The sequence below is a fragment of the Bacillus sp. ILBB4 genome, from assembly GCF_035064545.1.
In the GTDB taxonomy this organism is placed as follows: Bacteria; Bacillota; Bacilli; order Bacillales; family Bacillaceae_H; genus Priestia.
Genome location: NZ_JAIQVD010000017.1, coordinates 1 through 50,206, shown reverse-complemented (window position 1 = coordinate 50,206; position 50,206 = coordinate 1). Strand labels below are relative to the sequence as shown.

Annotated in this window: 49 protein-coding genes, 1 tRNA gene, 1 rRNA gene and 2 pseudogenes; 25 read left to right on the top strand and 28 right to left on the bottom strand. The window is 33.9% G+C overall.

The window, feature by feature from the left end:
• Together LAV82_RS29630 and LAV82_RS29625 are read right to left on the bottom strand one after the other, a co-directional pair.
• A 16S ribosomal RNA gene (locus LAV82_RS29630) occupies positions 1-60 on the bottom strand; the annotation flags it as partial.
• A gap of 1,092 nt (positions 61-1,152) precedes the next feature.
• On the bottom strand, positions 1,153-1,296 hold the full coding sequence (locus LAV82_RS29625) for a hypothetical protein (RefSeq protein WP_499717508.1): 144 nt from the start codon (positions 1,294-1,296) through the stop codon (positions 1,153-1,155).
• 1,797 nt (positions 1,297-3,093) lie between these two features.
• Here LAV82_RS29625 and LAV82_RS29620 point away from each other — a divergent pair.
• The 3 genes from LAV82_RS29620 to LAV82_RS29610 all read left to right on the top strand — a co-directional run bounded on the left by LAV82_RS29620 (position 3,094) and on the right by LAV82_RS29610 (position 6,133).
• On the top strand, positions 3,094-4,377 hold the full coding sequence (locus tag LAV82_RS29620) for a replication protein (RefSeq protein ID WP_499717507.1): 1,284 nt from the start codon (positions 3,094-3,096) through the stop codon (positions 4,375-4,377).
• Between the two features lie 107 nt (positions 4,378-4,484).
• Positions 4,485-5,240: a ParB N-terminal domain-containing protein gene (locus LAV82_RS29615; RefSeq protein WP_499717506.1), complete on the top strand. Its 756-nt coding sequence runs from the start codon at positions 4,485-4,487 to the stop codon at positions 5,238-5,240.
• A 116-nt stretch (positions 5,241-5,356) separates the two neighbouring features.
• Positions 5,357-6,133, top strand: coding sequence for a hypothetical protein (locus LAV82_RS29610; RefSeq protein WP_499717505.1), 777 nt, complete (start codon positions 5,357-5,359; stop codon positions 6,131-6,133).
• 141 nt (positions 6,134-6,274) lie between these two features.
• Here LAV82_RS29610 and LAV82_RS29605 read toward each other — a convergent pair whose 3' ends face one another.
• Positions 6,275-6,976, bottom strand: a complete 702-nt coding sequence (locus tag LAV82_RS29605) for a MerR family transcriptional regulator (RefSeq protein ID WP_211080138.1) — start codon at positions 6,974-6,976, stop codon at positions 6,275-6,277.
• 1,015 nt (positions 6,977-7,991) lie between these two features.
• On the opposite strand from LAV82_RS29605, the gene LAV82_RS29600 reads away from it, so the two are divergent.
• Complete coding sequence (locus LAV82_RS29600) at positions 7,992-8,219, top strand: helix-turn-helix domain-containing protein (protein ID WP_053488265.1); 228 nt, start codon at positions 7,992-7,994, stop codon at positions 8,217-8,219.
• Positions 8,220-8,578: 359 nt separating this feature from the next.
• Here LAV82_RS29600 and LAV82_RS29595 read toward each other — a convergent pair whose 3' ends face one another.
• The 6 genes from LAV82_RS29595 to LAV82_RS29570 all read right to left on the bottom strand — a co-directional run bounded on the left by LAV82_RS29595 (position 8,579) and on the right by LAV82_RS29570 (position 14,709).
• A complete protein-coding gene (locus LAV82_RS29595; protein WP_499717504.1) occupies positions 8,579-9,580 on the bottom strand; it encodes a sensor histidine kinase in 1,002 nt (333 codons plus the stop codon).
• A gap of 94 nt (positions 9,581-9,674) precedes the next feature.
• Complete coding sequence (locus tag LAV82_RS29590; protein ID WP_211080140.1) at positions 9,675-10,358, bottom strand: response regulator transcription factor; 684 nt, start codon at positions 10,356-10,358, stop codon at positions 9,675-9,677.
• A gap of 25 nt (positions 10,359-10,383) precedes the next feature.
• Complete coding sequence (locus LAV82_RS29585; RefSeq protein WP_499717503.1) at positions 10,384-10,947, bottom strand: VanZ family protein; 564 nt, start codon at positions 10,945-10,947, stop codon at positions 10,384-10,386.
• A gap of 546 nt (positions 10,948-11,493) precedes the next feature.
• Positions 11,494-11,796: a hypothetical protein gene (locus tag LAV82_RS29580; RefSeq protein WP_499717502.1), complete on the bottom strand. Its 303-nt coding sequence runs from the start codon at positions 11,794-11,796 to the stop codon at positions 11,494-11,496.
• A gap of 151 nt (positions 11,797-11,947) precedes the next feature.
• Positions 11,948-13,279, bottom strand: coding sequence for an NAD(P)/FAD-dependent oxidoreductase (locus LAV82_RS29575; protein WP_499717510.1), 1,332 nt, complete (start codon positions 13,277-13,279; stop codon positions 11,948-11,950).
• Positions 13,280-13,698: 419 nt separating this feature from the next.
• Positions 13,699-14,709 carry a zinc-binding alcohol dehydrogenase family protein gene (locus tag LAV82_RS29570; protein ID WP_499717501.1) on the bottom strand — a complete coding sequence of 337 codons (1,011 nt, stop codon included), beginning with the start codon at positions 14,707-14,709 and terminating at the stop codon, positions 13,699-13,701.
• 138 nt (positions 14,710-14,847) lie between these two features.
• Between LAV82_RS29570 and LAV82_RS29565 the strand changes: the two genes are divergently transcribed.
• A complete protein-coding gene (locus LAV82_RS29565) occupies positions 14,848-15,204 on the top strand; it encodes a winged helix-turn-helix transcriptional regulator (protein WP_211080144.1) in 357 nt (118 codons plus the stop codon).
• Positions 15,205-15,568: 364 nt separating this feature from the next.
• Here LAV82_RS29565 and LAV82_RS29560 read toward each other — a convergent pair whose 3' ends face one another.
• From LAV82_RS29560 to LAV82_RS29550, 3 genes are read right to left on the bottom strand one after another with little or no spacing between them, the layout of a single operon-like run.
• A complete protein-coding gene (locus LAV82_RS29560) occupies positions 15,569-16,264 on the bottom strand; it encodes a hypothetical protein (protein ID WP_499717500.1) in 696 nt (231 codons plus the stop codon).
• Positions 16,261-17,394: an FtsK/SpoIIIE domain-containing protein gene (locus LAV82_RS29555; protein WP_499717499.1), complete on the bottom strand. Its 1,134-nt coding sequence runs from the start codon at positions 17,392-17,394 to the stop codon at positions 16,261-16,263. Before LAV82_RS29555 ends, LAV82_RS29560 begins: the two co-directional genes overlap by 4 nt.
• Before the next feature lie 12 nt (positions 17,395-17,406).
• Positions 17,407-17,706 (bottom strand): hypothetical protein, encoded by a 300-nt coding sequence (locus LAV82_RS29550; protein WP_499717498.1) that lies wholly within the window; start codon positions 17,704-17,706, stop codon positions 17,407-17,409.
• A 520-nt stretch (positions 17,707-18,226) separates the two neighbouring features.
• Here LAV82_RS29550 and LAV82_RS29545 point away from each other — a divergent pair.
• Both LAV82_RS29545 and LAV82_RS29540 read left to right on the top strand, forming a co-directional pair.
• Positions 18,227-18,502, top strand: a complete 276-nt coding sequence (locus LAV82_RS29545; protein ID WP_211080186.1) for a GlsB/YeaQ/YmgE family stress response membrane protein — start codon at positions 18,227-18,229, stop codon at positions 18,500-18,502.
• 30 nt (positions 18,503-18,532) lie between these two features.
• The gene (locus LAV82_RS29540; protein WP_274609635.1) at positions 18,533-18,658 is read left to right on the top strand and encodes a hypothetical protein; all 126 of its coding nucleotides are present in this window, start codon (positions 18,533-18,535) and stop codon (positions 18,656-18,658) included.
• A gap of 450 nt (positions 18,659-19,108) precedes the next feature.
• Here LAV82_RS29540 and LAV82_RS29535 read toward each other — a convergent pair whose 3' ends face one another.
• The 3 genes and pseudogenes from LAV82_RS29535 to LAV82_RS29525 all read right to left on the bottom strand — a co-directional run.
• Entirely contained in the window at positions 19,109-19,399 is a 291-nt protein-coding gene (locus tag LAV82_RS29535; RefSeq protein ID WP_211080185.1) for a spore coat protein, read from the bottom strand.
• 16 nt (positions 19,400-19,415) lie between these two features.
• Positions 19,416-19,613 (bottom strand): spore coat protein, encoded by a 198-nt coding sequence (locus LAV82_RS29530; protein ID WP_128820833.1) that lies wholly within the window; start codon positions 19,611-19,613, stop codon positions 19,416-19,418.
• 95 nt (positions 19,614-19,708) lie between these two features.
• Positions 19,709-19,846: pseudogene (locus LAV82_RS29525) on the bottom strand (KGG domain-containing protein); the annotation flags it as partial.
• Between the two features lie 177 nt (positions 19,847-20,023).
• On the opposite strand from LAV82_RS29525, the gene LAV82_RS29520 reads away from it, so the two are divergent.
• The 4 genes and pseudogenes from LAV82_RS29520 to LAV82_RS29505 all read left to right on the top strand — a co-directional run bounded on the left by LAV82_RS29520 (position 20,024) and on the right by LAV82_RS29505 (position 23,356).
• Positions 20,024-20,926 carry a YsnF/AvaK domain-containing protein gene (locus LAV82_RS29520; protein WP_499717497.1) on the top strand — a complete coding sequence of 301 codons (903 nt, stop codon included), beginning with the start codon at positions 20,024-20,026 and terminating at the stop codon, positions 20,924-20,926.
• A 286-nt stretch (positions 20,927-21,212) separates the two neighbouring features.
• Positions 21,213-22,049 carry an STAS domain-containing protein gene (locus LAV82_RS29515; protein ID WP_211080182.1) on the top strand — a complete coding sequence of 279 codons (837 nt, stop codon included), beginning with the start codon at positions 21,213-21,215 and terminating at the stop codon, positions 22,047-22,049.
• Positions 22,050-22,302: 253 nt separating this feature from the next.
• Positions 22,303-22,885: pseudogene (locus LAV82_RS29510) on the top strand (SOS response-associated peptidase).
• Between the two features lie 228 nt (positions 22,886-23,113).
• Positions 23,114-23,356, top strand: coding sequence for a hypothetical protein (locus LAV82_RS29505; RefSeq protein WP_211080178.1), 243 nt, complete (start codon positions 23,114-23,116; stop codon positions 23,354-23,356).
• Positions 23,357-23,610: 254 nt separating this feature from the next.
• Here LAV82_RS29505 and LAV82_RS29500 read toward each other — a convergent pair whose 3' ends face one another.
• Positions 23,611-23,922 carry a hypothetical protein gene (locus LAV82_RS29500; protein ID WP_211080177.1) on the bottom strand — a complete coding sequence of 104 codons (312 nt, stop codon included), beginning with the start codon at positions 23,920-23,922 and terminating at the stop codon, positions 23,611-23,613.
• Positions 23,923-24,242: 320 nt separating this feature from the next.
• Here LAV82_RS29500 and LAV82_RS29495 point away from each other — a divergent pair, with 320 nt between their 5' ends.
• The 6 genes from LAV82_RS29495 to LAV82_RS29470 all read left to right on the top strand — a co-directional run bounded on the left by LAV82_RS29495 (position 24,243) and on the right by LAV82_RS29470 (position 31,218).
• Positions 24,243-25,334: a YsnF/AvaK domain-containing protein gene (locus tag LAV82_RS29495; protein WP_499717496.1), complete on the top strand. Its 1,092-nt coding sequence runs from the start codon at positions 24,243-24,245 to the stop codon at positions 25,332-25,334.
• Positions 25,335-25,666: 332 nt separating this feature from the next.
• Complete coding sequence (locus tag LAV82_RS29490) at positions 25,667-25,837, top strand: hypothetical protein (RefSeq protein WP_211080175.1); 171 nt, start codon at positions 25,667-25,669, stop codon at positions 25,835-25,837.
• 1,066 nt (positions 25,838-26,903) lie between these two features.
• A complete protein-coding gene (gene pruA, locus LAV82_RS29485) occupies positions 26,904-28,469 on the top strand; it encodes an L-glutamate gamma-semialdehyde dehydrogenase (protein WP_499717495.1) in 1,566 nt (521 codons plus the stop codon).
• A 71-nt stretch (positions 28,470-28,540) separates the two neighbouring features.
• Entirely contained in the window at positions 28,541-29,461 is a 921-nt protein-coding gene (locus tag LAV82_RS29480; RefSeq protein ID WP_499717494.1) for a proline dehydrogenase family protein, read from the top strand.
• 172 nt (positions 29,462-29,633) lie between these two features.
• Complete coding sequence (locus LAV82_RS29475; protein ID WP_499717493.1) at positions 29,634-31,022, top strand: amino acid permease; 1,389 nt, start codon at positions 29,634-29,636, stop codon at positions 31,020-31,022.
• 34 nt (positions 31,023-31,056) lie between these two features.
• Entirely contained in the window at positions 31,057-31,218 is a 162-nt protein-coding gene (locus tag LAV82_RS29470) for a DNA/RNA non-specific endonuclease (protein ID WP_179865152.1), read from the top strand.
• 133 nt (positions 31,219-31,351) lie between these two features.
• Here the strand turns inward: LAV82_RS29470 and LAV82_RS29465 are convergent, their stop codons facing one another.
• The 3 genes from LAV82_RS29465 to LAV82_RS29455 all read right to left on the bottom strand — a co-directional run bounded on the left by LAV82_RS29465 (position 31,352) and on the right by LAV82_RS29455 (position 33,017).
• Positions 31,352-31,951 (bottom strand): recombinase family protein, encoded by a 600-nt coding sequence (locus LAV82_RS29465; protein ID WP_499717509.1) that lies wholly within the window; start codon positions 31,949-31,951, stop codon positions 31,352-31,354.
• An 84-nt stretch (positions 31,952-32,035) separates the two neighbouring features.
• Positions 32,036-32,245 carry a cold-shock protein gene (locus LAV82_RS29460; RefSeq protein WP_098239835.1) on the bottom strand — a complete coding sequence of 70 codons (210 nt, stop codon included), beginning with the start codon at positions 32,243-32,245 and terminating at the stop codon, positions 32,036-32,038.
• A 313-nt stretch (positions 32,246-32,558) separates the two neighbouring features.
• Entirely contained in the window at positions 32,559-33,017 is a 459-nt protein-coding gene (locus tag LAV82_RS29455; RefSeq protein ID WP_251388990.1) for a YozF family protein, read from the bottom strand.
• 157 nt (positions 33,018-33,174) lie between these two features.
• Here LAV82_RS29455 and LAV82_RS29450 point away from each other — a divergent pair, with 157 nt between their 5' ends.
• Positions 33,175-33,966 (top strand): aminoglycoside phosphotransferase family protein, encoded by a 792-nt coding sequence (locus tag LAV82_RS29450; protein ID WP_499717492.1) that lies wholly within the window; start codon positions 33,175-33,177, stop codon positions 33,964-33,966.
• 1,127 nt (positions 33,967-35,093) lie between these two features.
• On the opposite strand, the gene LAV82_RS29445 is transcribed toward LAV82_RS29450, so the two are convergent.
• Positions 35,094-35,807, bottom strand: a complete 714-nt coding sequence (locus LAV82_RS29445; RefSeq protein ID WP_499717491.1) for a vanadium-dependent haloperoxidase — start codon at positions 35,805-35,807, stop codon at positions 35,094-35,096.
• 503 nt (positions 35,808-36,310) lie between these two features.
• Here LAV82_RS29445 and LAV82_RS29440 point away from each other — a divergent pair.
• On the top strand, positions 36,311-36,751 hold the full coding sequence (locus LAV82_RS29440; protein ID WP_499717490.1) for a Spo0E family sporulation regulatory protein-aspartic acid phosphatase: 441 nt from the start codon (positions 36,311-36,313) through the stop codon (positions 36,749-36,751).
• 57 nt (positions 36,752-36,808) lie between these two features.
• Here the strand turns inward: LAV82_RS29440 and LAV82_RS29435 are convergent, their stop codons facing one another.
• Positions 36,809-36,973 carry a hypothetical protein gene (locus LAV82_RS29435; RefSeq protein ID WP_211080074.1) on the bottom strand — a complete coding sequence of 55 codons (165 nt, stop codon included), beginning with the start codon at positions 36,971-36,973 and terminating at the stop codon, positions 36,809-36,811.
• A gap of 243 nt (positions 36,974-37,216) precedes the next feature.
• Positions 37,217-37,456, bottom strand: coding sequence for a hypothetical protein (locus LAV82_RS29430; RefSeq protein ID WP_499717489.1), 240 nt, complete (start codon positions 37,454-37,456; stop codon positions 37,217-37,219).
• 848 nt (positions 37,457-38,304) lie between these two features.
• On the opposite strand from LAV82_RS29430, the gene LAV82_RS29425 reads away from it, so the two are divergent.
• On the top strand, positions 38,305-39,141 hold the full coding sequence (locus LAV82_RS29425) for an STAS domain-containing protein (RefSeq protein ID WP_499717488.1): 837 nt from the start codon (positions 38,305-38,307) through the stop codon (positions 39,139-39,141).
• 197 nt (positions 39,142-39,338) lie between these two features.
• On the opposite strand, the gene LAV82_RS29420 is transcribed toward LAV82_RS29425, so the two are convergent.
• Entirely contained in the window at positions 39,339-40,646 is a 1,308-nt protein-coding gene (locus tag LAV82_RS29420; protein WP_499717487.1) for an MFS transporter, read from the bottom strand.
• A 65-nt stretch (positions 40,647-40,711) separates the two neighbouring features.
• A complete protein-coding gene (locus LAV82_RS29415) occupies positions 40,712-40,999 on the bottom strand; it encodes an ArsR/SmtB family transcription factor (protein WP_074682857.1) in 288 nt (95 codons plus the stop codon).
• 234 nt (positions 41,000-41,233) lie between these two features.
• On the opposite strand from LAV82_RS29415, the gene LAV82_RS29410 reads away from it, so the two are divergent.
• Together LAV82_RS29410 and LAV82_RS29405 are read left to right on the top strand one after the other, a co-directional pair.
• On the top strand, positions 41,234-41,740 hold the full coding sequence (locus tag LAV82_RS29410; protein ID WP_377535030.1) for an RNA polymerase sigma factor: 507 nt from the start codon (positions 41,234-41,236) through the stop codon (positions 41,738-41,740).
• A complete protein-coding gene (locus tag LAV82_RS29405) occupies positions 41,724-42,647 on the top strand; it encodes an anti sigma factor C-terminal domain-containing protein (RefSeq protein WP_377535029.1) in 924 nt (307 codons plus the stop codon). Before LAV82_RS29410 ends, LAV82_RS29405 begins: the two co-directional genes overlap by 17 nt.
• A gap of 467 nt (positions 42,648-43,114) precedes the next feature.
• Here the strand turns inward: LAV82_RS29405 and LAV82_RS29400 are convergent, their stop codons facing one another.
• The 3 genes from LAV82_RS29400 to LAV82_RS29390 all read right to left on the bottom strand — a co-directional run bounded on the left by LAV82_RS29400 (position 43,115) and on the right by LAV82_RS29390 (position 46,246).
• Positions 43,115-43,489 carry a hypothetical protein gene (locus LAV82_RS29400; protein ID WP_211080062.1) on the bottom strand — a complete coding sequence of 125 codons (375 nt, stop codon included), beginning with the start codon at positions 43,487-43,489 and terminating at the stop codon, positions 43,115-43,117.
• Positions 43,490-43,506: 17 nt separating this feature from the next.
• Positions 43,507-44,688: an Alp7A family actin-like protein gene (locus tag LAV82_RS29395; protein WP_029325488.1), complete on the bottom strand. Its 1,182-nt coding sequence runs from the start codon at positions 44,686-44,688 to the stop codon at positions 43,507-43,509.
• A gap of 409 nt (positions 44,689-45,097) precedes the next feature.
• Complete coding sequence (locus tag LAV82_RS29390; RefSeq protein ID WP_211080061.1) at positions 45,098-46,246, bottom strand: tyrosine-type recombinase/integrase; 1,149 nt, start codon at positions 46,244-46,246, stop codon at positions 45,098-45,100.
• 476 nt (positions 46,247-46,722) lie between these two features.
• On the opposite strand from LAV82_RS29390, the gene LAV82_RS29385 reads away from it, so the two are divergent.
• The 3 genes from LAV82_RS29385 (at position 46,723) to LAV82_RS29375 (ending at position 49,771) form a co-directional block, all read left to right on the top strand.
• Positions 46,723-47,703: a helix-turn-helix domain-containing protein gene (locus LAV82_RS29385; RefSeq protein WP_053488449.1), complete on the top strand. Its 981-nt coding sequence runs from the start codon at positions 46,723-46,725 to the stop codon at positions 47,701-47,703.
• Between the two features lie 641 nt (positions 47,704-48,344).
• Entirely contained in the window at positions 48,345-48,650 is a 306-nt protein-coding gene (locus tag LAV82_RS29380; RefSeq protein WP_029325486.1) for a hypothetical protein, read from the top strand.
• Positions 48,647-49,771 (top strand): FtsZ/tubulin family protein, encoded by a 1,125-nt coding sequence (locus LAV82_RS29375; RefSeq protein WP_499717485.1) that lies wholly within the window; start codon positions 48,647-48,649, stop codon positions 49,769-49,771. Before LAV82_RS29380 ends, LAV82_RS29375 begins: the two co-directional genes overlap by 4 nt.
• Positions 49,772-50,130: 359 nt before the next feature.
• Here the strand turns inward: LAV82_RS29375 and LAV82_RS29370 are convergent.
• A tRNA-Glu gene (locus tag LAV82_RS29370) sits at positions 50,131-50,202 on the bottom strand.
• Positions 50,203-50,206: the final 4 nt, after the last annotated feature.

Sequence of the window (50,206 nt, the reverse complement as noted above, 5' to 3'; positions counted from 1 at the left end):
TTGCATGTATTAGGCACGCCGCCAGCGTTCATCCTGAGCCAGGATCAAACTCTCCGAAGAAATGTTTGACTTGCTCATTTTAAAAATAAAAATTAACGTTGACGTTTGTCGCTTTGTTCAGTTTTCAAAGTTCAACCGCCGCTCTTAAGCGACTTTAATATCTTATCAAGTTATCAACATAATGTCAACAACTTTTTTGAAAATCTTTTTTTTGCTTCGTTGTTACTGGTGTGTCTCAACGACGCTTTATAATAATAAAATATACTTACTAAAAAGTCAACATATTTTCTAAAAAATATTCTATTTATTTCATTATCCTTTTAGCATACATTTTATTAGTTGTTAATCAATAAAACTAATTTCTATATATAAGACTTCATTAGTTAAACTACCTTGTAAATAAAGCGTGCGTGTAACCCAAAAAATCCCTATTAGCTTACTGGATTATAAATAGGCTATTGAGACATTCTATATAAGGAAGAAGGAAAACAAGTAATTGATTAAACTAATCATTACAAAGCTTCTTACATTTGGGATGAGGTGTCTACAGCAGGCATATTTCAGAAAACCTTATTGTAAACCGATGTATGTTTGATTCATAAGGGGATGGTAGTCATGAACGTAGTAAGAATGTATATAATGGGTAGACAATAATGTTCATTTATTACTGTGCAAATGAGGTGTTTGTCGCAGACCAAGAACGACTTCGTTCACATTGTATATTTTTTAGTTCAATGCTTAAATGAGGTGTTTGTTAAAGAGAAGATACTTTTTCAAGTTACTGTTTCATTAGGCAATGGAATTACGTAAATGAAGTGTTCCTTAAAGATCGTTAACTGCATTAAAAGCTACTTTTTCCTTCTTCACATGACGGGATGTATAATCGTTTGCATCCCGTTTGTGTTACATAAGCTATCTCGACCAATCATTAAAAAGAGGAATCGTAGGAACAGCTTTTAGTTGCTCGCTGCTTCCTCCTTCTAGCTTTCAAATATAAAAAAGTAGACTTTTCATCCTTCACTTCGCCTTCAAACTTTTGCTTTTTTTAACGTTCCGTTTCTTGTGCTGTACTCCGTTCTTTTAAGATTATGCTCCACTATTCCGTGCAAAAAATTCCGTAAATCCATTCCATAATTTCTTTTTTTCACTTTATTACAATCCTTTATCCCTCTCAGTATCTCCCTCCCTTTTAAGCCGACTTTTTAAAAATTCTTGACCAGAAATCCTTTTCTCTTTTGCTAATTCATCTATTTTTTTAACGGCAACTGGATCAATATTTCGTAAAAACATATCCATGACATTCGTTCCTTTCCTTTATTTTATGGTTCTCTACTGAACAAGAGAGAAGAGCATAAGGGTTTTTTGCTATCACAGGGTGTGATAGGCTAGGCAGAGCCTAGCAAAACCGTGATATCACGAAAACCTCTAAAGTGTGAACCTGCTGTTGATCTAAACTCCCTCATGTGAACCTACTGCGAACATAAAAAACCAATGATGTGAACCTGCTGTGAACCTCAAAGAAACACATGTTGACCTACTGTTAACCTGTGTTTTTTCACTCCACTGCTAAAGCTTGTTGCTTTTTATTCAATTTTTTGAGCTTTTGTTGCAAGCTTTTTTGTTCACGTTTATAGAGTTGAATGCTTACATCACTTAATAGAATAGTATCCATTTTTATCATGATTTTAGATTCTTTATCGACTTTTCCTCGTTCACTTGGTACTTCATATCACGTCGTAATTCATTCATTTCCTATTGCGTTTGACGCTTATTTTCCGTTTCTACCGTAATCGTTTATAGGATAAAAAATGATTTATAAATGATAAAAAAGCACGCGTAAATCACTTTTATTGTAAGTGAAAATAAACCCCAGTTTTAACCATGAATGTACGAAAGAAAATAAAAAAAGATCGCTTGCTCCTGTACTGTTTTTCTAAAAAACACTTCAAAATGAAGTGACTCTTGAGGGGACATTTCCCAAATATGAAGGGTCGATGAAGGGGTTCTTGGCATAAATGTTGTGATTACTGAAGGGCCGGTGACGGGACTATCCTTTAATTTGAGGGTGCGCTGAGGGGGTTCCTTGAAGATTTTGCATGATATCACGGTTTTGCTAGGCTCTGCCTAGCCTATCACACCCTGTGATAGCAAAAAACCCTTATGCTCTTCTTTCTATTTTTTAAAGGGCACCACTATTTTGGGAATTTCAAATAAAATACAGAAAGTAAAATGAGAACTGTTAATCTTACTGCTGTTAAAAAAATTGATGAGGAAGCAAAGAAATTCGAACAATCATGACAGCAATTTTGAAACAACAGGTTCGTAAATGAGCTATTCTTAATTAAAAATACGACTGGGAAGGACACCTTTAAATCTTAATTAGGACCGGAACTAAAATGGTGGAGTGCTGTGAAATTTCTAGGACAATCTCTAACCTCATACTTCGACAAAAAAGCAGCTTCTACATGGAGTAGAAACTGCTCCTATCATATTTTCAACATGCTGCATAGGATGATTTTCTCTCACCCCTTTTACCAAAAAAGGACTACAAAAAATCACCCTACCCAGAATAGATATTTACCATTATCATTAAAGGTGAACGAATTACCAAATCATTAACATTCTCAAAAATATAGCATTATAACACACTTCTAACTATTTAGGGAGGGGTAAAAAAATACCCCTCCCCAGATTCCACAAATTCAGCTATGATGAAGTCGACTCCTAAAGAAATAACAAACGGATCGTAGCTAAAAATACTTGTTTTGATATATTTTGCTAATTTTTATTGAATTATGAGACTAGTTAACGCTATAATAAAACTAACAAAAACGTGCGGATAGAAAAAAGACTTCAACTGTTTAAGTAGTGCGCTAACACTCTTAAACCGTTCCCCCTAAATCCGGTAGGGAAAACACTTGTCGAAGTCTCTTGTTAATAGAGTTAGTTTTGTACAAAATAAAACTTATGGTTTTATTTTATACGAAATTGACATCTATTTCAAGGGCTTAGTTTATCTTAATTGAGGCATTGTTTTCCTTTTACAAGGGAGACAATGTCTTTTTTGTGTTCCTTAAAGGAGAAGATGAACAAATGACAAAGATATTAACTTGCTATTTACAAGATGTAAATACCTTCAATGGACGATTCAATTGGTTATGGAAAGAAAAACCGATCCTTCGCAAAAAGAAAGAAGCGTTTTTAGAAACACTTCGTACATACTTTAAACAACAACAAGTAGCCCTACATAAAGTATTCCCTAAAAAACGTATGGAAATGTTAGATTACGTGATTTATAACCTTGTTGCTACAGGCATTCAAGCGATCCAATCAAAAACACTTATGCAAAAATTTGATGTATCCCAAAGTACCGTTTCTCGCTTTGTAAAATCATTAAAGGAAACGCCATTTATGATCGTAGCACGTTATATCAAAGAAGATACAACAGGTGCTCATCCTGATAGCTATGTGTTTATCCTTAAAAGCCATACGAATTTTGATCAAATTTGTGATGAAATCTTTTTTGACCATGACACAACAGGTGTACAAACACTTCAACAAGAAGAAATGACAACTCCTGTGACAACTCCTGTGACAAGTCCAGAACGTGCTGAAAACGTTGATACACCAAGCTTTGAGGACGAAAAATCATCGTCCCCCTTTATTAACCTTGATTTACCTAAAAATCATTTAACTAATCATTTAATATCTGCTTCACAGTCATTTGCTTATATCAAAGGTGTGCCTAAAAAAGTAAATAATGTGTATGCAAGTAAATATGGTCATCAACTAAAAGACTTCTATGCTCGTATTCGAAATGCTGCAAAAGCAGTAAAACGAGATACAAAGATTGAGATTGTCAAAGAACAAGTACATGAAGTCGCGTATACAGCGATTGTAGGCTTAGATAAATATGTCCATGAAGCGAATCATAAGGGTACTCCCCTATCACTAGATGACATGTGCCGTCTTGTTTATCAAATTGCATTCAATCAATTTACAAATCTACTAAAAGGGAATACAAAAGAACAATCATCCGAGTCAGACATACATACTGAAGCTAAGACAGCTTTATTTAAGCCTAAACATATCATCCGTAAGGAATTGGTTCCTGCTTGGTTAAAAGCTGAACAGGAGCAAAAAGAGTCTACAAAAGAAACAGCTATCTCTCTGGATCAACAGCTTGAAATGATCCAATTAAAGCAAGATTTAGGGCAAGAACTAACATCAGAAGAAGAAACCTTGCTCCAGGAACACAGTACTACGTACAGTTCGTTAGAAATGGCGCAGCTTAAACAAGATCTAGGACAAGTCTTAACACCACAGGAACAAGCGTTATTACAGGAACATGCCCAATTACAGGACACTGTTTCGTAATCAAAAAGTGAAGAAATCCCTTAGAAGCTGATGTTTAGTAAGAGTATTATTATTTAGAACATACTTCTAAATAATCAATATATAAATCTATGTAGGAGGAGATCACGATGCCCCATAAAATGACCCTAACAGGTTCTGCGACAGGACCATTACGAGAATACGACCGTTACGTTGCCTTTGATATGCGAGAAAAAGGTTCACCTTCTGCGCCTAAAGGGTTAAAGAAGAGTACGTTTATTTCGTATACCGTGTTTGTTGCAAAGAAAGCCTTTAATAAAACCGGACTAACAAAAAAGAGTATTATGCATGAAAAAATCTTAATTCAAGGGGAACCAACGCTAGATATTCCCATTGACGAGTGCCCTGGCGAAATAGGTGTTATCTGCTTCCAGATTACCGTTCTCCCGAATAAAAACGACAAAGAAGTCAATGAGTCAAATGATAAAAAAGAAGCGAAACAAGAGGCTTCTAAGGCTCAGCAAGAGGTTGCGGCTACCAAGCAAGAAGAAAAACAAGAGCCTGTAGCAAAAGAAGCGAAAACGGTACAGCCAGAAGTGAACGAAACACCTGTTCAAGAGAAAAAGGCTGCGCCACAGAAGAAGCAGCAACCTATTCAGCCGAAAGGGACAAAGGATGTTGTGAGTTTTGATGACATTATCGTTCCTGAAGCCTTCTTAAAGACACGTCCAAACCCTGTGAAAACAGAAGAAGTCATTGAATTTGTGAAACGTACAGGACACCTTGACAAACCGTTAACGATTGAGAAAGAAACGAAGGTTTTAAAGGATGGCTATCGTCGTTATATTGTGGCCAAAACCATGAAAATGGACAACGTTCCGGTTGTCTATGAATATCAAAAATAACGTAATATCTAAGAAGGTAGCTATGAACACTAAGTATATGCCAGACTATGGGCTGCAAACATGGGCTTATCATCTAACCTTGTGTTTCCCTTATGATTTAGGTCATTTATCGCCAGATGATCGAAGATATAATATTTACATGGCTACACTCACCCCCAAAATTAAGTATAGATGAAGATTCTGTCCAACTCTTTGAAGATTATATACGTTTTGACGTAATTGTTGGAACAGGCGAACATACTACATGGGAGACGCTTGACGTTTCCGTCTTTCCAAGTGTTATCCCAGGATTTGATCACAGAAAATTTGAATTTGACTATGAGAAGCCACGTAAAGCAATGGTATTCACAGGTTGGGAGAAAGGTGTTATCGAGTTAAGTCTTCTTCAAGTCTATCGTGAGCATTCAAAGTATTACCTAGATACAGAGATCCTTTATATTGGGCAGGCATTTGGAGAGAATGGAGAACCCCTTCCTGCTGAAGGGTTAATGTCTGATCTTACGTTACAGAAGATAGAAGTTGATCTCTTACATGAATATCCTGAAAAAGATCTAGCCCTTCTACTATTGGAGTTCAAATCACAGTTATTAGAGGAAATAGACAGTGAGGACGAAGATCTAGTTCAACTACAAGAGATAACAAAGAATCCGCCTCTGGAATTAAATAATCAAATCTTAAATGCAACGGAAGCAGCTCTAATCAACCATTTTAATCCTGAGTACAATAAAAAATTCAACAATGGTTTTTCTCGCGTAGAAGATCACGGGCTACATTATCATTCCATCACTGTGCAGGTTCATCCTAATATTATGGGATTAAAGCTATTCTCAAAGGAAAAGACATACCTATCAAATGAGCGTATTATCTCTTCTCCTTTACTCTCAAAGAATTAAAAAAGAGTTATCCCCTTCAAATAGGTGATGAAAAGGCTATAAAAAAATAGGACAAAGTAAAAGACCCTCTTCTGCGAAGCAAGAGGGTCTTTTACTTTGTCTTACTTCTTATTAAATTTCACATGACGGATAAACCATATATTAATTAACACTTTCATCACTTTGAACATATTGAAGAACTTTCTTATCTATATATGATTCAATAAAATCCTGTCTTTCTCCTAATTTTTCAGTTTTCTGCAGACCTAGAAAACCACTTCGCATAAACCTTTCACTTTCCGGTTTTTGATTCCACAATTCAACAGCTTCTTCCCGTGCTTGAATCCTTATTTTCGCTTCAACCTCTCTCAACCTTTGCTGGTCTTGTTCAGACTTTTTAATGTCTGGCAAGGTTCGCATTAATTGCTGGAGAGATAATATTTCTTGAGTAGTATTTTCAGATATCTGTTTTATTTGCTTTTCAGTATGTTTAACAAATCCATCAAACAACTCAGCCATTGATTTTATTTTTTCTGTATTACCTTCTACTTGCTCTTGCAGTTCCTCTACTGATTCTTCTAAAAATGACTTAAGAGACTCATTTTTCTCAAGCATTTCATCAGTCAATTCTTTGTTGAAATGCGCTTGAATCATTTTTAAAGAGTAGTCATTTTCTTCTTTTAAACGTTTTGCTTCTAGCAGATCATTTAGATCCTGCTGACTAAAACGCCGATGACCGCCCTCAGTTCGACTACCCTGCAAATTCATATATTTCATATATTTTCGCACATTGGATTGAGACCACCCTAAAATCTCTGCAACATCTTTTATTTGATAAGATAATTCTTCTTGTGTTTGCGACATAAATCAATCACTCCTTACCTTGTTCTACACCAAGATTGCTATACTGGTTAACATTATATCAAATCTACTACTAAACTTTCTCGAAATTCTTCATAAAGTACTATCCAATTTCAAACAAACATAGTTTTGATTATATAATTCTACACAAAAGAAGATATAACCTTTTGGAATCTATAATTATTTTTGTACAATTCCGAGTATAAGTTTAACTTAAGTTTAACCACAAGGTGGATATTGCATTTAATTTTGCACATTCTTGTGTGTTAGTTCAACTCAAGTTTAACTATGATGATAATATTGCATTTTAATTTATACATTCTTAAGTATAAGTTTAACTTAAGTTGAACAAGTTGTACATAAACTTATATAAATGAAGTGTATAATGGTGAGTAGTAGTCTTCTTTATAGCGAAATTGCACTTATTTTTGTATTTAAAAAATGCAAAAACCTCGCAATACATGGCGTCCTGAGCGAAGCTGCATAAAATCCTTGTCAAACCAAGTGTAAAATCGCTCAGTTTTAGTAGATAAGGAGCTAGAGCGACTTTTTAAGACAGATTCTATAGCTGGTAAGTTAAATAATGACTGAAATAAAAAAGTGCGCTAAGGATTCCAAATAATTGATTCATAAATTGTTTAAATTAATTGCATAAGTTATTTATTTAGAGAAAAGTGACATTTTATGGTCTACTACGTATTCTTTGCACTGAAATCAAAAAAAGAGCCTTGCTTCTATTCTTAGAATCTAGGCTCTTTTCTATTTAGATACGAATATCCATAACAAAGACCGCCCATTATGTATCAGTGTATAAGGCGGTCTTAACTGTATTCATGCTATATGTCTATTACAAAAATATCGACATTATTCTATATCTAATTAAATATTAAAATCTGGGCCTCTGCATTACTTTCTAAAGTATATGATTAGTCCCTTGACTATTATGCGCCAAAGTGAGCCAAAGTGAGTATTTTTTTTTGAAATATGGAGAACATGTTAATAAAAGGAGTTGTTAATCATGTTCTGGTGGAAGAATCCAAAAAGATCTAAATTTGGAAGATGGCTAGACAATGAAGGTATTACACAAGTTGAATTTTCAGAAAAAAGTAAAGTGTCAAGAAGAACTCTTACAAGGCTTTGTAATGAAAAACAGTACATACCTAGTCCCCAGATTTTGAGAAAAATTATGAACGTTGTAAAGAAAGTAGACAGTAGTAAACAACCAAAAGATTTTTTTGATATATAAGAAGGACAACTACTGTCTCTTTATCTATTATCTTGCCCAATTACACACAATAACCCTCTATTTTCAACAAATAGAAGGTCATTAATTAGTGCCTGCCTGTCACTAGTCAACCTTCAGAAGGTGACATCTCTATTCTTAACCAAAATAACCAAATTCTAAACTGTTCATATAAAGATATATCTTCATTTCCAGTTAACATATAACGGATTTCTGGAACCAAGCAACCAAACATGCCTCTGTATAATAAGGTTTATGTAAGAGAAGCGTCCAACGTTGCATCTTTTAGCTGATTGTTTAATTAAAGAAATCTGTTAGAAAAGTGGGCTTCTACTAATACGTTAAATTACAAGAATCCTCTATTATTTTTTTAATAGCTTTATTGTGAAAGCAGTTCTTCCCGTTGTACTCATCACTTCAATTTGACCATTATGAAGGTCGACAATGCTTTTTACAATTGCCAGCCCTAACCCTGATCCTCCAGTAAATTGTGATCGAGATTTTTCAACCCGGTAAAATCGTTCGAAGATATGAGGAAGATCTAATTGTGAAATAGCTTGGCCGTAGTTGGCGATTTCAATTTCAACTGTTTTTTCTGTGTCGCTTAGCCCAACATCAATATATTTACCCTTACTACCATAGCGAATGGCATTTTGTATTAGATTCTCGAATACCCGTGCGAGCTTTCCACCATCTCCCACAACAATTGGATCTGTCGCAGTACAATATAAGCGATACTCCATTTTAGCTTCTTCTAACTGCATTCTTGATTGGACGGCCAACTGATTAAGCATTTCTTCAATATTAATAGATTCCTTTCGAAGTTTGACTTGCTGATTTTGCATATAAGTATATTCAAAAATATCATTAATCAAAGTATGCAAGCTAGATGTCTTATCATGAATTATTTGAATATAATGTCGAAGCTCCACCTCGTTACAATAGCGATCATTGTTAATAAGATCTAGATAACCAATAATTGACGTAAGTGGTGACCTAAGGTCGTGCGCCACACTAGTTACAAGCTCATTTTTTAATTGTTCTGCCTTTTTGACTTTATTGATTGCTTCTTCCGATGATGCAATAATCTTTTGGATTCCTTCAGCTAGTACTTGGAATTCGGGCTGAATTGAAATATCATCTGAATTTCTTTCTCCTTCTGCTAACATCTGAACATCCGCAGCTATTTTATTTAAATAAAAAGTAAGATATCGTTTCCGTTCAGATTGATAAAAGAGCAACAAGTATACCCCAGTGGTAAGAACATAAAAAACGAGAACTATCAATTCACGAAAATAGGATAATATGAAAAACAAGCTCTCAAAAAACCTTGAATTGTCCTCTAAATACCATATTGTTGGCAAAAGAATGACTCCAGTCACCACTGCCAGGAAAAGCGATATGAAAATGTACATCATTATTTTCCATTTCGGCAGAAATCTTAATAGATTCATTAAATTACTTTTCAATTTTATATCCCACTCCCCAGACCGTTTGAATGATTGTTTCACCCGGTACAGCCGCCTCAAGTTTATCTCGAAGATTACTAATATGAACCATCACGGTCTGATTTGACCCCTCACTAGGTTCATTCCACACCCTTTCAAAAATCTCCTCAGATGCAAACACACGTCCACGGTGCTTAGCAAGTAAATATAAAATCTCAAATTCCCGTGCTGTTAGCTTTATAACGTTATCCTCTGTCATAACTGTATGACTTTGTTTATCAATGATTAGAGAGCCGACATTTACCACATCAACACTCTTTTCACTCTGTATGTAATTAGCCCTGCGAAGTAATGCCTTTACTCTCGCTGTTAACTCTAAAGGATTAAACGGCTTAATCATATAATCGTCGGCGCCTGTGATTAAGCCAATGATTTTGTCCATATCCTCAACCTTTGCACTAACCATTAAGATGGGTACATGATTGTTTTTACGAACTTGTTTACAAAACTCAAGTCCATCCATGTTTGGCATCATAATATCTAGTATAATGAGGTCTGAAGGAGTGTGCTCCATAATTTGAAGAGCCTCCAAACCATCTCCAGCTTTATTGATTATGTATCCTTCATTCTTCAAATATATCTCAATTAACTCAGCAATCTGCTGATCATCATCTACAATTAAGATGCTAGTCATTTTGTTATTTCCCCCTTCATATCGGCTAGAGTTGAAACTGTTTAAGCATGTTTTTTAATGGAGAAATCTTACACACGGTCTTAACAATGAGAAAACCAATAATAGCACCAGCTGTATTTGCCAATAAGTCATTAATATCGGAACTTCTCCCACTTCCTAATGACACTCGAATGAGAAGCTGTAATAACTCAAAGGAGAGACTCAGCATAAAACCGAGTTTTGCTATCCTTTTAATAGAAGTGGTGGTCTGGTTTAGAAACGGGACGTACATTCCAAATGGTATAAGCATGAGTACGTTTAATAAAAACGTCGTTAGATCGATTGTCAAGGTTGGTATAAAGTTAATTGTCATATACCAGGGTGTCTGATTTGCATAGCGTCCTATATTCACATCAATTGGAAAAAACACAAGGTGAATAACGCAAAGTAAGTATATCCCAAAAGAGATCAGAACGGCAAACTGAGCTAGATTGATCTTTCTTTTTTGACGCTTTGCCCAACTAAATAACCAAATCAGTCCTAATATAGATACCGGTACTAACACATACCATGATTGTATAGCAAACATAATTGACATTGATTCTTCCACATAACTTCCTCCTCAAGTAATTTCCTAGTATTACAAAGTATAGATGGAAGTTTTAAAGTTTTTATTAAGAAAGACTAAAGAGTATCTAAAATATTTGAGGTGAACACTTTGGAGTTGCTACTTGAGAAGCAGCGAATAAACTAGGAGCAAATAAGGATTTTAAGTACGGAATGAACGTTTTAATTATTACCCAACGTTTCTTATTGTTTGTGAGCACATTAGGAATGATTATTAAATAAGAGGCGCTAATCGCTATCGGAAAATCTATTCCTTTAGTCATTTTGTTAATAGGCTAGTCGAACACCCATCGTACATAAACAAATTTAGTTCACATAATGTAAATTACTAGTAGTAAATAAAAAAGAGAGCCTTATAATAAAACAAGGCTTTCTTTTTATTTTGTAATCATTTTTTATTCTTCTAAAAAGTAGAATTGCTTGTCTCTTCAACTTGTTTTAGCATTTTTTTCAGCATGGAATCTTTAAGGTGTTCCGGGATATCTCATACCAACCTCAGGAATTTTGTTCTCTAAAGCTTGGACCATGATTACTGTTCTTTTGAAATGTTATTCTTTCTTTTCCTTTTTACCATGAGAACAATAGCAACAACAAAGGCGATTGCACTATATATCCAAGTAAACATAAAGGCAAGACCCAATCCGATATTAGCGTCCACATAGTGGCTGTTCATATGGTCTACGGCTAGATAGAGAAGTGGGGAGCCTCCAACAATAAGCAATGGTATCAAGAAAATGCTTTTTTTAGTCCTTCCGGTTGTTAAGAAGATGATCAGAAAGGATAACAAAAGAAATACTTCCGAAGCTATCGTTAAAATTACCAGCCTGTTCAAAATAAATTCTCTCCTTTATATAATTATTCATAATTTCGGAATTAGTTGTAATGTATTCAACAATATCTGTCCCATGAAAATTTTCATTTCGTGTCTAAATCCCTTCCAACATCTTTATATTAGTTTTCATAAGGTGTCGAACTCTTATTATTTATTTGTTTTTCTCTTTTTTTCGATTGGTTAATATAGCAAACCCAACTTTAGGATGGAAAAGGTGCAAAGGAGGGCGAATTAAATTCATCACTCTAACTAGCTTGGAATAAATCTCCGGATCAGAAGCTGAAAGCTGATAAACCTTCTTACTATACCATTGTTTAATCGGTTGTATGAGGGGTTTCTTTCCATTAATATCAGGGTGTCGAAATGCTTCCGTAATTGCCATATCCCATGGAGTTGCAATAAGAGTAGAAAATCTCTTGTGAAGTATTTTAGTAACCCTGTTCTTAGAATATGCAGAGTTTCGAAAATAGCGTTGCAATTCTAAGGCCTCCATAGCAGCAACAGATATTCCCTGTCCAAATACGGGATCAAAACGACAGTGAGCGTCTCCAACCACTAAGATACCTTCTGGAACATTGGCCAGGTCAAAGCGTCGACGTACTTGATAAGGAATTGTATGTATTTTTATTTCTGAAATTGGTTCTACTTGTTCTAGGAAATGAAGCACATCAGGTACAGGTAACTTTTGTGCATAAGAGAAAAACTCCTCAGTTGTTTTAGGCGCATTTTCGTTAGCGTAACCACTAAAGGTAATAGAAAAACGATCCCCTTCAATCCTTTGAATATATGCACCATAAGGGTTCTCAGGGAAACTAGGAGAGATTAGAAGATTACACCAGTCAGGTCGGTCTTGATTCTTCAGACGAAAGAATCTGGTCGCGTAAAAAAGCTTAATCCAAACCTTCTCTTCCTTAACCTCAATACCATATGATTTTAGCCACTCTACACTCTTTGAAGCAAACCCACTAGCATCAATAACAACATTTGCAAGAATTTCTTCCTCTTTTCCTGTCTTAAGGGAGCGTACTCGCACTCCGGATACTTTATCATGCTGATGATCCAATAATAGTTGCTCGACTTTAGTTTCATACTCGGTTTTAATATTAGAAATTTGATTAATACGGTGCTGTAAATGCCACTCTAACATTGGGCGACTTTGTTGAACCATTTCTAACTCTCCTGAAAATCGTTTTTTCCAGGAACCAAAATGGTGCCACTTTAAATCTCTTGTAAAGTTATTTATAATACTTCCATCTTCGATTAGTTGATTAAAGAAGTGGGGGAACAATTTCTCAATTGCTTCTTCTCCTCCTTTTAATAAAACATGGGGATGATAACTTTGAGGCACCCTCTTTCTAGGAGCTTCTCCTTCCCATTTTTCCCCAGCTTCTAGAATAATTACTTGTCGAAAGGTATGTGCTAGAGCTTTAGCAGCTAGTTTCCCAGCAATGCTTCCTCCAATGACTATTGCTTTCTCCAATATGATTCTCCCCTTAATCTATAATTAGCATGAATTACCATATAGAATTTATTATTATTATACTTTATAAAAATTTCCTTTTAAATAAACTTTAAAATTGAGTGAAGAATTTCTAAAACGTTGAAATTTGCATGGAGTGATATTTACCTATAAAAATTTAACTTCCTTAGAGAACCTTTCTCTGCATATTAGATACATATATAATGTCATTCTTCATAAAAATAGTGAGCTTTTTGAACAAATTATGCTTTTGAGAGGGCTAATTGTTCAAGTTCGTTAGGTGTTTTATTTCATGCATTGACGCACCTTATTAGAATAAAGAAGAGACCTTATAAATTAAGGTCTCTTCAAGTCACCAATTTTTCTATTAGTGATAAGTTTCATAGATTCCGAATGATTATTTAGAAAGAAATATATTTTAATTAAAAACCCTCTAATACAATCTTTCCAATCATTTTTCCTGACTCTACTTTAGCATGAACCTGTCTCAAGTTATTAGCATTAAGAGGAGACACAGTTTCTGTTAAAGTAGAACGAAGAATTCCTTCATCAAAGAGTTTACTTGTTTGATTTAATAATTCATGTTGTTTGATCATATCTTCTGTTTGATACATAGAACGAGTATACATAAACTCCCATACAAAAGTGACACTCTTGCTCTTTAAGAGATTTAAGTCTAGGTTTTCACTGTTTTCAACAATTGAACAGATTTTTCCTTGTGGTAAAATAGCTTCTGCCATGCTGTTCCAATGACCATCTGTATCATTTAAACAGAAAATATAATGGACCCCGTTGAAACCAATTTTCTGTAGTTGAGGCGTAAATTCTTGTCGATGATTAATGACATAGTCAGCTCCTAATTGTTTACACCAATCCTCTGTTTCTTCTCTTGAAGCTGTAGCAATAACCGTTAGACCCAACCATTTAGCTAATTGAATAGCAATAGAACCTACACCACCGGCACCACCGATAATAAGAATCGGTTTTCCCTTATCTTTTTCTTTTGAAATACCTAAACGCTCAAATAATCCTTCCCATGCTGTAATTGTAGTAAGTGGCATAGCTGCAGCCTCTGAAAATGAGAGGGTTGAAGGCTTTTTACCTACAATACGTTCATCTACAAGTTGATATTCACTATAAGAACCAGGCCTTGTAATATCACCTGCATAAAACACTTCATCTCCTGGTTTAAACAGTGTACAACTTTCTCCAACAGCTTCTACTACGCCACTGGCGTCCCACCCTAAAATTTTGGGACGATCCTCTACATGATCTTTGGGTTGACGTACCTTGGTATCTACAGGGTTCACTGAAATAGCTCTTATTTTAACTAATAAATCCCGACCTTTAGGAATCGGTTTTTCAACCGTAAGATCAAGCAGGCTCTCTTCATTTTCGATAGGTAAGTAACGGTATAGTCCTACTGCTTTCATAATAAACATCCTCCCGATAAAATTTAATCATCATTTCACATATATGATATGTAATTCATTATAAAGAGAAAGAGAAAGAGATAACAGTACGCACATTTAAGTGGTATAGTAACATTCTATATACTATGGAGGTTTATTATGAGAAATCGTAAAACAGGATATGGTGATTGCCCAACAGGTTGTCCAGTCGAAACAACATTAGATATTATTGGCGGTAAGTGGAAAGGGGTTATTTTATACCATCTCTTACAGGAAACAAAAAGATTTAATGAATTGCGTCGTTTAATCCCTAGCCTAACCCAAAGAATGCTGACTCTACAGCTCCGTGAACTTGAAAATGATGGTGTCGTTCATCGAGAGGTGTACCCGGTTGTTCCACCAAAAGTAGAATACTCTTTAACCAGGTTTGGTTACACATTGAAACCTATCATTCATCAAATGTATGAATGGGGAAAAGCATACGAATTAAACACAAAAGAGAAAGAAAGTAATTGATGAGTAGTAATCTTATCCAAATAACCGTTCTTATTGATGAAATCAATCTTATGAAAAAAACTACCTTTTTTCTCACTCAAGGGTGGTTTTTTTACTTTTTAGGCTATATAAATCCAATTAACATAATTCCTCTTCAAGGAAGCAGGAAAGCAAAAGAACCCTTACAGGAAAAAGGTTCTCTCGTGGGTGCCTTTAATCAGATATACAGTCTTTTATACATATGTCGATTCCTCTAAAAATAGCCATTGTGGCAAAAATATGCTATTGTCTACTTGCGGTTACATTTTGGTACTTTATAATTAGCGATTCTATAAAAAGCTATCTCGGTATTAGCAGACGAGATAGCTTTTTATATTCTTTATCCTTATGTGAGATTAATTTTAATCCCACCGGAAGAAGCTGATGTCCTTGGCTTTCCATCCCTTTGCTGTTTCGCAGAACTCTTGTATTTCTCCATAAGTTCATGAATACTTGCTACTTGTATAATGCGGATATGGTCGGAAGTAACAGCATAACGAACAGGTGTAATCAAAATGACAGAAGGGAAGATAGGGGACCGTTCTTCTGGTTGCCAGTGCAACGCTTTCCACTCATCTGAAAAGAGAAACTCCTCATAGAGATTGATCTTCGCCTGCATTTTCTGTGCTGAATACTGATTACGTTGTATTTCAATCCAAAACGGAGATCCTTTAAAAATACAAAACAGATCCGGTTCAATGCCTCCTTTTCGTCCAGTGGGCTTATCTTCGACAATGACCTGTTTAGGTGTGCTATACGTACACATTTGTTTATAGACATCCAAGATAGAAAGGAAATGTAATATTTTTTGAGAGTTCTTTTTAATTTTGGCATTTACAGGTAAGTAGACCGTAGGAGAATACTGCTGTGTGCGTTCAATGAGTTCTAATCGATATAAACGTACCATGACGCTATTGCATGCATTTACGGGCGATTTAAGCTGTTTAAAGAAGAGATCAACTAATGAGTCCCGATCCACAGCTCTAAATTGATTAATAAACGCTATGATGTCTTTATCACGTTGAGATAAACGGAAACTCATCGCTGCTCCTCCTTCTCTAATAACCCAAAGATGGACTGTGATACCACTTCTAGTTGTGGTTCAGGATCTTTCACACGTGTTTTATAAGGTGAGAGTATTTCCTTACAAGCTCCTTCATCTAAGAAGTAGGCTTGAAACTCTTTCACTTCATCAATTTTAATTTTCATACGCCCCCTGGCTGCGGCATCGATTTCTTCTGCACCAATTACTCCGGCTACTTTTGCATTTATCGCATCGGCCTGCCTTCCAGAGATCCGAACCCGTAAATTTGCTTTTAGTGCTGAATTTAATAAATCCGCATCTGGGCGCTGCATGGCAATAATCGTATGAACACCTAGTGCACGACCTTGGCTGGCAAACTGTTGAATCATCTCTACAAGATCCGTCTCTCTCTTCACGATGGACATTTCATCAATGACCACAACGATACGAGGCAGCTTAAAAGGTAGCCTCCTGATATGCGTCACACCATGCTCTAACAATAAATCGCCTCTTCGATACATTTCAGCTCGTAATAAAGCAAAAGGTTTTCTCATATCCTTAGCCTCGAAGCAAAGCGCATCCACATGCTCAATCCCATGAAATAACCCTAAATCAGCTCGTTTAAGATCAACTAATACTAACCGCAGATCTTCAGGAGAGGCATATTTTACCCATGTGGTGAGGATCACACGCATGAGGCTGCTTTTTCCGGCTCCAATTTCGCCAGAAATCAGTAACGTTTCTAAATCAACAAAATCCCATGAAACGGGACTTCCATAGATATCTTGACCAATGCATACGGGAAGCTCCATTTTCTTAATATGAGGGTAAATGACTTCATAATTATAATGGAGCATCTTAGGTAGGCTTTTGTGATGAACGGTAATACTAAAGTTCTTTAAGCTGCCGTTTATTTCAATATTGCTGCCTAATACTTGTCGTAATGCCCATCTTTTTTTATTTAAAAGTTCAGGATCAATGCCATTCAATAAGGAAAAAGCATACCGAGTGTAGGTGTGCTGATGATCGATTTGATGAATTTTTGGAAACAGATAAGAAGTACGGTCTCCACGTTTGACCACCCGGTAAATCTCTGCCGTACGAAATGCTTTAATTAATTGGCCACGTAATTTGAGCTTCTCAAACATCAACATTCCTCCTCAAAACATAAAGGTCGCAAAAAAGTAAATCAAGGCGCTATAGAAGGTAATAGGCAAGATAAAACGCATCACTTTTGCAAACTGATCCACAAGATCAATGACACCCCATCGCTCTAATACCCGTTCGATGATAGCAATTCCTAAGACAATGCCTCCTAGGGTCAGAATAGTGGGGTTAAGCATGGCAAGTGGACTAAAAGGAACAAACGAATAAGCGTTATAAGGACGAGGTTTTATTGAAGAGGTTAAAGAAGGTTTATGAAAGAAGTTTCGAAAGTTAAACCATTGTGTTTTTCTCATGTTGGTACCTACTTTCTTCTTTTTATTTTTTCGTCTTTCATGTCTTAGTTATTTCAGCTCAACACATCCGGTCGCCCCCTTCGCCTCTTCGGCTCAGCTCCCTTACAGGTTTCAACAAGGGCGTCACTAGGCGTATACAGCTTGTATTAACGCGGTAACGTTACCGAAATAGCTACTGATTAGGTGATGAGGTTAATATTCTTTAGATACTATGTAGCTACTGCAGGAAGCTTGCCTGTCCAGTCAAAAAATAAAAAAGAACCCTTACTCCAGTAGGGGATCAGTAGATGGTTGTGTAAGAGGTGCTTGGCTTATAGATACTAGGGTTTTACTATGGTTTACTCTTTTTATGAAATAGACGAGGCGCTAGAAGCTGTCCCAAAAGATAAATAGATTGCAAAAAAGATAAATAACCTTATGACATAAAGAGAAAAAACTTATCGAGGAAGAAATTAACAAGATTAACATGTTGTAGTTAGGGGTAAAGTCAACTAACTATTTCGACAGGAGGGAATAACCCATGGGAATTATATGGATGCTAATTGTCGGTGGAATTATTGGATGGCTTGCCGGTTTGCTTACAGGGCGTGACATTCCTGGAGGAATTATCGGTAATATTATTGCTGGTTTTATTGGTTCATGGTTAGGCGGTCTGATTTTAGGAAGTTGGGGACCTGTTATTGGTGGTTTTGCAATCATCCCAGCAATTATTGGATCGATCGTTTTAGTGCTAATTGTAAGTTTCATTTTACGAAAAATGGGTCAAAACAAGAATCATGGTCGTCATGCAAAATAAAGTGAAAAACATAAATTGGAGGGACTAAAGATGAGAGAGGAAAGTAGGTCTATGTTAGATAATTTTGTGGAAGATAATCAATTTGAATTAGATTCTTACCTTACTTATTTATTTGATCAAATTAATCATGAGAGCGAAATTCCGTTAGAAGCTTAATGAGAAGCCAACTATTTTGTTATAAAGAAAAAGACAAAAAAATAATAAATGAGAATATAGTATAAGCGACCTTAGTAACTTTGTTTACAGTGTGTAGGGTCGCTTATTATTATGTACAATGTTTAGAAATAAACTATAAACGCTTATTTTTTAATCCTCTTACCTTTGATAAAAGATTCTATAGATACGGAAATACTTATATACCATACATAATTTATCCTGGACTTGTATTAACTTACAAAGAAGAATGGGTAAGTCATTCTTCTTTTTTCATTTATCTCTATCATAAAAGACGAGTTTACCATACTAAAAGGAAGAAACAAATTACGCTGTAAAAAGTGGAATTACATGTTTCATTTCCTTGTTATAAAATCTATACACTTGCCATGTGTAGGAAAAGGGATGACAGTTATAGCTGTCATCCCTTTTCATGTTTAGAGTTCTATTTTTTTAGCCTTTCGCTAAATCTAATGCTTTATCTGCCTTTTTTAAGTCGTGATTTACTTGTTCTTCAACATCATAGGCATGATACATTTCATTCTCAATCATATATTGAGCAATCTTTTCATGAAGATCAATAGCTTCATCTAATTGCTTCTTCAATACTTTTCGTACTTCTGGTGTTGCTGTTTCTGTAAGCGCTACCGCATATGTTCGTACACCATTTTTCGCTGATAATAATAAGTCTGTAGCAATAGCAAGATCATCTAATGTTTTGTTAAGCGCACTTTTAGTAGCCATTCCTCGATCCCTCCTGTTATTGGGCTTTCTTTAATATTTTTTGTAATTCATCAATTGCTTTAGTAGACGTTTGCACGTCTTCTTCAAGAATTTTTTTTAATTTTTCATCTTTTACTAATTCTAACATTGCTGTGCCTTTCGTTACACACGATGTTTTAAGTGTTAAGATTTCATGAACTTCTAGCGTCTCGTGCATAGCTAATTTTTTTGTCATGTCTCAATTCCTCCGTGTTATTGTATTTTTTAAAAAACCTATGTGTATAAACCACTACCTAGCCAAGCTATTTTGTAGAGGTTTTAATTGTTAGAATTTTTATTGCTAGCTTTTCCACCCTTTTCTCCAATCTCTTGGAAAAACTCCTTATCATGATTTTTAGATGTAGTTTCTCCACCTTTTCGTCCAGCTTCTTCTCTACTCATTTTTTCATTTTCCTTATTCTTTGCCATGTTTGTTTCCTCCTTATGCTTTTTTCGACTTGTGAATTATATTCCCAGCTCATTTCCATTTAAACAATGATTGTCTAATTTTTTGAATGTTTTAGAAAAAGTGACTGGGGTATTACAGATAGCATAAATGAATCCATTTATATAAACTATTTTCTATACTAAGAGGAGGAACTACTCATGACTAAAAATGTAATAGGTACGTACGATAACGAAGAAGCAGTCGTAACAGCTATTCAAAATTTAAAAACCCAAGGATTTCAAGAGAAGGACCTCTCCCTGGTCACTAGCAAAGATATCGATAAAGAGGACTATTTAGAAATTGAAAGCAAAGAAGGAATTGACGTAAAGAAGATTGAAACTACAGAACAAACCCATGAAGATGAATCAATTATGGATAAAATTAAACATATGTTTTCACCAGATCACCATCAAGAGACTCATAAAGATAAAGCACGAGTAGAAAAGCGTTTAATTAACTTAGGTGTCCCTCTTACAGAAGCAGGGTCTTATGCAGATGATTTACAAAAAGGAAAAGTATTATTGTTAGTAAGAGCGAATAGAGGAACAAAAACACATCCGTTTTTAGGAAATAGAGAGGATTCTGCTTTTGCGAAAGGTGACTCTGTTTATGATCAATCATTATATGGAGAACATCGTGAGCATGAAAAGAATGTTCCTAACGATGCAGAAGAACATATTGAGCTAAAAGAAGAACAATTACATGTAGATAAAGAACGCGTCCAAACAGGAGAAATTCAAGTCGATAAGGACGTTCTTCAAAAAGAAGAAACCGTTAATATCCCTGTCGAGCATGATGAAGTATATGTAGAACGCCGTCCTGTATTTGATAAAAGAACCAATACGCAGATTAGAGAAGACGAAGAGACGGTTCGTATCCCTCTCGAAGAAGAAAAAGTGACCGTATCAAAGGAACCAGTCGTAACAGAAGAAGTAGTTGTAGGTAAACGACGAAAAGAGAAAAATGAAAAAGTATCGGAGACTTTAAAGAAAGAAGAAGTAAATATTAAAAATCAAGAGAGTCCTCTGACATCACATCATAACGAAAAGTTCAATAGATAGGATAATAAGAATAAAACTCAAGTTTTTGAGCATACTAAGATAATAGGAACCCCAATTCCTTATATTCCCTAAGTTTGTATTTTTAGAAAAGCTACTCATTTGAGTAGCTCTTTTTTTTACAAAACAAAAATGAAGATTAAGTAGCTTACTTAAACCCATTTTATTGTTTAACTCAAATGCTTCACCATACATTAAAGAGAACATCAGTGTGTTGACTAGTAGTTAGGTTTTTTATGTTCGTTAAAAGGGAAAGTTAAAGTTATCTATCATTAAAGGGGAACACACTATGGATAAAATGACTCAAGAATTACATGATTTTTTATTACAACATGTGAATGAAATGGCTCAAGAGTGGCTAGATTCTCGAGAGATAGAAGAGAATTCTGTTTACACAGCTGATGCTTCTTCAGAGGTAACTGAATACCTTCGAGAACAAAATCACTATTTTACTCGTACGATAGTTCATGTCCTAAAGGATGGATCATTTAAAAAGCTTAGTGGTTGGACTCAAGAAATTGCGACCAAACGGGCTCACTTAGGGAATCCTCTGTATCAGAGTATCCGCCATTTTAAAACGTTTCGTTTTATTTTTCTTAAAAGGGTTGAAGCATTTATAGATCTCCATCAGTCTACTATTAAACAAAGAGATATTCTTTTATGGACCAAAACTTTAAACGAAGCGTTTGATAAGATGATTGAACTCTTTACCATGTATTATGGGCAAGTGGCGGAGGCGCAAGTATATGCTCAAAAAATGATAATTTCAGAACTTAGTACCCCAGTTATCAGTATTTCAGATACAGTTGGCGTCCTTCCTCTAATTGGTCAGATTGATGATTATAAGAGCAATGACTTTGTAGAGAGAATTATGGTGCAGGCAAAAGACCTCGAACTGTCTTGCCTAGTCATTGATTTATCAGGCGTACCTTCCATTGATACAATGATGACCAATGAATTGTTTGAAGTGGTAAACATGTTAGACTTGCTAGGAATCGATACAACAATTACAGGTATCCGCCCAGAGATCGCTTTAACAGCCGTTCAATTGGGTATAGATTTCACTAAAATAAAAACATATGGAAAACTAAAAGACGCAGTAAGTGACCTTTTGTATGAAAGGTAAAAGAATGATAAATGCAGGAAGACTACCAATGGAAGGTAGTCTTCTTGTCGTAGGTAAGCTTGCGATTGAATGCAATGGAAAACAGTATCATTCCTTAAAAACAAAAAAAGCAACTAATTGAAAGAAAAGTGTTTTTTTGAGGAGAAAATAATACCAATTAATACGAATCAGTGGCAGCAGCATTGTAAATCTTACACCTTAAGTTCTAAAAAGAGTTAGAAAAACATTAAATAAAAAAAGAGAAGGTGAGAATATGTGTGGAAGATTTTCTTTAGCAACAGATATATATATGCTTCAAGAACAATTTAACTTTGAATGTAACGATGAAATGGGGACTAGTACCTTCTTGGTTTAAGGATAGTAAAGTTGGATATAAAATGATAAATGCACGCGCTGAAGGTATTGATCAAAAGCCAAGTTTTAAGACACCTTTTAAACGCAAGAGATGTTTAATTGTATGCGATGGATTTTATGAATGGAAAAAAGAAAGAACAAACAAGCAGCCTTTTCGATTTGTTATGGAAGATGGTCGGCCATTCGCATTCGCTGGACTCTGGGATGAATGGGATAAAAATGGTGAGCCTCTTTATTCGTGTACAATTATAACCACAACCCCAAATCAAATTACAAAAGAAATTCATAATAGAATGCCTGTAATTCTTGAAGAAGACGTATATGATTTATGGATGGACTCTAAAATGAATGATACAGAGTATCTTAAATCACTGCTCATTCCTTTTCCATCGAAAAAGATGAAATCATATCCTGTATCTACAATTGTTAATTCACCGAAAAATGATGTTGCGGATTGTCTATCTCCGGTTAACAGTCTATAAAGTAACATATTCCAATTCTCAATGTTAGTAATGTATAATTTCTGTACTTCTAAGGGTTGAATTATTATATAAAGCTATACGAATCATTGAGTATAATTGTATACCTTAAGTTTTAAGAATACACCTTTGCAATAAATATAATCTCTCAGCCTCTGCTAGTTGCAAACCTGGTGCTAATTCATTTATAGATTCACTAACATAAAACATGAATCTTTAAGGAGAGAGAAAATGGAAATATTATTTAATCAAACAACCCGAAAAGATTATTTTGATAATGATGCTGTTAAATTTCTTGATACAGTAAAAACTCTTGCAAGAGATCATGGCCTTACAGTTGAGGAGACCTGTCGTATTTTAGAACTATCTATGAAAATTGATGATTATGATCGCAAAGATGAACAATTAGCAGGATTGGGACGATTAATAAAGGATCTAATTAATGAAATTTCTATGTTAAGAGAAAAGTTATAACATGATAAAATAGAAAAAACACCTAGAAAATAAGGTGTTTTTTCTAATTAAGATGGTTAAAACACAGTTAAACTAAAAAAGATAAGGTTTTGATTTAAAGACCTTCTCTTCTATATAGTAAGAAAGCAGTCCTTGAATAGTTAAAGGACTGCTTTTTTACTTTATTCTATAACGAAGCTAACTTTTTCTTCTTCGTTCTCATACGAAAAATAATTTCAAATCTGTATAGCAGAAAGGAATTCATAGAAAAGTTGTTAGGATTTATTTCCTTTAAATATGATTTTTCTTTTCTCCTGTTTAATCCGTTTTAACCGTAGTTCTATCTTTTTATCTAACGCTCTATACAGTATTTCGCTAGTTGCGCATATTAAAAATAAGATTAGAGTAATAATTGCAGCCTGTGGTACATGAAAATAGAAACAAAGTACGACTACAAGTAGGGACATAGCGTAAATGGAGTTAGTTACCCATCTTCTACTTCTATGAGTTTCTAGGTTTCTCTCAAGTAATTCTTTTTGCCCTTCTTCTTTTTTTGTATCTTTTAAATGACGGTATGTAGAATTCATCGCTTTTTCTCCCCTGTGAAAGCTAATTGTAAATTATCTCTTTATTAAATATCCTATATGTTTCAATTAAGGAAAAATATGCGGTTTTTCCTCCCTCATATTATATAAGAACAAATGTTCTTTTTCAATAAAAATTCTAAAGTTTTCCCGATTATGGCCATTGCCTCTACTTCACCTTTCTACACTTTATGGTTTCATTTACATAGTCACACGTACCACGTTTCAAATAGAAAACTACTGGGTACATATTATACATAACAAAGGTGGAATTAAATGTAAAAACTAGTATAAGTTTAATTAAAATTTAAGGAGATGGAAGAATGGGAACACAAAAACGAGTTGCGGGAACTTTTCATTCGGAGCAAGAAGCGATACATGCAATTAAGGGGTTAAAACGTCAGGGGTATCGTGAAACAGATATATTGGTAGTAGCAAAGGATAGAAGTAACACACTACAGTTAGGAGCCGAAACAAATGTAATGATAGAAGCTGGAACGCCAGCTGTAAGTTCATTGGCAGGCGTGATGATGGATAGCTTTCTTACCATGATGACAGGTGGAATGGCTACTACTACACAAGCTGATGGTCTAACTTCAAAACTTGTTAGAATGGGTATTCAAAGTTTTACTGCAAAACAGTGTGAAATGGATGTAAAGGAAGGGAAAATCCTTGTCCTAATTGATGTGGATGAAACTCAAACAATTCCTTCATATACTACGGTTAGGGAGTCGCCATACGAGACAGAGGGGCATAAGTCAGTGCAACTTCGTGAAGAGCAACTCGATGTAAGGAAAGAACGTGTTCAAACTGGGGAAGTACAACTTCGTAAGGAAATTGTAGAAGAACTACGAACTATCCAGGTTCCGGTTACGCGTGAGGAAGTCTACGTAGAACGTCGCCCGATCACAGACGGTCAGTATGATGGTAGCCCATTCACAGAGAACGAGATCATTCGTATTCCTATTATGGAGGAGCGAATTGAAGTAACCAAGAGACCTGTGGTTGTGGAAGAAGTGATCATTGGTAAGCGTAAAATTCAAGAGATTAAAGAGATGAAGGATACTGTCCGAAAGGAAGAAGCTCAAATTGAGCAGTCAGAGCTTCCTGTGGTTCCTGAACTTGCTGACTCTGAAATCTATCAGAACATGGATAATCACGTAGATCAAAGTTATCAAGAAGTTGCTGCTGCAATTGCTTCTGATGCTCCAAAAGAGGAAAAAGTGAAACTTTCAACCAACAAGAAACAAGAAGCTCAACTTAAAGTGACAACTTCTCCTGTTATTAAAGAGATTGAAGAGGTTACAGCCTCAGTAAACAATCAGAAACCAGAAAGTCAAATTAAAGACACGGATATTACGACTTCTGAAAAAGAAAAAAACAATGAGAAATCAACAAACAAGCAAAAGAAATAAGTATATCTCCTCTATAGTTTATAGTAGAGGGAATAATTGAGAAGATTTAAGGAAAGCTGCCTAGCTTTATTGGCAGCTTTTTTTATTTCTCTTTAAATTAATATAAGTAATGTTTCTAAAATCAAAAAAGAATTAAAATAACTCATTAAAATGAGCATAAACAGGCAATGAAATAAAAGAAATGACTTTCATTACTGGGGGGCATTTCTCTTATTCCTAAAAATCCTAGAGATTATATCAAATTCCAACAGGCATTCTCACTAAATTCTAGAAATATTACTTATCAAAATGACGTATAAATATTTCCAATTATGATAAAAGCAGGTGATTAAATGGAACGAAAGAAGTTTATTGAATACATTGATAAGTTAATAGAACAATCTAATGCGTGGAGAAAGGACGCGGAGAAAAGAGAAGACTGGAACAGTGCATGTTTTTACCAAGGCGAGGTTAAAGCTTATGAGAGAGTAAAGAGATTGGTTAATCAGCAGTTACATGCATAAATAAAAATTACAACCCTAACTCAGAAATGATTAGGGTTGTAACTTTTATTTTTCTAGTTTCCATAAGTTTGATTTCAGGAACCAATTAAAATCTTTCCCATAAAAATAAATGTACTTATTCTAAGATTAATCCTCTCTAAAAAATTAGGACCTTTAAGGCGTAGCCATCATTCCTTATTTTTCATAACAATCATTTTATTAGAAGAATATTGAGGGTGAATGAATCTTTCTATAACCCTTATTCCAAATTACTTGATTAGAAAGTGAACTTATAGTGCGGTCATTTTTGGGGGAATTTAGAAACTACAAATAACTGTATACTTACATAATTGGATAAAATCACAAAATTAAAAACATATTTACAATAATGATGCTAGTGACTGTAGTGTCATCATTATTATGGTTTTAGCAACTGGACCTTACAAAAATCTTAAATCTCCGTAGTTTTTAATCCTGTGGAATCTTTCTCATCCTCTATCAGAGTTTTATCTACATTTCAAGATCATTTTCTACTGTAATCTCATTTATTAAGAGCTATGGGAACAAGGATATTACATAATTTTATTCATAGCTTCTTATTTGTAATCATATTTGAAAATAGTTTTGTAAAAGTTTCAAATGAGTATAAGGGTGAACTTTATCAAAATAAAGTTTTAATTTAATTAGACAGTATTTTTTAAAGTGATAGTCAATTAGGAAAGCTATTAGATCATTCTGGAGTACCTAAATATTAAATATAAAAAATATGTCAGATTATCTAACCATATATTTGCATAACACCTTAAAAGTAATATAATCATCTTATCGTATGAACAAAAGTGTTCAAAAATAAAAAAATGAACACTTTCGTAAAAAAATATGTACAAAACCCATCAAAGGTGTTTATAATACAGTCTTATAAAGAGTAAATGTTCTAAAAATTATAAATTTATTTTTTATTTTAAACTTTTAGAACTGATTATTTAACAAGTATTGATAATTTGAAGATAGTATTGGCCAGTACTACGAAACACATCGATTTTAAAATCAAAAATCTATTAAAACTTTTAAGGGAGAGAATAGTACAATGACAACAACTCTTACAGAAATCAAAGCATATAAACACGAGCCCTTTACAGACTTCACGCTTGAAGAAAATAAAAAAGAATTCAAAAAAGCTTTAGAAACTGTACAATCCCAACTAGGAAAAGATTATCCCCTAGTTATTGGTGACGAGTTAGTTACAACGGATGAAAAAATTGTATCGATTAACCCATCAAATAAAGTAGAAATTATTGGACGAGTGTCTAAAACGAATCAAGAATTAGCTGAAAAAGCTATGCAAACAGCTCTTTCTACATTCAATACATGGAAAAAAGAAAATCCAGAAGTACGCGCAAACATTTTATTCCGTGCAGCTGACATTATCCGTCGTCGTAAGCATGAATTCTCAAGCTATTTAGTTAAGGAAGCTGGTAAGCCTTGGAATGAGGCCGATGCAGATACAGCAGAAGCTATTGATTTTCTAGAATTTTATGCACGCCAAATGTTGAAATTAAAAGACGGAGTACCTGTACAAAGTCGTGAAGGAGAAGAAAATAAATTTAATTATATCCCACTTGGTGTAGGAATCATTATTTCTCCATTTAATTTTCCGTTAGCTATTATGGCAGGAACTGCAGCAGCAGCAATCGTTACAGGAAACACAATCTTATTAAAACCTGCTGATGCAACTCCTGTCGTAGCAGCGAAATTTGTAGAAGTAATGGAGGAAGCAGGGCTTCCAAAAGGAGTACTCAACTTTATTCCGGGAGTTACACCTGAGATTGGTGACTACTTAGTTCAACATCCTAAAACACGTTTCGTTTCATTCACAGGTTCTCGTGAAGTTGGTTGTCGTATTTATGAAAAAGCTTCAAAAGTACAACCAGGGCAAAAGTGGTTAAAACGTGTTATTGCTGAAATGGGTGGAAAAGATACAGTGGTTGTTGATAAAGATGCAGATTTAGATTTAGCAGCATCTTCTATCGTGTACTCTGCATTCGGCTTCTCAGGACAAAAATGTTCAGCTGGCTCTCGTGCGGTGGTTCATCAAGATGTGTATGACATTGTACTTGAAAAAGCAGTTGCGTTAACAAAAACATTAAAAGTAGGAAATCCAGAAGATGTATCTACTTATATGGGACCTGTTAGTCACGAGGCTTCTTACAACAAAGTATTATCTTATATTGCAATCGGTAAAGAAGAGGGGCGCTTGATGACAGGTGGAGAAGCAGATGACTCTAAGGGTTACTTCATCCAGCCAACAATCTTTGCAGATGTCGATGAAAAAGCACGCCTAATGCAGGAAGAGATTTTTGGTCCAGTAGTGGCTTTCTGTAAAGCACGCGATTTCGATCATATGATGGAGATTGCAAATAACACTGACTATGCTTTGACAGGTGCGTTACTTTCTAATACACCTAATCATATTGAAAGAGCAAAAGAAGAATTTCATGTAGGTAACCTTTATTTCAATCGTGGCTGTACAGGTGCAATTGTAGGGTATCATCCGTTTGGTGGATTTAACATGTCTGGAACTGATTCAAAAGCAGGAGGACCGGATTATTTAATCCTGCACATGCAAGCGAAAACAACAAGTACAGCACTTTAAAACAATGGGACAGCTTTTCGAGGCTGTCCCGGTTTTTAAAAAAGGTATACATATATTTAGGGGGGATTTTCATGTTAGCAGAGGTTTCAAAAAATGTTTTTCTTCATGCTTCTCAAAATAGAGTACTAAATAAGGCTGCAAAAAAATGGGGTCTCAAATTTGGAGCTTCTCAAGTTGTGGCTGGGGACACAATTGAAAGCGCTATTGTAAAAGTAAATCAATTAAATCAAAAGGGGTTAGTTTGCACGCTTGATCATTTGGGGGAATTTGTATCCAGCAGAGAAGAAGCTATAGAAGCAACACAATATAACGTACGTACATTAGAAGCTATGGGGCAATCAGGAGTAAATTGTAATCTATCCGTTAAAATGACTCAGCTTGGTTTGGATATAGATCCAAATTTCTGTATGGAGAATATGCGTAGAATTCTTGAAACAGCAAAAAAGCACAATAATTTTGTGCGAATTGATATGGAAGATTATGCACATTGTCAGATTACCTTGGACATTTTAAAAGAGTTACGTCAAAGGTATGGTTACGATAACGTAGGTACAGTTATTCAAGCATATTTGTTTCGAGCTGAGCAAGATGTAAAAGACTTAAAAGGCTTTTCTCTTAGGTTAGTTAAAGGGGCTTATCAAGAATCTCCTACAGTAGCTTATCAAGAAAAAAAGGAGATAGATAATAATTACATGAGAATTATTGAAGAACATTTATTAAGTGGAAGCTATACAGCTATTGCCTCTCATGATCATAATATTATCGAAAAAGTAAAAGAATTTGCTAAAAAACACAGCATTAATCGTAATCAATTCGAGTTTCAAATGCTATACGGATTTAGAACCGATATGCAGTTGAGTCTAGCTAAAGAAGGCTATAAAATGCGTGTGTATGTCCCTTTTGGAAATGACTGGTTTGGATATTTTATGCGTCGTATGGCAGAAAGACCACAAAATGTTGCATTTGCACTAAAAGGCTTTTTTTCTAAATAAATATCTAAAATTTCGTAATATTTAGATATTTATTTAGGTTCTGTCAAAAAAATTAAATAGCCTTTGTTATGTGAGCAAAGGCTTTTTCTGACGACTTTCTTCTCTACTCAACTATTAAATTTCCTTACTTTTTGGATAGGAATATTAATTTTTACAAAGGAGGTTATAAGATATGCATGATCAACAGCCTGAGCTCAAAAAAGAACTAAAAACGCGGCATATCACCATGATTTCTCTTGGTGGTGTCATTGGTGCTGGACTATTTATTGGAAGTGGAACATTAATTAATACTGCAGGACCTGGTTCGATTATCTCGTACGCATTTGCTGGTTTATTAGTTATTTTAGTAATGCGGATGCTAGGTGAAATGTCAACAGCCAATCCATCCAGTGGGTCGTTTGCTACTTACGCCAGAGAGGCACTTGGACCATGGGCTGGATATACTATTGGTTGGTTGTACTGGTTCTTTTGGGTTATTGTTATTGCAGTAGAAGCAATAGCTGGTGCAACAATTATTCAATATTGGTTTCCTTCTTTGCCATCCTGGTCCGTGAGCCTAATTCTTACCTTTCTGTTAACCTTAACTAACATATTTTCTGTTAAATCTTTTGGTGAATTTGAATATTGGTTTTCTTTAATTAAAGTGGTAAGTTTGGGTCTGTTTTTAATCCTTGGAGGAGCTATTATATGTGGTTTTATACCAGGAGTAGAATCACCAGGTACATCAAACCTTCTCGACAGAGGTGGATTCCTTCCCAATGGAATAAATTCGATCTTCTTAGGAGTAACTGTTGTAATGTTCTCATTTATGGGAACAGAGATTGTAGCCACAGCCGCAGGTGAATCACCTCATCCAGAAAAAGCAATTATATCCGCAACAAATACCGTCATCTATAGAATTTTACTTTTCTATCTTGGCTCTATCCTGATTCTTGTAACAGTTCTTCCTTGGGATTCTTCAAGTTTGATGAAAAGCCCTTTTGTATCGCTCTTAGAAATTGTCAATATTCCAGCAGCAGCTCAAGTAATGAATTTTATCTTGTTAACAGCTGTACTTTCTTGCTTAAATTCAGGTCTTTATACAAGTTCTCGTATGTTATTTTCTATGGCTCAGAAAGGAGATGCTCCTAAACTGTTTTTAAAGGTAAATAGAAAAGGAATTCCTTTTAATGCAATTATAGGCTGTACAATTATTTCTTATATCAGCGTAGGTTTTAATTATCTTTCTCCTGATAAGATTTTTTTGTTTTTAGTCAATGCTTCTGGGGGAGTCGCTCTTCTTGTATATTTGGTAATCGCTTTCTCTCAATTACGTATGCGTAAAAATTATGAAAAGGAGCAGCCTGAGAAACTCAAAATAAGAATGTGGCTGTTTCCTTACTTAACATACGGCACGATTGCTGGCATTACTAGTATTTTTATCGCAATGCCTTTTATTGATTCTTTACGTACACAGTTCTTTTTAACTTTACTAATAGCTTTATTCATTATAGGATCTTTCTTTCTTACAAAAAACAGAAGGAATATAACAAAAGTAGAAATAGAGAAAAATATTTCTTGAATTTAAAGTTAATATAAATAAAGGAGCTATTGTTATGTGGATAATCACTACTTATTCAAATCTAAACAATACTACAATGTTTGAATATGAAAACGAAATAGAAGCAAGAAAAGCATTTAAAGAAATCCAAGGCTGTAAAATCCTTTCAGAGGTTATTTATTTTAGTGATTCTAAATTAGCTTTGGATGTATACTAATCTCTTTTATTGCATAATTCATTATTAACATTTATAAGTTTTAAAAGTTAACATTTATTTCATAATTATTATAAAAAGCTCGTATAAAATAAGCTTATCCTAAGAATTAAGCAATTTTTAGACGAGTTTCTTCTTATTCTATGGTAGTTACATCAAGCGTATTTTCATGTTGCTTTACTAACTTATAAAACGTTGTCTTTTTTACATTTGCTCCCTTCATTGCTTGTACGGCTGTAATTTCTTTTTGCTTCCATCGATTATAAACTTCAATAAACTCCTTACTGACTTGAGCTTTAGGTCGCCCAAAAGATACTCCCTTATTCAGCGCAGCATCAATACCCTCACGTTGTCGCTTAAGAATTCGGTCCCGTTCTTCTTGAGCCATCCAAGACAAAATTTGAAGAACTAAATCGGCAATGAATGTTCCTAAACTGTCCTTATACTGAGTTGTATCAAGCAAAGGCATATCCAAGACGACAATGTCAGCTTCAATCTCTTTTATAATTGCATTCCACTCTTGTAAAATTTCTTCTTTATTACGACCGAAACGATTTAACGAATGAATATAAAGGATATCCCCTTTACGAATCATTGGTTTCAATAATTGATATTGTTCTCGATTGAAGTTTTTTCCACTTTGTTTATCAATGAAAATATCGCGAGGAGAAATACCCACTTCTTGCATGGATTGAAGTTGACGACCTTCATTTTGATTATTGTAGTGATTGTTTATCTAATAACTGCAAAACAGCTTTATAAAGTACAAATAAGACAACGGAATAACCCGTTGCCTTTGAAATAACAGATGATCTTAGGATTAGTCTAGGACCCGTACACGTACTGCTTCTAGCCCATTTTGACCTGTTTCTACGTCAAAAGAAACCTTTTGGCCTTCTCTCAGAACTGCATAACCATTTCCTTCAATAGAGCGATAAGAAACAAAAAGCTCAGTTTCATCCTCTGCTGTAATAAAACCATACCCTTTATTAAAATTGTACGACTTGATTGTTCCATTTTTTCTTCCCATATAATCTTCCCCCCTAAATTATTAGTCTTTTTATATTGTATAATATTTGTAATGCATCGAGGTAATTAATGGAAAAATAGACTTATGTCTTTGTTATTACGTATGATTTTCTAATCTATAAAATTAACATTAATTCACTCTTCTTAAATCATCATCCGTAAAAGCATACTTTTTCGGACGCGATATTAAAATCGATTACAAAGTGTTAAAGGAATTGAGCCTTTTATACATATTTCCCTTCCGAAAATGGTGATTATTTAAATGAAGAGTAAATAAAGAAAAGCCTTCTTTTAAACAAAGATGGCTTTTAAGTTTAATTTTTTGGAAATAAAAATGCTTGTTTAAACTTTCGTGCAGGATATTTCTTTCCATCCTTCATAACTCTAAAGGGTTCTTCTTTCCACGTTACAACTACTTCAATCTTTTTTGAGTCAACCGAAATAGGTTGATTTTGATGATGGAAGAAATTCTGTGAATCAGGTATTTTATATGTGATTAATTCAGCTTTAGTATTTGTATTTGGCTCATCCCTATAGATCTCTACTGTAGCATCATAAACCTGTCCACCTAAGTTTCTCACATCAATACTATAGGTATTAAACTCATCATTATCCTTCAAGTCGTTAGTATCGGGTTTGTCTATCTTTACTTTCCAATGGTCTGATGATTGAGACGTAGGAAGCCTTTCTGGTGTATAAGCGTAAGTATTAACAGAACCAAAAATGATGGAACATAAACAACTACCAACAAGTAAGATATGTGCTTTCTTCATTATAGATTCCTCCAAACCACAAGATAAGAGTATTATTCTTCCAATTAGAGCTTATATACGTGAATTTTATTGGCTTTTGAATTACCTGTAACAAATGTTAGTTAAAAAGGGTTTGTTTTATGAGTTATAGAAAGTCATATCAGGGAGGAATATTTATATGACAAACCATAAAGACGAAGAAATACTAACAGGAGGGAATGTCTCTAACGTTTATCGTTCGGGAGATACCGTCCAACGAGAATTAAAGCCAGAGAGCCACAAAATTCATGATTTATTAAAACATTTGGAAAGCAAAGGTTTTAGTTATGCACCAAAATTCTTAGGTATTGATGAGAAAGGAAGAGAGGTACTCTCATTTATTGATGGAGAAACTGGTAATTATCCTTTAAAAGAATACATATGGTCTGATGACACCTTAATAGAAATAGGAAAAATGCTCCGCCTTTATCATGACTCTGTTAGTGATCTTCCAATTAAAGAAGATTGGACAGCAATAGATAACACCCCAAAACCATTTGAAGTAATCTGCCATAATGATTTTGCCATATATAACGTTATTTTTAATCGTAAGATTCCAGTAGGTATTATTGATTTTGATGTGGCCGCACCTGGTCCAAGGCTGTGGGACATAGCTTATACACTTTACACTTGTGTCCCCTTAAGTAGGTTTTATCTTTCTGAAACGGGTGAAAAAGTTTATTATCATTCACTACAAAACGCTAACCTCGTAAAACAAAGAATTAAATTATTTTTTGGGGCTTATGGTAAGGAATTTGAAGAAGATTATTTAGAAATGGTATTGCTACGATTAGAAGGATTATGTAAAACAATTACAAGGAAAGCCAGTGAAGGTGACATTGCTTTTAAAAAGATGATAGATGAAGGGCATCTTGAACATTATCAAAAAGATATTAACTTCATTCGTGCAAATAGAAACAATTGGACTTGAGATTCGTTGCTATTTTTGTTCATTTTATTGTTTTATCATTTACACTAAGTGACGACAAATACAAGAAAAGCTCTCAAAATTAATTGAGGGCTTTTCTTACATGTGTGGTTGATCATAGCTGCATTTAATAGTTGATAAGAGTGAAATATATACATGTACATATATAAAATATAGTATTAGGTTATAATTTGTCCAGTCAAAAGGTAAGCAAAATAAAAAGCTACCTCGGCAGTGGACGCGAGGTAGCTCATAAATAGGGTTCACACGTATAAAGCGTATGATAAACGGATTCAAGCAGATTATAGCACATTTTTGCCATAAAGACTACATTTTACCCTACAAGCATATGTATAAAAGGTGCGCTTTTTATACATCCTGTCCGCAATCACCTGAAAGAAAATAGTTGTTATATCAACGATGTATAAAAAGCTGCATACTCCGGAAAAAGAACCCTCGGCGGAACCGTTCTGCGACAAGGGTTCTTTTTTGGGTTGTGTACCGGAAAGAGTGATTATGTTAACTACGGATGTATATGATATACAGCTTAAGAACCGAAAAAACTACCCTGGTGTGTGATGGGGTAGTTTTTTCGGTTACGTAATTGGGTTTCATGAGTGATGCCTTATTGCATCTTGGGTAGTTTGCTCTTGGTAAATAAATTTATTCATTCACAAAAAGTAGTTTTTGTTTGAGAAAAGTTAAGTATGTACTGCTTTGAATGAGTATCTTTTTATTTCTCATGGTTCAGATAGTCAAAAATCGTACGATTAGCAAAGTGAGCTTAACTAATCGTACGATTTTTAAGATTTATATTTGATGAACAGATTAGTTTTCTTTTTACAAAATACATTATAAAAAAGAAAAGTGAAAATATGATGAAAGTATAATGAGTTATATAGTTAATATAGCTTTAAATGGAGTATACAGTCTAAAAAAAGCGAAAAATCACTGTTTCCGTCAGTGATTTTTCTGGTTACCAGTATGCTATACATACTCTAATGTCTTTTAAGATCGTAAGTAGTTTACTTCAGTTATAAAAAAATATTCATAGTGGTTAAGTGTTAAGTTACATATACTTATTCTCTTATGATTTCTAAGAGAAACAATTATAATAATCTTTCTTCTTACTAAAGGGTGTTTAAGTTTTGTGAACTCATTAGTTTTACGACTGTTTCACCAATTTGTCTTCCCAATCTTAAACCTTCATCATTGTCTACTTTAAAATGTACCCCAGCATACAAACGAGATTGAGCACTTTCTTTCATCAAATTTTTTATTCTTGCTGACTCTGAGGGGAAGAAATAACTTAATAATATTTCTGAACATCCTGCAATAGTAGCATGGGCAGAAGGATAAGATGGAAAACGAGGAGTAATCAACACAGTAGATAAATTTCTCCCATATTGATTTGGTCGTGCTACATCCCATAGATATTTTAAAAACCATGTGATTACGAATGTATCGTTTATAGCAGCATTGGAATACCCTAGAGCTCTAGCAATATGAGGTGATCCTAGCCGATATTTTTCACCTAAATCAAAAATCATAGCAGTAATTTTTGCACTTAGTTCACCTGTACCCCAATATTGCGCAATTTGTCTTTGTTGAGGAGTTAGCGACTTTAATGTTTGATTTACTAGAAAAAGTTCTGTTTGCCAATCAATATCATCAGGATTTTTAATTCCCCAATTGATAGGTTGATGAAAGGGATTTAAGAAATTATTATCTCTACCTTTTGAAAAAAAGAACATTGGCCAATATCCTGCTTCTGAAGAGCCTTTAGGAGGTTTTTTTTCTCCATCATAAGGGTGTTCTTTCCATTTTCTATAACTTGCTCGCATCAGACCCACCCCCTTACAAAATTTATTCTTCTTGTTCTTTATGATTAAGAAGAATAAAATATGTCAATATCTTTTTTTAGAAATAACCCCCTAATATTATTTACTCAATTTATAGAGGAAAGAATGTAAATCATATGTAGCTTAAAAACAGAAAAAACTACTGCTCCTGTACAGTAGTTTTCCTAGTCGTTGAAATATAGATGTTATGTTGATAATGCTCTATTGCATCTTAAGTAGTTTGCTCAAAATATTAGGCGTCATCCATTTATAAGGAATTTTATTCTTTTGTTTTTTATAAAAGCCAGTTACCTAAATATAAAGATATGCGTAACATGTACTTTTTCGAACGGATTAGTTCATTAATGCTTGTAGTCTTTTGTAATTTTTTGATATGTTTTGTAGAAACCGTTTTCATTTTGTCTTATATTACTCATAATATATATATTGTTAGCTTTATCTTTTTATTATGGACCTACTAAATTTCGATGAGGTGAGAAGAAGCTATGTCAATGGTAGTCAATCCAGTAGGTCAAACCAAAGACTTACTAAAGTGTATTATAAAAAAAAGAAAAGAACTAATTGATCTGGGCAGTAATTATGGACTTTTAGATGATAAAACAATTAAGTGTAGTCAAGATTTGGACAGGCTTATAAATTTGCATATGAAATCTTATTCTGATTCAACTAACATGCTTTTAGATAACGAAAGGGATCTACCTAGAATGAGACATTCGTATGATAATTATAAAGTTAGTGATTTCAATTATAAGGCAAAAGCCGTTGAGCTTGCAAAAAGTAATATTCGTTTTTTCTCTTCCCAATTGATTGCTAATTCAAATCTAGCAACATTTGGAGTATGTACTGCTTTAGTTATAGTGAGAAATGGAACTAAAGCAGGTTTTGTTGCTTTTGAAAATTTACGACAGTTAACAACCCATTCGTGAAAATCTATCTTTTCTCACGCTTCAAACTAAATTTATGAGTACTTAAAAAACATCAGATTAGCATAAACTGATGTTTTTCTTAAGTACTTTAATTTCAGAAAGTGATACTAATTTTACTTTTCCTAATGAATCTTCTTCCTTAATTTCACAAGTGCCATTATTATATAACCACAAAACAGTATAATTTTTTTCTTTAAAAATGACATTGCAACCAATTTTCACCAATTATCCCTCCAAGCGCAAGGTCTTTTAGTTATATAACAAGTTAACGTAATATTAAAACTATTTAACGCTTTATATAATTGTAAACGTTTTCTTTTCGGTAGTAAATATATGTTTCATGTAACTCGGTTTATATAATAGAAATTAGAATACATGAAACAAACCAAAAAAAGCTTTAACAAAATGATCCTTTAGTATGTTATTTTCGATAGAGTCCATTATGTAAACTTTAAAAATGGATTATTACTCAGTGAATTCCTTTTCCACAGTGCTTATTATTCTATACAAAGCAATAGATGTAGTCTTCACATCCGGAAAATATTCAATATAACCTGTTTCAATATTTTTCACTTGAAAATTCTTTAGTTCTTTAGAATAACTGAGAGAAAAGGTATTATTTTCACTGCAAATGGTATGAGTGATTTCACTATCTTCATACTGTAATAAAGTTTCTAACGTTTCTTTGATTTTAATTAGTGTCATTTATCACCAAACCCTTTCTCACTATTTTTAAAAATTCGCGAATTAAAGTTTAATCTATTTTAACATAGGGTATATTTATAAGTTATTATCTTCAATAATTGAAATAAAGATTTTAAAAATGAAATAAATTTGTAAAAAACCAAGAAAATGTAATTTTATATTAGAATTAGTTGCTATATGACGAATGCAACATAGTTAGTAATTCTCAATATATATGGCTAAAAAGATGGGTAAAAAATACATGTTTTGAGAGTGAAAATATAATAAGTCTTATTTAAATTTGATATTTTGAGGAGGTATCTGAAATTGAGTAGTGCATCTAGATTCAAAATGCGAATTTACAGCCCTCAGTGGGGACTTAAGGACCTTTATCATTTTAAAAAAACAAAGGATGGTTGGACGTTTGAAAACTATAGATATAAAGGTTAAGTAGATAAAGGTGGGAATCCTTTATTTTATAAAGCCCTTATTACTGAATCCATTTCCTATCCTAATCTCCTAGACATATATATTTCTACTGCATGGGAGAATGTTAACACGTTAAATAAAGAACAAGTTCAGAACATTTTTGATGAACTATCTAAATGGATTTCATCCAGTGAAAATAACCTTCATTAATCCTTTATCAAGCTAAAAAAGTGGGCACTATCATGGGGATATTCAGGGTTAAAGGTTTATCATAAAAGTCTTATTGTTTTTTATCTAAAAACATATCTAGCGTGGTTAGTACAAAAATGCAGGACTTTTTTATATACAAAGAATGAAAATAGATAATACTTCACTTAGGGATATTAATTAATTAATTAAAGCTAACTAAAATCTGAAAACAAATAAGGGGCGTATTTAAAATGGAGATTATTTATAACCAGAGAGAAAAAATGACCGATTTTATCAGAGATAACAAACAGAATTTTCAGGACAAACTTTTGTCAGAGGCAGTTAATGTAGCCACTAAGATTAATGACATTTTAGAAACTGGCAATATAGATCTTTTAAAAAATGCTCAAAAGTTATCTCTATATGTCGTCGAGCAAAAAGAAGAACAGCTCATTGCTTTCGCTCAGCAAGAAGGGATAGCCTGGGCAGAGCACTCCTTAACTCTTGCCTTCAAACTAGAATGGGTACAGGCCATTAGGCGAACATTATGGCATTTTCTCTATCAATATGATCGAATAAATAACCAATTTAATGGCCGTGAAGAATTTTATGCCTTAGAGAAACGAATTAATGATATGATTGATCAATTTCTTAACACTTTTCTCATTAGTTATTCCAAGTATAAAGATGAATTAATTGCCTCCCAAAGGGACTTAGTTGAAAATTTGTCTGTGCCCATTATACCACTTAGCCAATCTGTAGCTGTACTACCATTAATCGGAATGATTGACATCAATCGTATCCAAACAATTGAGGAGAAAGTATTGATGGGCATCTCAGATTTAAAGATTCAAACATTAATTATAGACCTGTCTGGAATTGCTAACATGGAGATGTATGTTATTGACCATTTTCAGAAAGTGTTAACTGGAATTTCAATGATGGGAAGTAAAGCTATTCTTACAGGCTTACGTGCTGACTTGGTGCGAACAATGATTCACTCAGGAATCTCCTTTGAAGATAGGGCAGAAGCAAAAGGTACATTACAACAAACATTAAAAGAATATCTAGAACTCCACCAAATGTAGGAAAAATAATGAATTTATGAAATAAGAATCGTTTTTTAAAAAATAAATCAGTATTCAGAAAAGCCTTATATCTTAATATAAGGCTTTTGGTGCCTAGAAAATCCATTATGGTAACTAACTTTGTATATCATATACACCCTAAAAGTAGAAGAAACTACCTTGCTGCAAGGGGTAGTTTCTTCTGCTCTATTGCAGCATTACCCCGTACTCCTTTGTTTTACTATGGACAACACAAAAGAAAGGATTAATAGCCCTGCAAAGAAGGAAAAGGAAAAAACAAGATTTGAAGAAATCTCTAATAAACGACTGGATATGGAAGGACCAAAAGACATCCCTAAAAAGTTGAAGAGATTGTATACCCCTATCCCCATCGACATTTTCTCCTTCTCTATTGTATGAGGAATTTCAATATTAATAATTACAGTTAGAGCACTAAAGCTTATATAGATAAATAATACTCCTAGCGTGATCATAACCATAGAATGAAGACCAAGAAAGATTAGAATACCAAAACCTATTAATTGTACACCAATAGATATAACCATTAATTTCTTATTACTTATAAAATGAACAGCCTTCCTCACAAGTAGACCAATCAAAAAGCCTACTATTGAGATACTACATAAGATGAGACCGATTAGGATAACTGATACATGAAATGTTCGAATGGCCTGTAAAGGAAAAAGAAACAAAATAGCTACCATGGCAGCGTTATTAATAAAACTAATTAAGATTAATTTGTTAAAAGAATAAGATCGGAATACGGAAAAATCAATAAATAATAAGACTCCTTGTTTTTTACTATGCAAGCCCAATAAGAGGATAGAAAGGACGCTTAGAATAAGCAAATATCCATTTAATTTTACTCCTAAGATAAAAGAAATAACAAAGAGAAGTAAATAAAACAATCCGGAAAAATCAAAGGGTTTAGTTACTTTCTCGTTACCAGCATATCCAGAGGGGATAAAGTAGTATAGGCCAAAAACTGTGAGTAAAGTCAGGCTCATAAATAAGAATAAGGATGGCCACCCCCAGATATGGGTTAGTATTCCTCCTATCAAAAAACCAAATCCAGAACCTAGAGACAAACACCCTCCTATTAATGTAAGAGTGACATTTCGTTTAGCTAAAGGAAGATATTGATTTGCTGTGATCATGGATAAAGCAATAAAAGAACTGCCCCCCATAGCTTGAATAATACGGCCTATCAGAACTCCAATATATCCATTAGATAAATAGCCTATTACTGAACCTAAAGTGAATAAAAGGACACCAATCATTAATAATTTTTTAATCTGAATGTAGGAAGATAATTTGCTATATGTAATTGAGCCAAAAGTAATAACCAATGTATAAGAAATAACAATCCAACTGATTGCAGAGCTCGTAACACTCAAATCCTTTGTCATATCCTCAAGAGCCACGTTAAATAAAATAGCATTAATGACACCAGATAGAACAATGAAACATAACGTTACAATGAGATAATTCGTCCTGTTTTTCATAAATAACTCCTCTTTAATCAAATAGTCATAAAACTTTAAAACTAATTAGTAAAAAAAAAGCTACTTTATAATGTAGCCAAAAATCCAGGAAGGTATTGTTTAAACATTTCAGTATTCAAAGAAACGTATTTAGTTACACCTTCTCGTTTAATTGTTACCAGCTGTGCATCAGATAAAATTTTCAAATGATAAGACCCATTTGATTTACTAATCCCTAAACTCCTTCCAATATCTGTACATCGCGGGCAACTTTCTTCTTGAGATAAGATACGAATAATATTTATTCTCTTTTCATCTGCTAATGCATTAAATATTTTAACTCTTTGAAGATCATTTGTTTGTTCTAAAGTCATAGAACTATTATATAACAAACAACCAGATTGTCAAATATCGTCATTTCCCTTAACAATAACTGCTTCAATTTACTTTTTAGTACCTAGAATCGGTTTTATGTTAACTGAATTGAGTTTTTTTGAGAAAGTAATTGCCCAAAAAGCAGTTACTTTTTCTTTTTTATAGAAAAATATGAAATGATTGTATACTTTTTCACTACTCATACGTTATAAGACAGGAAGGAGGAAAAATACTTGAAAAATCGGTTATCAAACGATCAGCTAAAAATTGTCATGAATCAACTTTACTTATATTTAATTAAACAAGGTGCAAACCAAGAAACAGCTAAAGATATTGTTCAAGAAGCTGTTTGTAAACTACTTATTCATCTTGAATCGATTGATACCGATAAATATAAATCGTGGCTTTTTAAAGTAGCTATAAACTTATATTACGATTACTGTCGAAAAAACAAAAAATCTCATTACGTGGTAGTAGAAGATTACCTTATTACCAATGAGCGATTAATTGAAGAGATGATGATTGCAAAAGAAAATCAGCTTCTAGTAAGAAGAATACTTCAAAAGGTGTCTCCCACCTTTAAGCAACTACTTCTTTTAAAGTATGAGCTAGACTGGTCTTATAAACAAATTGCGGAATATGTAGATATGAAACCTGAAGCTGTCAAAACGTATTTAGCTCGTGCTAGGAAAACGTTTAAAGAAATGTATAGGAGAGAATGTAATGAAAAAAACGAATGATGAGTTAGATTCAATTTTTGATGAAAAGTCTTTACATAGAACACTGAAAAAAGCAAAATACATAGCATTTTTAAGAACAGTTTTTATATCAGCACTCGTAGTCTGTTTTGTTATTACTGTACTAATAAAAGGAAACAATTATTTTATAAATACACAAGGAAATAAACTCGCTGAACAGGTAATTAAGGAAAACCATGTGAGGATGTCTCCGAATACATTTACTAACACCGATACCATCTCAACAGGAATTTTAAAGGGGACTATTAAGAGTGAAGTATTTAAAGTGATTGAAGATAAAGTTATACCTTGGGGTACAGAAGAAATAAAGTATGATTTACTTGGAAACTTTAATGCATCATTCTCAACACACAGTACGATTGTTAATGACACTACGATGTATCATATTCCTAATGGACAACGTGAGATGCTATTCTATGTACCTAAGTATAAGTATAAGCTGTATGCTAATGACTTTGGTATGATTAAAGATTATCCAAATGACAAATACATGGAAATGGCCATATCTTTTGGTGAAAATTACACATTAAAAGAAGTACAAAAGATGCTTCCTACATCTGCTCACCAAACGTGGTATTGGGTAGATAACTATGCAAACTCTAATGGTTACAGAAATGAGCCAGAAACTGGACGATGGTTATTAGGTATTTCTAAACCATCCCCACAACTAGGAGCAAAACTAACGACCACTAAAGTTAAAACAGAAGCAGACTTTTTGAATGAGCTCAAAAAAACAGATCCAGGAGAAGCGAAAAACCTAAAAAATAGACAGGAAAATGGATTGATTATAGGCGTAGTTGTTACAGGAACAAAAGAAGAACTGCTTTCCTTGCGAAATAAACCATACGTTAAAGCAGCTAGTTTAGGAGCAGTCGTCGATAAATATTAAGTTTTAGGGACTTGAAACGAAGAAAATCGGTTGTGTATTGACTGATAGATAAACAAAAAGAATCCTTTGCCCTATATAGGCAAAGGATTTTCAAATTTATTGGAATAGGGGGAATACGTTATTAGTCTGGCCAGATTTGTAGATTCATATACATATATCTTTAAAAATAAATCTTGTAATCGACTGTAATTCCACTGAATAACTTTTATTATTTATTATAATTTTTTATGTAAACACTATAGTATTTCATATATTATTAAGGTTTTATCATTTACTCTACCTGACGACAAATAGCGTCTTTTTCTACAAAATAGATATTAAATGAAACTTATTCTTATAAAAATTTTGTAGATTTAACGGGTGTGTACGATTTTTTATAAGGATATAAGATTTGTGTTCCATTTTAATTTTAAAATTAAGTTTTACTACAATAAAGAAAGCCACTAGTGCATCTAGTGGCTTTCCGTTTAAAAATCGCTATATTCTTCTAAATCATCATCGTCTAATGAGCCAGATACTTGTTCTAAATCCGCAATCTTTCCTTCTTTAATTTGATGACCTTCTGAAGATTTTTCTTCTGTATCATCCGGTTTGTTATTGAAACCATTCGTTTGCGCTAATTGTTTGAGCTCACGTAATTCGCAATTAATTTGTTCCAGGAGCTCTTCTGTTTTGCGGCCCGTTTCTAACTGGTGGGACGATGAACGATGGAGATCACGAACAATTAAAGAAGAAATATAATCCCCTAATTTCCGAGACTTGGCGTATTTTGCGAGTACGTCATAGACTTCATTACTTAACTTATTAGTTTTAATGGTAAATGCGTTCTGACGCTCTGACATGGGTATCACCTACGCTGTTAGGATTTAACGGCTTTCTTCCCGGCTTGTTTCTTTTGAAGATAACCAATACTGCGAATCTCTAAGCCGAATAAATTTAAATGACGGCTATCCTCTGGCACTTTATGATATTTTTCTGTTCGCTCTTCGCCGATCTTCTCACCCATACTATTCATAATGGCTACTTCTAGTGTAGGAGCGACACCCCCACAATATACGTATTTACGTAATTTATTCGCTGGCGGCGGAGCCACATCATTCAACTTAGCCAGTAAAATCTCCACATATTCTTTTAAAGAAGACTTAATTTGAACAGTTAAATCAATTGATTCACCTGTGTTTTCATTTTTCAATTCAAACTTTTGTTTGCTGTAGTTATCTAAAATAAATTGATCAAAAGCACGTAAATCGGTAAACAACTCTGGGAATTTTTCTTTTCTTAACTTATCGATATGTGCTAAATATGGAATACCTTCAATACTCTGGAATGATTCCCGGCTGTTCGCAGCTTTTAACCCTTCAGGTAAGATTACGACATCAATTGATCCTCCACCGATATCGACCATCACGGTTTCACATTCTACATATTCATTGGCATCTTCACGGTCTTGAAGCGTTAAGTCTTTCTTTAACGCAAAGCGGGCGATTTCGCCTTCTTTTAAGCAAGAACTTTCTTCCACAGACACCTTTAATTCTCTTTCAAATCCTGGTGTATGGATGTGGAAAGTGTGATCACCTACAAAGCGATTGGCCATGGCTTTTTGCGCTTCTCCGAAAGTACTTTCTTTTTTTAGTAACCAGATTGGTAACATTGTAGAGAAATAGTCAATTTCAATACTAGTATCCTTTTGATCTTTTGCATGCAACGCGTTGTAGTAGGCAATTGCAGCTAAAAATGTCACGTAGGGAATATGGCTTGTTATTTTATTATGTAAACGATTGATGTGATTGTTAGCTAATTGTTGGCTTGCCGCAATGTCGCCGACTAAGAAATAACGTTCTTTTTCTTCGTCTCCAATAGTTGTAGAAAGCAAGATACGCTTTTTAAATTCTTCTGGTGCTGTTACAGCATCTGTAAAGAATGAATCCGCAGCCTCCTTTTGGAGTTCTACTACGTTGGTTGGAAAATCAAACAGGTACCCATCGATAATATTCATATCGACTGAGTTCCCACAGTCTTTATTAAAACGTGAAATTTTCATATCTATACACCTCATTTTTAAGTTGAACTTCTGTTGAACTAATTATACATAAAAAAAAGATGTTGTACAATCTTTTTAGGTGAACTTATTTATCATTAAAAACTTACATATATCAACAATCGTGTTTATTTAGTTTATCTTACCTTGAGGCGGAAATTAAATTAGGATAAATGGATGATGTTAATAAGACGGTACTAAGTCGCTTATAATGAGAAATGCTATGTGTTGACTACATAACCAGAACATCAAGTATTTTCATACATCTAAAAAGAAAAAAGGAACACAAAAAACCTGTCCTTATCTATAGAAATAAAAATTGCTACAATAGAAAAACTAACAACAAAAGGTTCTATTTAAAACTTCATATAGACCATTCAAGCACACTTGGGTAATTCCATACATACAGTAATTAGAAATCTTGTTCCTTCCACATTAGCCCAATTTCTTGTTCGCGCTGCAAAACCTTCTCCAGATAACGCTCTGTTGTCTTACGATCACTGTGACCTAGTTCCTTTTGAATTAAAAAGATATCTGCTCCCTGCTGCCTACTGTAAATGGCATAAAAGTGACGAAAATAATGGGGCGTAATCCTGTCAGCTCGTTCTTTCACAAAAGGTAACTCTGTTCGTTCAATGATACGCACAATATAATTACTTAAGTTTTTATAGTGATAATACCCTCCATCTTTGCTCGGAAATAATGGGCCTTGATCACTCGTATTTAAGGCTGTACTGACATGGCGTCTTGCTCTAAAGGCAAGAATTCGTTCATATAGGGATGGATGAAGTAACTTATCAAATTTCTTTCCACCCTTACCTACTCCTCTTAAGCGATAATGCCCACTTAAACTGTCTAGATATACATCTCCCCATGAAGCATTGGCTATTTCTTGTACACGTAATCCTGTCATAGCCAACATGGTTAACAATCCATGGTTAATGGAATGATCTTTATAATAGTCTAGGATCTGCTTAACTTCATGATAGTACAAATCTCGATTTGGAATTTCTTGTTCTGATAGTGATGTGCTCAAGATTTCTTTATGCAACGGATACTGAATATACTTCGTTTCATGTAACCATTTCATAAAACTTTTTAAAATCGTCATTTTAGCATCTAAAGTTGCGGGTGAATAAGGTTTACCGCCCTTACCTAACAATGCAGTACTTAAATACATTTGATAATTCCTTATGTGCCAAGGTCTTAGATTTTTAAAAATCGTTTCTTCTATATAATGGTCTACATCTTGTCGTAAGAATGACTCACTTTCTATTGCATACTGATAAAACTGCAATAAGATCCGTAAGTACTCTATTTTTGTGTTCTCTTTTCGTTCTCGATTCTTTCGGATATGCTTTCGTTGATGAACATAGTAGTACATCATGTCTTCATCTGTAAAATCGCTAAACATGCCTTCGTTTTTTCGCTGGTGATGCTCATTTCTTTCTTCTAAGGCATCATAGTATGTAGTATTCAGCATCAACGAAACAACTTTATGGAAATTCTCTTTTCTCTCACGTATCTCCGTTCCTATATTCATTAAAGATATATTTTGCATAAAACCTCTCCTTTCAACGATCCCGTTTTCTTATTCATATTTTTCTCTAGTGTTAAGGTAGTTTCTTCTCTATTTAAGATTATGTATCAATTTATATGTATGTAAAAAGCAAAGGACCTCTAACAGTGATGATAACGTTCATAACAAATTTAAAAGGGGAAAAATACCATTTTAATATTAATTATTACTACAGTTAAGTACGCATTGAAATGTATTTTTTAGAGATATTACTTCTTTATTTTATCTTATATAGAAGCAAAAGTGAAAACTTACTTTTTATAAAAATAGGATAAAATTTATATCATTTGTAGAAAAACAATATATTTGTCGTTATTTAGAGTTAATATTAAAACATTATTTTTTATAAGTTAGTTTTACCATTTACACTTATAATACAATAACTTTTAAACTTTAATCTTATTTAAATATGATATAATAGGTTATTAGTTAATAGAAAAATAGAAGGAGTGTGCTTTATGATTGATAACCCCAGTAAAATCATTACCATTGAAGACGTGATGGAGATGTTAGCTATTTCATCGAAGAAAACAATTTATACATATATCCAGCAAGGAAAGCTACATCCGATTAATAAAGATGACTGGCATATCGAAGGTCGTTATGAATTTGACCTAGAAGATGTGGTACGGTTAAAAGAAGAATTAAAAAAGCCAGGACTTACGACAAAAGAAGTAGCGCAGCAACTCGATATATCCGTTACAACGGTCAATAAGTATATTAAGCAAGAATTATTACCAGCGTTCCAAGAAGAATACCGAGGAATCAATTGCTATTTTGTCCATGAAGAAGAGTTAGAAGCATTTAAGCGCACGCATGAAATCGGACGTAAACCGAGTAAGCGTCATTTTTATCATGCCGAACAAAATATTGCTTTATTTCAGCTTTTTGTAAAGAAAGACGAGGAAAAAGAGCAACTTGCCCGTATCATCTCCGTAGAAGATCCGATTATGGCTGTTACAGAACAACATGAGGAGTTAACATTAGAGGAATTAATTGACCGAGGCTTTGAAGCAGCCTATACCATTGAGTCGAAAAAAATGATTACCAAAGAAGGCTATGCTACGTTTACCTTTAAACAAACAGCTTATGCAAAATCACATCTTTATAAGCTTATGGATTTATTTTATCAATACCTAAGCCCGACCAATATGAGGATTACGCCACAAGAAGAGAAAGAGCAATTTTTAATTGAAATCAAACCTATATTACTGACCGAATCCTCACACGAACTTATGGAGTTATTAGAGTCTGTTCTTGTCTCAGGTAAAATTAACAAGCGTAGCCGTGGCATTTATATTGATAGCGATTTGGAAGTGGTACGAGTCAAAGTAACAAGCGATTTGAAAGAAGAATTGCAGCAAAAAGCGAAAGAATTAGGCAAACGAAACATTGAGGAATTGTTACTATACGCTGTACAAAATTATAAAATGAACTAAGAAAAGTTCAACTTTAAGAAGGCAAGCCAATAAAAACGGGCTTGTCTTTATCTATACGATGAAATAAAAAAGTTTAATAAATTATCTTCTCATTATTGGGACTTTAGAAAGTAAATTAATCCTCCTGATAGATTAATTTACTTTCTATTTGATTTTATCTATATTTTAAATATTTTTTCATACCTTCTGGTTTATAATGGAACTTATTGTTCATTCAATGCAAGTTTCAGTACCTTAGAAACTTTTGTTTTATTGCTATGTAAAATCAGCTACTATAATAAGTGTTATAAGTAACAAAAGAGCATAAACCCGTTGGTTTCCAACAAGTATATGCTCTTTTTTAGTATGAATTTTAACGGTTATTTATTCTTTTAGTTCTGTCACAAATAATTCAAAATATACGATTCCGATGCAAAACTGGGAAATGTGTCATAAGAATTTTCTAATATACATATGGATAGTGATGTAGCGATGTTGTTACTCAGTGATACTTGATGCGCAATGAGAATCAGTAAGTTTATATAGATTTATATGAACTTTTATTGCATAGAAAAAACCATCGAAAGTATCTGAATGACAACAAAAAGCTAATAAAATACTTAAATATCTATGACGTACATTTTAGAGAAAGGAGTATCTATATGAGTGACTACTTTGAGGAGGTAATGAGGAAACTGACTATTGAGGATGTTAGCATTCTGGGATGGTTATTTCAGAATGAAGCAAACGCTGTGTTTAAAGCGATAAAGAAAAGTAGTATTGCAGATGAGTTTGAATATTCAACAGCTAACTTTCGTAAGACACTCAACAAGCTTGAAGCTATTCATTTCATAGGAACTGTTACTGGAGGAAAAGAACATAAATTGTATCTAACAGAATACGGTCAACAAGCTGTACAACAGGCCATACTTCAAGGAGAAGAAAATGAGGGGGTTAAGGAAATATGATAGGTATTGTAGGAATTGGTGCTGCAGGTGGGAATATAGCTGATTTAGCATTTGAAAATGGTATTAATGCTGTTGCATTGAACTTTTCAGAACGTGATTTGGAGTCATTAGATTTTGTAGAAGAGCGTCTAATGCTTATAGGTAGCGAAGGAGTAGGAAAAAATCGAGATGAAGCTATTAATCTTATGGTCGATAAAAACTGGGAAATGGCACTGAAGTTTATTAAAGAGAACTTTTCAACACCTAGTACTGAAATTATTATGGTTTGTTTTTCTGCAGGTGGTGGCTCTGGTGGCGGTATTGGACCGATGCTTGTGGATCTTCTTGCTCAGGAAATGCATGACAAAGCAATTGTAGCTGTTCCTATCTTACCCGATACTACAGAAGCATTGGTTCATCAAGTCAATGCACTGTATGTTACTGAAGAGCTTTCACGTCAGGACCTTTGTGTATTACCTATTGATAACGAGCAGGTGAAAAAGAAAAATCCGAATGCAGGAAAAGCTAGAATCTTTAAAGAAACAAACGAAACATTTGTGAACTTAATTAGTACTCTTCCTAAATATACGGATAGACACTCTAAGCATGGTGTTTTAGATAAGAAAGACTTACGTACAATTTTTTCAACAAAAGGAATTTCTGCCATTTCATCTGCAGAAATAACAAAATTAGATGAAGGGCAAGCAGATATTAGTAATGAGGGTATTACAGAAGTAATTAAGAAATCATGGGAAAACTCAATCTTTGCACCACTTGAAATGCAAACTATACCAAAAGCAGGAATTATATATGAAGGTCCACTAGACTTATTTACGATAGATTCAGCCCAACTATTTAGTTCCTTTAAGGGGGGCGAACCAACCCATCTATTTGAAGGAACCTATGAAGGTGATCATGCAAAGGTAACGACAATTTTATCAGGAATGCCTTATTATTCTACCCGATTAAATATTATTGAAGGAAAAATTGAAGCACAACAGAAGGTAACAGAGGAGTTAGCTACCATAGAAACAGGTTATGAATCCAAGTTGAAATTGCCTAAGGCTTCTCATAAGAAACCACTACCTAGAAATAAAAAGAAGGCAATCAGTTCAATTTTAGATAAGTATCAGAATCGTTGAGCATTTTTAGTATATCTATGAAGACAAGCATATATATATAAGATGCACTTTTTATACACTCTTTGTTTACACAGATCTGGAGAAATCACCTTTATGACTCACCTGAAACCCTTACTGCCGCAAGGGTTCTTTTTTGTAGAGTTTTCCAGAAAGGGTTGTTGTGTAAATAGAAATAAGTAGATAAACATTTGCTGTAGACGAATCTGAGTATAAGAACACACTTCGTATTTGTTACTCTGATATGAGAAAATTTTCTAATTAACATTTTTGCTATGAAGCGATATAAATTCTATATTAAAACCAATAATTTATCTACTATAAACAAAAAAGCAGTTTGCATATGCAAACTGCTTTTAAAATGACCCGTACGGGATTCGAACCCGTGTTACCGCCGTGAAAGGGCGGTGTCTTAACCGCTTGACCAACGGGCCAGTA

Bases quoted from the DNA above. Each gene is read 5' to 3' on its own strand.
- LAV82_RS29500 (WP_211080177.1), bottom strand. From the start codon at position 23,922: ATGAATTCTACATACCGTCATTTAAAAGATACAAAAAAAGAAGAAGGG.
- LAV82_RS29415 (WP_074682857.1), bottom strand. From the start codon at position 40,999: ATGACTTTAGAACAAACAAATGATCTTCAAAGAGTTAAAATATTTAAT.
- LAV82_RS29540 (WP_274609635.1), top strand. From the start codon at position 18,533: ATGAGAGAGGAAAGTAGGTCTATGTTAGATAATTTTGTGGAAGATAAT.
- pruA (WP_499717495.1), top strand. From the start codon at position 26,904: ATGACAACAACTCTTACAGAAATCAAAGCATATAAACACGAGCCCTTT.
- LAV82_RS29385 (WP_053488449.1), top strand. From the start codon at position 46,723: ATGATTGATAACCCCAGTAAAATCATTACCATTGAAGACGTGATGGAG.
- LAV82_RS29480 (WP_499717494.1), top strand. From the start codon at position 28,541: ATGTTAGCAGAGGTTTCAAAAAATGTTTTTCTTCATGCTTCTCAAAAT.
- LAV82_RS29420 (WP_499717487.1), bottom strand. From the start codon at position 40,646: ATGAAAAACAGGACGAATTATCTCATTGTAACGTTATGTTTCATTGTT.
- LAV82_RS29495 (WP_499717496.1), top strand. From the start codon at position 24,243: ATGGGAACACAAAAACGAGTTGCGGGAACTTTTCATTCGGAGCAAGAA.
- LAV82_RS29505 (WP_211080178.1), top strand. From the start codon at position 23,114: ATGGAAATATTATTTAATCAAACAACCCGAAAAGATTATTTTGATAAT.
- LAV82_RS29610 (WP_499717505.1), top strand. From the start codon at position 5,357: ATGATCGAAGATATAATATTTACATGGCTACACTCACCCCCAAAATTA.
- LAV82_RS29535 (WP_211080185.1), bottom strand. From the start codon at position 19,399: ATGGCTACTAAAAGTGCGCTTAACAAAACATTAGATGATCTTGCTATT.
- LAV82_RS29445 (WP_499717491.1), bottom strand. From the start codon at position 35,807: ATGCGAGCAAGTTATAGAAAATGGAAAGAACACCCTTATGATGGAGAA.
- LAV82_RS29380 (WP_029325486.1), top strand. From the start codon at position 48,345: ATGAGTGACTACTTTGAGGAGGTAATGAGGAAACTGACTATTGAGGAT.
- LAV82_RS29490 (WP_211080175.1), top strand. From the start codon at position 25,667: ATGGAACGAAAGAAGTTTATTGAATACATTGATAAGTTAATAGAACAA.
- LAV82_RS29625 (WP_499717508.1), bottom strand. From the start codon at position 1,296: ATGGATATGTTTTTACGAAATATTGATCCAGTTGCCGTTAAAAAAATA.
- LAV82_RS29615 (WP_499717506.1), top strand. From the start codon at position 4,485: ATGCCCCATAAAATGACCCTAACAGGTTCTGCGACAGGACCATTACGA.
- LAV82_RS29565 (WP_211080144.1), top strand. From the start codon at position 14,848: ATGAGAAATCGTAAAACAGGATATGGTGATTGCCCAACAGGTTGTCCA.
- LAV82_RS29620 (WP_499717507.1), top strand. From the start codon at position 3,094: ATGACAAAGATATTAACTTGCTATTTACAAGATGTAAATACCTTCAAT.
- LAV82_RS29390 (WP_211080061.1), bottom strand. From the start codon at position 46,246: ATGCAAAATATATCTTTAATGAATATAGGAACGGAGATACGTGAGAGA.
- LAV82_RS29515 (WP_211080182.1), top strand. From the start codon at position 21,213: ATGGATAAAATGACTCAAGAATTACATGATTTTTTATTACAACATGTG.
- LAV82_RS29545 (WP_211080186.1), top strand. From the start codon at position 18,227: ATGGGAATTATATGGATGCTAATTGTCGGTGGAATTATTGGATGGCTT.
- LAV82_RS29460 (WP_098239835.1), bottom strand. From the start codon at position 32,245: ATGGGAAGAAAAAATGGAACAATCAAGTCGTACAATTTTAATAAAGGG.
- LAV82_RS29450 (WP_499717492.1), top strand. From the start codon at position 33,175: ATGACAAACCATAAAGACGAAGAAATACTAACAGGAGGGAATGTCTCT.
- LAV82_RS29455 (WP_251388990.1), bottom strand. From the start codon at position 33,017: ATGAAGAAAGCACATATCTTACTTGTTGGTAGTTGTTTATGTTCCATC.
- LAV82_RS29430 (WP_499717489.1), bottom strand. From the start codon at position 37,456: ATGACACTAATTAAAATCAAAGAAACGTTAGAAACTTTATTACAGTAT.
- LAV82_RS29475 (WP_499717493.1), top strand. From the start codon at position 29,634: ATGCATGATCAACAGCCTGAGCTCAAAAAAGAACTAAAAACGCGGCAT.
- LAV82_RS29605 (WP_211080138.1), bottom strand. From the start codon at position 6,976: ATGTCGCAAACACAAGAAGAATTATCTTATCAAATAAAAGATGTTGCA.
- LAV82_RS29570 (WP_499717501.1), bottom strand. From the start codon at position 14,709: ATGAAAGCAGTAGGACTATACCGTTACTTACCTATCGAAAATGAAGAG.
- LAV82_RS29400 (WP_211080062.1), bottom strand. From the start codon at position 43,489: ATGTCAGAGCGTCAGAACGCATTTACCATTAAAACTAATAAGTTAAGT.
- LAV82_RS29560 (WP_499717500.1), bottom strand. From the start codon at position 16,264: ATGAGTTTCCGTTTATCTCAACGTGATAAAGACATCATAGCGTTTATT.
- LAV82_RS29520 (WP_499717497.1), top strand. From the start codon at position 20,024: ATGACTAAAAATGTAATAGGTACGTACGATAACGAAGAAGCAGTCGTA.
- LAV82_RS29590 (WP_211080140.1), bottom strand. From the start codon at position 10,358: ATGACTAGCATCTTAATTGTAGATGATGATCAGCAGATTGCTGAGTTA.
- LAV82_RS29550 (WP_499717498.1), bottom strand. From the start codon at position 17,706: ATGAGAAAAACACAATGGTTTAACTTTCGAAACTTCTTTCATAAACCT.
- LAV82_RS29425 (WP_499717488.1), top strand. From the start codon at position 38,305: ATGGAGATTATTTATAACCAGAGAGAAAAAATGACCGATTTTATCAGA.
- LAV82_RS29600 (WP_053488265.1), top strand. From the start codon at position 7,992: ATGTTCTGGTGGAAGAATCCAAAAAGATCTAAATTTGGAAGATGGCTA.
- LAV82_RS29375 (WP_499717485.1), top strand. From the start codon at position 48,647: ATGATAGGTATTGTAGGAATTGGTGCTGCAGGTGGGAATATAGCTGAT.
- LAV82_RS29395 (WP_029325488.1), bottom strand. From the start codon at position 44,688: ATGAAAATTTCACGTTTTAATAAAGACTGTGGGAACTCAGTCGATATG.
- LAV82_RS29530 (WP_128820833.1), bottom strand. From the start codon at position 19,613: ATGACAAAAAAATTAGCTATGCACGAGACGCTAGAAGTTCATGAAATC.
- LAV82_RS29405 (WP_377535029.1), top strand. From the start codon at position 41,724: ATGAAAAAAACGAATGATGAGTTAGATTCAATTTTTGATGAAAAGTCT.
- LAV82_RS29470 (WP_179865152.1), top strand. From the start codon at position 31,057: ATGTGGATAATCACTACTTATTCAAATCTAAACAATACTACAATGTTT.
- LAV82_RS29440 (WP_499717490.1), top strand. From the start codon at position 36,311: ATGTCAATGGTAGTCAATCCAGTAGGTCAAACCAAAGACTTACTAAAG.
- LAV82_RS29555 (WP_499717499.1), bottom strand. From the start codon at position 17,394: ATGTTTGAGAAGCTCAAATTACGTGGCCAATTAATTAAAGCATTTCGT.